The organism is Chitinophaga varians (assembly GCF_012641275.1).
Classification (GTDB): domain Bacteria; phylum Bacteroidota; class Bacteroidia; order Chitinophagales; family Chitinophagaceae; genus Chitinophaga; species Chitinophaga varians_A.
Genome location: NZ_JABAIA010000001.1, coordinates 634385 through 692055, shown reverse-complemented (window position 1 = coordinate 692055; position 57671 = coordinate 634385). Strand labels below are relative to the sequence as shown.

The following is a 57671-nucleotide window of genomic DNA, read 5'->3' as shown; positions in this document are numbered from 1 at the left end:
TTTTTCACTTCAAAGCCGGACCGTTCTTTGGTACTGAGAGTAAGATCGCCGATGATACTGTCTTTTACCAGGCTGGTGTTGGTGAGTGACAGGTTGATTTCCCCGAAGCGGATATGATTGGGGGCGAAGTAACCTGCTTCTATTTTAGTGGTGTCATCCGGCATATCCACGCCCAGCATGCCATTGCGGATATGTAGTTCTTTCAGCAACAGTTTCCAGTTGCCATAGTTCCAGCGAAGCTCGCCGGGCGCTGTGCTGTCGGGCACCGGGTTGCCGGTCAGGTGCGTACGTTTGTGCCGCAGCGGGGAAGCGGAATAGCTGCTGATAATAAAGTAGGGGTTATCGAGAAACAGTTCCTGTATATCGATATTGTGTTTTTGCAGGTCCAGGTTTTTGGCGTCGAGGAAAATGCGTTTGGCGTAGCCACGCATGTCTTCGCCCACCCAGGCGTCAATTTGATTGATGCGGATATTGCGGAGATCTATTTTTTTCAGGTCAAGGGAGATGCCTTTGGACGGTGTTTTGGATTTGGGGGAAGGAGGACCGGAGAAAGCGTCTTCCAGGAAACGGTAATTCCAGACAGAATCGTTGCGGGGCCGTAGCAGGTTGACCTGCGCATCTTCCAGTCCGACGAACTTAATAACGGGTTTGTCCTGAAAAAAGAACCAGTCAGTGATGCGCACCTGCAATTTGCCCGCGTACAGGAGGGTGTCTTTATGCTGATCTTCGATGAGTGCTCCTTCCAGCTGCATACTGTTGAACAGCCGTAACGTGACGCGGTTTATTTCAACGCGTGTGTGGAGCTGATCGGACAAACGCGATGTGACCTCCCTCACCAGCAGGTTCTGGACTGCGGGTATATTGATTAATACTCCCACCAGAATGATCAGGCCTAACAAACACAGTAAAATGATAGTTAATATTTTCCGAACTTTTTTCAGGCACCAAAGTTTATCCGGCAAAAATAGGGGTTATTGGCCATTTAGTTATTTTGTTATTTGATCATTTATCAATTTTAGGCCCGTACAGCCTGCGGGAATCAACAAATGTTCAAATAACAAAATAACTGAATGGCGAAATAATCAGTTGACGGCTTCCACTTTATATCCTTCTTTTCTTAAAAGAGCAATAAGCCCTTTGGCGCCCGCCAGGTGTGCGGCGCCTACGGCAACGAACACCGGCCCTTTGGACATCAGCTGTTCGAGCTGTGGTACCCATGCTGCATTACGGCGAAAGAGCATCAGGTCCTGATAATCTTTCAGATCAGGGGATTGTATAACTAATTTGTACAGTTTATCAAGGTCCTGTTGTTTCCAGGTGTCCAGCATCACGCGGGCTTCCTTGTCATTGTTCTTGATATCCTGTACCAGTCGCACGATCATTTCTGCTTCTGTTTTATCGGGGATACTGTCAAAGAGGGCCATCTGCGATTCCACTGTTTCGAGGGTGGCGATGGGTATGTTTTTGGTGGTGGCCAGGGTGGCCAGCTCCCTGTCGGGTGCAGCGATGTCCTGGTTCTGGCAGGGTACCTGTTTCATCATCAGCAGGGTGGTCAGCATAAAAGGTTTGGCTTTGTCGAGCGGAGCAAGGCTGAAGTGCAGGGAGTCCTGGAAGAACTGGTCTACCATGGCGTATTGTGAAGGCTCGAATAATTTCCGCAGGGAATAGTCATCGGCCTGGTTGAATATCAGCGACTGCAGTTTGTCCTTGTTGTTGGACATCAGGTCTATTTCCATACACATTGTCTGGGCGCCCTGCAAGGCGTTGGTGACGGCAGGGGCAAAAGACAAGTCATTTTTACAGACCAGGTGCATGGTGCCAAAGAGATAGGAGGGGGCGCTAAGGCCTTTACCGGTTACTTTCCATAACAGGGATTTACCCTGTGCATGGCCTGAGAGCTGTATCAGCAGCGCCAGGAGCAAGGGAGCGAGGGTTTTCAGAGGGCGTAACATTGACGAGATTTTTTATTGTTAATAACCATATTCTTTCAGGAACTGGTAAAGGGACAGGATATCCTGCTGGGTATGCAGTGCAGATATAATGGCCCTGTTTACCGGTTGGCTGTGGGGAAACGGGTAAGGGAAACTGGAAATGATAACATCCCGTTCAGCCAGATAGTTTAACAGCGGTGGTTTTTCTGCCGGTTGTGGCAGGATGAACACCGGTAGCCCATGCGGGTTGTGAATCGCCGAATTGGCCGCCAGGTGCAGGAAGTAGGCCACGTTCTGTTGCAGCTGCATCCGTTGTTGCCGGACGAGGTCGGCTGACTGCAGCCAGGCATGCGCGCCGGCCGGCATCATTGGAGTGCTGCCCGTGAAAAAGCCGTTCTTTTTCAGTGCGGCGATATCGGCGGCATGGCCCGCCACTACACCGCCTTCTACGCTGTAAGCCTTGGCCAGCGAAGCGGTAATAAGATAACGCACCTGTTCCGTGCCGGGCAGCAGGTGAATGCTTCCCTGGCCGCGGGGGCCAAGGATGCCGATGCCATGAGAATCGTCTATCAGTACCAGTACTTTGCGTTGCAACAGGCGGAGCCAGTCGAAAGCATATACCTCCCCGGTGATAGGGTTCAGCGCATCGGTGACGATCACGTAATGATGATCTGCGTCACCGTTCACACGCGCAATCGTCTCCTGCTCCCATTGTGCCCTGTCGACGGCCGGCAGCTGCGGTGTGCCAAGCCACAATGCCGGATGGGCGCCGGGCGCATAACAGAGCTGGCCACGGGTGGCGGCATAGTGGATGGCCGCCTGCGCAGCCATATAACCGGAAGAAAGCACTACTGCGGCCTGCTGCTCCAGGTGGGTGCAGAGCGCGTGTTCCATCTCTTCAAAAAGCGACAACCGCACATTGCCCGCCCTGGAAGAGGGATAAAGCGTTCCATAACGGTGGATGCCTTCCATGAAGGCGCTTTTAAAAGCGGGTTGCTGATGTAGACCGAGATAGGAGAAGCCCGAGAAAAAAAGGCAGCTGCGATTGTCAACTGTAGCGGTCCTTCCCGGGGTAATATCGGTGTGTAGAAGCATAGGTAGCTATTCTTTTCGGGTACGCAGAATAAAATGGTAATCGCCGGATTTCACTTTCATATCAAAGTGGGATTCATCCAGCTTTTCCACGGTGACCAGGTTTTCCGCCGTACGGGAGCCGTTGGAGGCGGTGACGGAGATCACCTTGCCGTTGCTGAGCAGAAAGTATTTGCCCGAATCCGGTTTGCCCGCGATGGTGGCCACAAATACATTGTTGTCCAGGAACTGGTAGTATACGTCGGTGTAATAACCGTCTTTCAGGTCTTTGGCCTGAATGAGCTGGGTGTTATTGTACGGGTCGCCCTGCGGCACTTTTACATCGTATACACGCCATTTCTTATGCTTCAGCAATTCGTCTGTCCTGCCGGTGTTACAGGCGAACAACGCCATTGCGGGCAGGATAACGGTGAAGATAGTACGTAGTTTCATCATTATTTGTTCCCGAATTTTTGCTGGTTGAAAGCTTCTGACTGGCCTTTGGGAATAGAAAGGCTTTGCCAGTTTTCGCCCAGAATCATTTTGCCGATATATACCATCTGTCCTACGTGATAGGGCACATGGGTCATTTGCCGGTTGATGGCGTCGAGTACGGAATGAGCTTCAGCACGGATGTACACGGTTTTTTCGAGATCGTCCGGCGTGAGGCTGCCGACAGCTTTCAGGAGGCATGCCCAGCCTTCGTGCCAGCGTTGCAGGACAGTTTCTTTGCTGGCCTGGTCTTCTTCAAATTCTTCGTCACGGTGACGGTCGCGTTTCTCACCATCGCTGGTGAGGAAGTCTGTCCAGCGGGACAACATATTGCCGCGCAGGTGTTTTACGATCATAGCGATGCTGTTGGGTTCACCCTGTGGCTGCCAGTGCAGCTGGGGCGTATCCAGCCGTTCAATGGTTTTGGTGCCCATATCGTAATAGGAGCGGAACCGTTGTAACGCGCTGTCGAGATAGAGTTGCATATAAATATTTTTTTTGATTTTCGAATATCTTAATAACCTGCTGCGCTGTCATCGCCCCGTTTGTCGCCTGCAGCGTCGAGCATGTGTGTGCCGGGTGTCCGTTTAATAATTTCGGAACGGCCGATGGGATTACGTTTCACGACTTTATAACCCATCTGTTGCAGCGCAGTGATCACTTCTTCCGGAAAATCTCTTTCCACAGCTATTTCATCGGGCAGCCACTGATGGTGGAACTTGGGTTTGTTGATGGCATCAGCCGGTGAAAGGCCGAACTCAAGTGTGTTCATCAATGTCTGGAAAACGGAGGTGATAATGGTGGAACCGCCTGGCGTACCGAGGGAATACAACGGTTGTTTTCCCTGTAACACGATTGTAGGCGTCATGGAGCTCAGCATGCGTTTGCCGGGGGCGATGGCATTGGCTTCTGTGCCTACAAGGCCGTACATATTAGGTACGCCGGGTTTTACGCTGAAATCGTCCATCTCGTTGTTGAGCAGGAAACCGGCTTTACCTGCCACGGTACGGCTGCCGTAGTGGCCATTGAGCGTGGTGGTAACGGCTACGGCGTTGCCTTTGTCATCGATAATGCTGAGATGGGTGGTTTCTTCACTTTCCGGGAAAGTGCCTGCCTTAGTGGTTTCGCTGCTGCCGGCTTTACCGGGTGCAAAGTCCGCCATGCGGGTGGCCAGGTATTTTTTACTGGTGAGCTGCGCCACCGGGACCTTTACAAAATCAGGATCGCCGAGGTACCGGGCGCGGTCGGCGTAGGCTCTCCTTTCCACTTCAATCATCAGCTGCACGGCTTGGGGAGAATGAAATCCCCATTGCGCCACCGGGTAATTTTCCATCATGCCCATCATTTGCTGCAGGCAGATACCGCCGCTGGAAGGGAGTGGCATGGTCACAATCGTATAGCCTTTATAGTTAAAAGACAGGGCTTTCCTTTCGCGCGCTTTATAGTTTTTCAGGTCGGCCAGGGTCATGATGCCATGGCCCCGCTGCATCTCAGCTACAATATTGGCGGCCGTTTCCCCTTCGTAGAAGCCTGCTGCGCCCTTGTTTCGTATAAGCGTCAGCGTATGGGCGAGGTCTTTCTGTATAAGTGTATCACCTTCTTTCCAGGGCTGTTCTTTTACGAAAGCGGTGGGTTGGGTATTGAGACGCTGGAAATCGGCTTTATAGGCATTGAGGTTGGAAGCTTCCGAGGCGGTGATGGCGAAACCTTTTTCTGCCAGCAGGATAGCAGGGGCTATCAGTTTGGCGAAAGGCAGCCTGGCATATTTCATGGACGCGAAGAGGCCGGCCACCGTGCCGGGGATGCCGGCGGCGAGATGGCCGTCGAGGCTCAGTGTAGTAATGGGATTGCCGGCGCTGTCGAGGTACATGTCCCTGCTGGCTTTGGCCGGCGCTGTTTCCCGGTAGTCCAGCGCTACCTGTGTGCCGTTGGCGAGACGGGCCACCATAAAACCACCGCCGCCGAGGTTACCGGCGCCGGGATATACTACGGCCAGCGCCAGCTGGGTAGCGATGGCCGCATCTACGGCATTGCCGCCCTGCTGCAAGATCATGGCGCCTACGCGGCTGGCCAGCGGATGTGCGGATACTACCGCCCCATGCGGTACGGTGATGTTTTTCTCAATCTGATAGTCATAAGGCCGGAGCTGTTGAATCGGGGACTGGGCACTGGCTGTATAGAAACAGCTTACCACCAGGCCCAACATGATCTGATAACGCATGATACTTCTGTTTGCGTGTAAATTAACAAAACAATCCCTATCTTACGGTATCAAACTATTTGTTGCTATGCGCCAACGTCTTCTTCTGGCACTGCTGTTGCTTGGCTTTACCTCCGCTATGGCCCAGATCCCTACGCCTGACCAGTTTTTGGGTTACCCATTGGGTAGCCAGTTCACCCCTCATTACCGTGTACTGGATTACTTCAGGCAGGTGGCGGCTACGGCCAAAAATGTGAAGGTGGAACAATACGGCACCACCTATGAAGGCCGTCCGCTCATTACCGCTACCATCGCTTCCCCGGCCAATTTCAGCCGGCTGGACGAGATCCGGCAAAGAAGCCTCGATATGTCTATGGCCAAAGGCGGCCAGTCAGCCGACCAGCCCGTGATCGTTTGGCTTAGCTACAACGTACATGGCAACGAGGCCGTTTCTACCGAAGCCGCCATGAAAACACTGTATGAACTGGTGAATAACGGCAACGCACAAACGCACCAGTGGCTGCAAAATACCGTGGTGGTGATAGACCCCTGCCTCAACCCTGACGGGCGTGAGCGCTATGTCAATTTCTATAATGCGGTACGCAGCCTGCAGCCGGACGTGAACCGTTATTCCCGTGAACATAATGAGCCCTGGCCCGGTGGAAGGCCCAACCACTATTACTTTGACCTGAACCGTGACTGGGCATGGCAAACGCAGCGTGAATCACAGCAACGGGTGGGCCGCTACAACCAATGGATGCCACAGCTGCATGTGGATTTCCATGAACAGGAAATCGAGGCGCCCTACTATTTTGCGCCGGCAGCAGAGCCTTTCCATGACGCTATCACACCCTGGCAGCGCGAAGTCCAGGTGATGATCGGCAAAAACAACGCAAAATATTTCGATCAGGAAGGATGGCTCTATTTTACCAAAGAACGTTTTGACCTTTTTTATCCCAGCTACGGTGATACCTATCCGATGTATAACGGCGCTATTGGCATGACCTACGAACAGGGCGGCAGTGGCCGCGCCGGCGTGGCGGTATTGAAACGGGACGGTGATACGCTTACCCTGACAGACCGTATCGCACATCACTTTACTACCGGCATGTCTACCGTCGAAGTGGCTTCCCAGCAGGCTGGCCGCATCCTCAAGGAATATGTGCAGTACTTTGAAACAGCTAAGAAAGACCCGCAGGGCGGTTATAAATCCTATGTGATCAAAGCCAATGGAAACCCCGAGAAACTGAACGGCCTGGCGGAACTACTGCGTAAAAACAATATCGCCTTCGGCTACGGCGCCAATATCGGCAGCGCCAGCGGGTTTAACTACTTCACTGGTAAAACGGAGGCCTTCTCCATCAGTAAGGAAGACCTGGTGATCAATGCTTATCAGCCCCGCTCCAATATGCTGCGCGTGCTGTTTGAGCCTACGTCCCACCTCACGGACTCTGTGACATATGACATTACCGCATGGGCCATGCCTTATGTGTACGGACTGACATCTTACGCGCTGAAACAACCGCTGACACCGGCTGCGGACGCACCGGCAGCACCGGCTAACACAGCACTGGCCGCGCAACATCCATACGCTTACCTGGCACAATGGAACAGTGTGCGAGACGTGAAATTCCTTTCCGCACTGCTCAAATACGGCATGAAAGTGCGTTTCACGGAAGCGCCTTTTACTTCAGGCGGTAAAACATTCCCTGCGGGCACGCTCGTGATCACCCGTACCGGCAACAGCAGCAACGGCGTACCGTTCGATAACTTCATCACTTCGCAGGCTGATAAGTTCAAAATCACGCTCGATGCCGTGGCAACGGGTTTTGTAGAGAAAGGGATGGACTTCGGCTCGGACAGAATTCGTTATATCAAAGCTCCCAAAGTAGTACTGGTCACCGGTGACAATGTATCTTCGCTGGGCGTGGGAGAGATATGGCATTTCTTTGAACAGCAACTGGGGTATCCTGTAACGGTCGTGAATGAACGAAATCTTAATGCGGTGAAGTGGGACCAGACAGATGTGCTGATACTGCCAGACGGCGACTATAAAACATTTACAGACAAGGCCGCCACCGAACGTTTGAAAGATTGGATCAGTAACGGCGGTAAACTGATTGCCATTGAAAGTGCCGTAGCACAGGTGGCTGCGGCCGAATGGGGCATCAGGGAGAAAAAAGAAAAAGAAGGGCCGGCGCCGGAAAAGAACAAACAACTGGATGAATCTTCCTATGATGCGCTGAAGCCTTACGGCAACCGTGAACGGGAAAGTGTACGCCAGTTTATTCCGGGCGCTATCTTTAAAGTGGAGATGGACACCACACATCCACTGGCCTTCGGTTATCCTGGGACTTATTACACCCTTAAACAGGATAGCCGGTTGTATGAATTCATTGATAACGGAGGCTGGAATGTAGGCGTTTTAAAGAAAGACAATTACCTCAGTGGTTTCGTGGGCGCAGACACCCGTAACCGGTTAAAAGACGGGCTGCTGTTCGGTGTAAAGGAAATGGGCAACGGCGCTGTGGTCATCCTGGCCGATAACCCGCTGTTCAGAAGTTTCTGGGAAAATGGTAAGCTGATGTTCAGTAACGCGGTATTCCTCGTTGGACAGTAATCAGCGGTTTCTTTTGATATTACAGCCCAGTGTGCTGGAAGTGTTGGTGGTAATGGATTTGCCGGCCAGCAACTCAGTGATGGCATTTTGCAGGTGACGGGTTTTTACCGCATCTGCATTGCCTGGGTTATCATCAATAGCACCTTTGTACACAAGGCGGTTGTTTTTGTCAAACAGGTAGCACTCCGGTGTATGGTTGGCATCGAAAGCATCTGCCAGTTCCGCATTCTTATCCAGGATATAGTAGCATTGAAACGCATGTTGCGAGGCATAGGCCTTCATGGCTGAAAACGAATCCCCATCGGTACGATTGGCTTCATTGGAATTTACCATTACCACCCCAATACCGCTCTTACGCGCCAACGCGCAGATATTGTGCAACCGTTCCTGGTTGCGTACCATATAGGGGCACTGGTTGCCCCCAAATACGATCAGCAGGCCATTCGTGCCTTTGGCACTGTTCAGGGAAATTTCTTTTCCCGAAACATCCATCCATTTTACATCAGGTTTGGGAAGGGCGGCACCAGGTTCAAGCGGATTTTCGACAGCCGGTACGGCTGCGGTAAAAACGAGGGCACAGGCAAGGTAGAGAGCGGACTTCATCATATCATGAGGATTTCATGTCCAGTATAAATATAATCAATGCGACAGTAATTTTCCTGACAGTTGACAGGATATCTTTAGAAAGATATAATAAAAAAAGTTAAAATAAAAATTTTCGGTAGATGAGAGATTAGCGCAGTAAAGGGCTGGCGGCCGGTTTTTCCTGTTCCTGCTCTTTTTCCTGCCGGGCATCGCTCAGGGCGCGGATACTGGCATTCAGCTCGAAGCCGACCAGGAGGATAAATGAATTGAAGAACACCCACAACATCAGGATCAGGATAGTACCGATAGAGCCATAGATCTTGTTATAGTTACCGAAGTGGTTCACAAAATAGGAAAAGCCGATGGTCACGACGATCATAAAAATGGTGCTCACGGTAGCACCGGCGGTAATGAACTTCCACCTTTTGGTAGTGGCGGCGCCAATGCGGTACAGCACTGAATTTACGGAGTAAAACAGGAATACGATGAACACCCAGCGGGCCACATCGATAAGACTGAGCAGCCGTGCGTTTTGTACGCCGGTGAGGTTAAACAGCCAGCGGAGGGTGGCGCCCTGGATGATGATCAGCGCCACGGTCACCAGTAGCAGGATGACCAGTATGAGCGTCAGTTCCAGGGCGATCAGGCGGTTCTGCCACCATTTACGCCTGCGGAAACCAGCGCCTTCTATTTTACTGAAGGAGCGCAGGATGCCCATTACGCCATTGGAAGAATAAAAAAAGCCCATCAGGAAAGCTACCGACAGCAGGCCGTTGCGGTGCGTGTACAGGAAATCATGGATCATTTCCCGCACGATCATATAGGTGTTGTAGTTGGGCGTGAGGTCCTGCGCCAGGTCATAAAGCGTAGGCTCTATGTTTTTTACCGGCACATAGGGAACGAGCGTAAACAGGAAAATGAAGAAAGGCGGAATGGCCAGCAGGAAGTTGAAAGAAATCGCCCTGGCCCTGTCACCCAGGCCCCTTGCTTTGGTTTCCTGCCCGAAATATTTCAGCACATCATACAGTGGCAGTCCTTCAAAGCCAGGCAGGATAAGGGTTTTACTCCTGTTAACCAACCAGCGGTAAGGACGTGAACGGAAGATGATGTTTTCGGGTTTAAAAACCAAAGCGATGTTATTATTTAGTTATTTGGGAATTAATATCCTCTTTTATTCAGTTCAGCCTGATATTTTCTGGCATTGATCAGATGTTCCGCGTAAGTGGCTGCAAAAGCATGGTAGCCTGAAAAATCAGACCTCGCGCAAAAGTACAAATAATCTGTTTCCGGTGTGTTCAGCACGGCGTTTATTGTTTTTTCGGACGGCGTGCAGATAGGGCCCGGCGGGAAACCCTCATAACGGTAAGTGTTATACGGAGAATCGAACTGGGTATGCACTTCGCGTATTCTCTTCAGGCCGAAGTCCTGGAGCGCAAATTTAACGGTAGGATCAGCCTGCAGGCGCATGCCTTTGCGGAAGCGGTTCAGGTATACGCTGGAAATGATCGGTTTTTCATCCAGCTTGTTACTTTCTTCTTCCACAATAGAGGCAAGAATGGTGACCTGGACTGGTGTAAGGTTCAATGCTTTGGCTTTCTCCCGGCGTTCGCTGGTCCAGAACTCCTCTCTTTCCTTTTCCAGTTTTTTGAAGACGGTTTCCGCGTTGGTATTCCAGTAGAACTCATACGTATTAGGCACCACGGCGCACATTACGGTATTGGTGTCGAGGCTGAACTGACGCAGATATACCTGATCGGTCAGCAGGGCGCGGAGCGCGTTGGAATCGGCTTCCAGGTTGTTGCTGATTTTGCGGACCAGGTCCTGTTTGGTACGCAGTTTATTGATCACCAGTACTACCGGGGATTGTTTACCGGAGCGGAGCAGTTTCGCGATGTCGAAGTTGCTCATGCCATGGGCTATTTTGTAGCGACCGGCTTTCACGCGGGAGGGGTATCCCAGTTCTTTGGCCACCCAGTTGAAGCTGTTGCGGTTGCGGATGATGCCCTGGTCTTCCAGCCCGTCGAGCACGTCATTATAGGTGCTGCCGGTGCGGACATAGAAGTATTTGGAATCGCCGAACGCTTTTGTATTGGGGCCAAACACCCGGTAGGAGAAATATACGAGGATACCTGCGGCCAGGCAGCCGGCGATGACGAGGCTGCGTTTAAGCCATACGTTGGTAGGTTTTCGTTTCTTAGCCATTCGTAGCGGGTAGTGATTAAAAAAACCTCGCTTTTCACGGCGAGGTTTTATAAAATATTATTCAGAAAGATATTATTTGCCCGGAGTGGATGGAGCCGGAGTGTTCGGCGCCGGTTGTTGTGGCTGGGTACCTGGCAGTTGCGCAGGTGCAGGAGCCGGAGCAGGTACGCCACCGCCAGCTCTTTCGATGGCAGTAGGTGCGGAATTGGATACCTTGCTGGATTTACCGATAAAGAAAGGAGCTGTCAGGCAGAGTACAGCAATGATAGTTGCCAGTATCCAGGTACCTTTTTCCAAAACGTCAGTTGTCTGACGCACCCCGATCACCTGATTGCCAATACCACCAAAAGAACCGGACAGGCCGCCTCCTTTAGGGTTCTGGATCAGCACGAAAAAGCCCAACAACACACAGGCTAATATGATCAGGATACCAAAAATGATTAACATAAATATTAATGTTTGCTTTTATCTATTAAAGATTTTAGTTCTTGTATCTTCTGCGCAAAATAAGCGTTTTTGTCGGGATTAAGCAAACTTAATTTTTGATATATCCTGATCGCTTGTTGGTACTGTCGTTGACGTACCCATATCTCTGCCAGTGTTTCAGATACGATATCGTTGTTGAAAGTAATGGAGTCCATCGCCATTTTTTCGACGGTTTCTGATACTTCCGGTTCTTCGTCTTCTTCGTAAATGCGGTGTAGCTGCTGGTGGTACCAGTCTTTGTTGGTCCTGCCGGAGAAGTTGTCCTTGATCTGCCGCAGCCAGGAAGTAAAGCTTTTCATCTCTGCCTCTCCCTGAACGCTGAGCTCGTCTGCATTTTCCGGGTCTTTCAGCCGTTTATAGGCGAAGTAGTCATCGGTATACAGCGGCTGGAATGTCAGCGTGGTTTCTTCTGTTGCTGACATCTCCAGCGGGAATATTTTAATTGGCAGCTCGTCTGTGTTGTCGGTATCCTCTGAGGCTGTTGATGCCGCCTGATGAGGGGTATGGTCTGTTTCCGGCGCTGCCACCATGTCAGCCTGTTGCGGCATTTCAGATAATATCGCGTCCGGGGTGGTTGCTTCGTAGTCTTCTGTGCCGTTAACAGCCATTGCCTGCGGCATTTCAACGGTAGCTTCCGCAGCAGCAGGGATGGGCGTTTCTTCTTCCATTACAGGTATGGCAGCGGATGCTGCGATCATATGCTCTTCTTCCACTTCTTCTTTTCCTTCTTTTTCTTCTTCGATTTTCGTGTCTGCGATGACCGGCGTTGTCGTCTCTGCTTCAGCTTCAGCGGTTGTCTGACCGTTTTCTGAAATGACGGCAGGCAGTTCATCGGGAAGGGCGTCTACCGGAATGGCCGGTAGTACGTGGTCTTCCACAGTTCCCAGTGCCGCAGGCAGTTCTTCCGGGAGAGCGTCTACCGGAATGGCCGGTGATACGTGGTCTTCGACAGTTCCCAGTGCCACAGGCAGTTCTTCCGGGAGGGCATCTACCGGGATAGCCGGTGATACACGGTCTTCCACGGTTTCCAGTACCGGTTCATGGGTCACGATGTGATAAAAATGGTGAGGCTGACCGCTATACAACATTGCCTTTTTGATGGCGGGATCATGAAGGTCGCCATGCTGGTGATATATCTTTCTGGCCAGCAGGAGCCGGGCAGCAGAAAAATAGGGATATTCCGCTACCAGCTTGTCCATGGCGGCCACATCTACCTGGTGCAGGCTGGCCTGCAAAAAGACGTGTGCGATGATTGTGTTTGCGATCATAGTCCTAATGTAGTAAAATTTTATTACCAGTTAGCGAAAGCCCTGTTGAAAATATCGTCCACGATGCCGGGGATGATATTATTCTCCAGCAGTCCGTTTTCCACGACGGAAGGAAGCTGGTTGGCAGAGAAGTCGGCAGAACGGGTAAATGACTGGGTAAAGCCTTTTTTATCGCCTACCCGTTTGATGAAGGTGATGTTGATGGTCACATTCAGACGGGAAGTGGCGGCCTGGTCTACGTTGGTGACAGCGGCATTGGAGAAGGAATAGCCAGTGATAGCGCCACGGAACTCGTAATCGGCCCGGGGCTCATTATCGCCTACCTGTGTCAGCCTGGTTTGGGAAGTGACTTTATCACGCAGTTTCTGGGTGATTTTCTGGCTGAGGGTAGGGTTGGTGATAGGCGCCCTGTTCTCAATAAAACGTACGTTCACCGTCTTGGCTTCATTGTCGATGCTGGCGCCAGTGGTGGAGTAGTGTACACTGCAACCGCCCAGTAGTGCTATCATGGCAAGGGCGATGAATGTTCGGATGGTAGTGGTCATGTTCCTGAAAAATTCGTTTATTCGGCGATGTTATATTCTTTGAGTTTACGGTAAAGCGTTCTTTCGGAAATGCCCAGATCGAGGGCGGCATCCTTGCGTTTGCCTTTGTGTTTCTTCAGCGCTTTCACGATCAGTTCTTTCTCTTTGTCGGCAATGGAAAGGGTTTCTTCCACTTCTTCATGGTGGTCGATTTTATTATCGGCCAGGATGATCGGCTGGGTATTGTTGATACCGGGAGAAGGGACGGCCATTTCAGTAGCGGCAGGGTAGCTGTGCAGCACATGGCTTTCCGGATGGTATTCCGCGGCGTGCGTCACATTAGGGTTCTGCAGGATGTCGAAGAACATTTTTTTGACCTCTGTCACATCTTTTTTCATATCGAAGAAAAGTTTGTAGAGGATGTCCCTTTCAGAGGCAAAATCGCCACCGCCTGGTTGTTGCTGCGGAGCGGCCAGCATCGGCAGCCTGTTGACTTCCGGTATTTCCGGAAGGAACCTTTTCAGGTCGTTGGCGGTGACCAGCTTGTCAGACGACAGTACGGATATTTGTTCTGCGATATTTTTCAATTCGCGCACATTGCCGCGCCAGGGGTAATTGACCAGCATCTGACGGGCTTCTTCATCCAGCTGGATGGAAGGTGTTTTATATTTCTCGGAGAAATCGACGGAGAATTTGCGGAACAGCAGGGGGATGTCCTCTTTGCGGTCGCGCAGTGCCGGTACGCGGATAGGCACGGTGTTGAGGCGGTAGTAGAGGTCCTCCCGGAATTTACCGTGTTGGGTGCGTTCCAGCAGATCACGATTGGTGGCGGCGATCACGCGGACATCTGTTTTCTGCACTTTGGAAGAGCCCACGCGGATATACTCGCCGGTTTCCAGTACACGGAGCAGGCGGGCTTGTGTGCCCAGCGGCATTTCTCCGATTTCATCAAGGAAGATGGTGCCACCATTGACGGTTTCAAAATAACCTTTACGGCTGTCTACTGCGCCGGTGAAGGAACCTTTTTCGTGGCCGAACAGTTCGGAATCGATGGTGCCTTCAGGGATGGCGCCGCAGTTCACGGCAATGAAAGGATTATGTTTTCGGGCGCTGAGCGCGTGGATGATCTGGGAAAATACTTCTTTACCTACGCCGCTCTCCCCGTTGATCAGTACGGTGAGGTCGGTATTGGCCACCTGTGCGGCCACCTGCAGGGCGTAGTTCAATGCGGGACTGTTTCCGATAATGCCAAACCTGTTTTTAATAGCCTGTATGTCCATAAGTGGTAACCCGATTGTTTAATGGTCCAAAAATGAGCAGGCAGCAGCGGGCAGGCTACTGTACTGCGTTTCCTATAAGTGTACCGGATGTACAGCTCTCCACCTTTACCATAACGTATTCGCCCTTTTTAAAGTTTTCGCGGGGGAAAACGATCACCTTGTTTTGGTCATTGCGACCGAACAGGTGTTCTTCGGAACGTTTGGAAGTGCCTTCTACCAGCACTTTGAAGGTTTTGCCGACATCGTTTTTCATGCTTTTTTCTGATTGTTGCCGGTGCAGTTCCACCACTTCGGCCAGCCTTCTTTTTTTAACGTCTTCCGGTATATCGTCCTGGTAACGGCGCTGTGCCAGTGTACCGGGGCGTTCGGAATAGAAGTACATATAGGCCAGATCGTAAGCGGCAAACCGCATGATGTCCATGGTTTCCTGATGCTCCTCTTCTGTTTCGCTGCAGAAACCGCAGATAATATCGGTTGACAATCCGCAGCCGGGAAGTATTTCGCGGATGCGCTCCACTTTCTTCATGTACCATTCACGGGTATACGTCCGGTTCATCAGCTGTAATATCCTGTTGCTGCCACTTTGTACCGGCAGGTGGATATAGTTGCAGATGTTTTCGTGTTTGGCCATGGTATAGAGCACCTCGTCGGTGATGTCTTTCGGATGGGAGGTGCTGAAACGTACGCGCAGCAAAGGATTGATGAGCGCTACTTTCTCCAGCAGTTGCGCGAAAGTCACGGTTTCGCTGCCATCGTCGCTGGTCCAGTAGTAGGAGTCTACGTTCTGGCCCAACAGTGTCACTTCGCGGTAGCCGTTTTCAAACAGCTCCGCCGCCTCTCTCACGATAGAAACCGCGTCACGGCTGCGTTCACGGCCACGGGTAAAAGGCACCACACAGAAGGTGCACATGTTGTTGCAACCCCGCATGATAGACACAAAGGAGGAAACCCCGTTGTTGTCCAGTCTCACCGGACTGATGTCTCCATAAGTTTCTTCGCGGCTGAGCAACACGTTCACTGACTTCTGGCCTGTTTCCGCTTCTGCGATGAGGGAAGGAAGGCTGCGGTAGGCATCCGGGCCTACGACCATGTCTACCAGCTTCTCTTCTTCCAGCAGCTTCGTTTTCAACCGTTCTGCCATACAACCCAGCACACCGATGAGCAGGCCGGGCGTCTCTTTTTTTATCCGCCGGAATTCTGTCAGCCGCTTACGCACTGTCTGTTCCGCTTTTTCGCGGATAGAACAGGTATTGAGCAGGATCAGATTAGCTTCCTCCACGTTACGGGTGGCGCCAAATCCTTCCTGGTTTAATATGGACGCAACGATTTCACTGTCGTTGAAATTCATCGCGCAGCCATAGCTTTCTATATAAAATTTTTTCCTATATGTTTGGTCGTCGGTCGCCACGGGAGCAAAAGCTTCTCCCTGACGGCTCTCATCATGCACTTTGGTAACCTGGTCCAGCATTCCTGACAAAAATTTTGGAGAGCAAAAATAAGGATTAAAACGGAAAAAATGACATTATGTCATCACGCAACAGGTGCATGCCGGTTTCTCAAAACGTCTGGTCAAAGATATCTCCCGCCAACTTATTGATACTCTCTTGTTTTGTTAAATTTATAATATGTAATAAGAGCGAAGACAATAGTTTATGCAAATCTATTGTCTTCGCTCTTATATGCAATGTTTTCGTTGTTTTCCGGGAAGTCCTACACCGCTTTGCGTGTAATCTTTGCGCTCAGCCAGCTGTCTTTCAGTGGTATCAGCCACTTCGTGTCCAGATCGGCTTTGGTCAGTACGGTATTATTGAGATAAAGGGTGTTCTCATCGATAAACCCTTGTTCCATGGCGTAACCCAGCTGGGCCATCGGCAGCAGCTGCACCTTGTCTTTCACAATAAAACCGAGCAGCAGGCGGTCGAACATATTTACATTGTACTGTTTTTCAATGCTTTTGATCACCCGCACCGAGCTATCTGTGCTGCAACCGCTTACGGTTGTTTCTGTTTCGTCTGCTATCAGTATCACCACCTGGCCCAGTACAACACGGCCCCAGCCTTTTACAGGCGCGCCGTGGGCGTTCCACTGTTCGGTGAATTGTAACAGCTGTTCGTCGATTTCTTTGATCTCCTGCTCATGGAATGGTCTGTTGCTCTGATATATCCAAACCCTTGAAGCCGGAGAAAACCCGGAAGGGAGATTGATGTCTTGTATATTCATGATGCAAATTTAAGTCAATTAGTCGTCGTATGAGTGCTTATTCCATATTCATCGCGATCAGCTCTGCAATATCCAGCACTTTTACTTCGTCTTCCTTGCCGGTCTCTTTCACTCCGTCTGTCAGCATGGTCATACAGAAAGGACAGTTGGCAGCAATAACAGAGGCGCCGGTATCTACGGCTTCATGGCCTCTTTCGAAGTTGATGCGGGTAGTGCCTTTTTCTTCCTCCTTGAACATCTGGGCGCCGCCGGCTCCGCAGCAAAGGCCTTTACTGCGGCAACGTTTCATCTCTACCAGCTCGGCATCCAGTGTTTCCAGCACTTTGCGGGGCGCTTCATAAATATTGTTGCCCCTGCCCAGGTAACAGGAATCATGATAAGTGATTTTTTTGCCTTTGAAAACACCGCCTTCTTTCATTTTGATCTTTCCTTCATCGATCAGTGACTGGAGGAAGGTGGTATGATGTATCACTTCATAATTACCGCCGAGGGCGGGATATTCATTTTTCAGGATATTAAAGCAGTGGGGGCAGGCGGTAACGATTTTTTTCACGCCATACATGTTGAGCAACTGTATGTTGTTTTGTGCCATCATCTGGAAGATAAACTCATTGCCCGCTCTTCTGGCCGGATCACCGGTACAGCTTTCTTCTTTACCCAGGATGGCAAACTGAACGCCTGTTTTATCGAGGATGGTGGCAAATGCTTTGGTGATCTTTTGTGCCCGCTGGTCGAAGCTGCCGGCGCAACCTACCCAAAACAGTATTTCCGGTGTTTCCCCGTTGGCGGCATATGTGGCCATTGTCTTTATCTGCATAGCTCTTCGCTTTTAGCTTTTCGTTATTGATTCATTTCTGTGGCCCATTTGTCGCGGTCGTCCATGCTGAACTTCCAGGGGGCCATGTTATTTTCGATATTGCTGAACATACCGGTCCATTCGGCGGGAGCGCTGGACTCTTCCATGACGAGGTGGCGGCGCAGTTGCAGGATGATATCGAGTGGACTGATGCTCACCGGACATTCCTGAACGCAGGCGTTGCAGGTGGTGCAGGCGCGCAGCTCTTCTTCTGAGATGTAGTCGCGCAGCAGTGTTTTGCCGTCATCGGTGAAAGCCCCGTTTTTATTGATGTTGCGGCCTATCTCTTCTGCGCGGTCGCGGGTATCCATCATGATTTTACGGGGAGAAAGGGCTTTGCCGGTGAGGTTGGCGGGGCAGGCGGCGCTACAGCGGCCGCATTCGGTGCAACTGTAGGCGTCCAGCAGGTTTTTCCAGGTAAGGTCAAACACGTCTTTGGCGCCAAATTTAGGCATTCCTTCAGGGGCCGGCTCGCTGGCGGCCAGTTCAGGCTGCAGCATCAGCTGTACTTCTTTTTGTACGGCAGGCATGTTTTCCATTTCGCCTGCCGGTTCCAGGCTGGCATAGTACGCATTGGGAAAAGCCAGTATAATATGAAGGTGTTTGGAATAAGGCAGATAGTTGAGGAACGCCAGGATACCCAGTATGTGCAGCCACCAGCAGGTGCGCTCTATCGCTATCAGGGTGCCGTCGGGCGTGTGGTTGAATATCGATGCCAGGCTGCCGGAAACCAGGAAGTTGCCGGTGGCGATATAGTGTTCACTGCCGCGCAGCTGCATCTGTTGATCGGCAGTGTTCATGGTCAGGAACAGCAGCATCAGCACAATCTCTGTGAGGAGGATGTAATTGGCGTCGGAACGCGGCCATCCGTTCAGGTCTTTGCTCACAAACCGCCGGAGCTTCAGGATGTTCCTGCGTACCAGGAAGATGGCGCAACCCAGCGTTACCAGTACGGCCAACACTTCAAAAGCACTGATCAGCACGGGATATAGTCCGCCTAATACGGGAACGAATAAACGATGTGTGCCCAGTATGCCGTCCAGGATAATCTCGAGGATCTCCAGATTAATAATGATAAAGCCTGCATACACGAAAAAGTGCAGCACGGCCACCAACGGGTTACGGAACATTTTTTTCTGGCCGAAAGCCAGCAACAGTACGTTCTTCCAGCGCAGGTCAGGGTGGTCATTGAGGTCTTTATCGCGCCCCAGCAGGATATTCCGCCTTATCTGGCGCACTTTCGTGGAAAATAGGTATACTGCCATCCCGAAGGCAATAATAAACAGTAACTCTTGTACAATTCGCATTATCTTAGATTTGACTCCCGAATTTATGTTTTTTTTGGTTCCCGGCTTTTCAAGGGGAAATTTTTATTAAAAGCATCTTCCTACAACTGAACTTCTTATTTTTGCGCCTATGGAAAGCAGGAACATTATTCTTACACAGGATATCATCCAGAAGAAAATTGAACGGATCGCTTATGAGATCTATGAACTGAACAGCGACGGCACTGAGATCATCCTTGCCGGCATCTGGGACAGAGGCATGGTGGTAGCCCGTAAGATAGCGGCTGTGCTGGAACAGATCTCTCCGTTGAAAACAAAAATCATCTCCCTGCACCTGGACAAACAACATCCGGGCGAAGTAAAAGTTTCTGAAGACATCGATTTTAATGATAAAGTGGTAGTAGTGGTAGACGATGTGGCCAACTCCGGCCGTACCATGCTATACGCTCTGAAGCCCCTGCTGGCTTATCTTCCAAAGAAAATACAAACTGCTGTGCTGGTAGACAGGCGGCATAAATCTTTCCCGCTGTCCGTGGACTTCGTGGGTTATTCTCTCGCTACTACCTTACAGGACATGGTATTGGTGGAAATGCAGGGAGAAGATATCATCGCTGCTTATTTTGAATAGGCATTTCCGTTAGAAATATACAGGATGCAGTTTCACGTTGCCCAGTGAATTGATTTCAAGGGCAGGGGCGGGGAATTTCATCATGTTCAGCACCTGAAGCAGTACCCGCACACCTTTTTTACGGCTGCGGATTTTGGTGAAATCAACATCGGGCGACAGGTAAAACTGCCGGACACGGCGAACGTGGGTGTAATCGTGGAACTGGCCATGTGCGTCCGTCCAGGTATTATCGTCTCCTCCATACATGCCTTCTGCCCCGTAGCCAACGGCAATGTTCAGCCAGCCGGGCAGCCAGGTGGAACTTTTGTTGAAGGAGTGAAGGTTGACCGACAACCAGTACGTTTGAGCATTATAATCTTTCAATGTTCTTTCCCAGAAAGAGTGGCCAAAGAGTTGGTCTGTTTTTTCGCGGACAGGACCTTCCGGATAACTTTTAGGGTGTGCTGAGAATTTAAGCTGTATCCGCTGCTCGTCCCATGCCAGCTCCTGGCTGATCAGCAGGGCAGAGCCGATAGCATTGGCGCCCATATCGCTCCAGGAGAACCCCCATTTTTCAGAGAACCCGTCCAGTACTTCTATGACTGACTGATAGGCAAATCCGCTGAGGCCACCGATCCAGATCTGTTGTTTACGCGGCAGGCCGGACCATCTCCACATTTCCCGGCTGTATTTACCTTCAAAGTAGGCGGCAAAAATATGTCCGGCCTTGTCCATCTGGTTCCATTCTCCTGCATCATTGAAGAAGTGAAAGGAGGAGCGGGGATAACCTTTGTACCAGGCGGAGCTGAGTACTGCCAGCCCGCTGCCATAAATGGCGGCAGTAGTGCCGGAGAGTATCCATACTCTTTCTTTGATAGTGGTGTCCGGTAAGGAGAAAAGAGGCACCTTTTGTTGGGCGGGCGCCGTCAGGGAAATCAGGAGGAGCAGGAATCCCGCCAGGGCACCTCCTCCGCGCGGGAGGAAGGTTAACCTGGCAGTATTCTCTTTGAATGTTGTGATGGGAATATGTTTTATTATTTCAGTTGCATATCGGTGATGATACCTTCGATCTTTTTATCGAGATCGGCGGTAACCGCATCGAAGTTGGCCGCACTGTTGAGTGGGGCGTTCACGCTGAAATAGAATTTGATTTTAGGTTCGGTGCCGGACGGGCGGGCGGATATTTTGCTGCCATCGGCCAGTACAAACTGCAGCACATTGGATTTAGGCAGGTCGAGCGGTTTGATTTCGCCTGTTTTGATATCTTTCACCTGCTGTAGCTGGTAGTCGTACAGTGTAACTACGGACGAACCATTGATGGTGGCAGGTGGGTTTTCACGGTAGCCGCGCATCATTTCAGCGATTTCGTCGGCACCTTTCATGCCTTTTTTGGTGATGGAGATCAGGTGCTCCTTGTAGTAGCCGTACTTCAGGTAGATATTAACCAGCAGCTCATACAGTGACTGGCCCAGGCTGCGGGCATAAGCTGCCATTTCGCAGATCATGGCCACGGAAGAAACGGCGTCCTTGTCCCGGATATTGTTACCGATCATATAACCATATGATTCTTCTCCGCCGCAGATGAACGTTTCCTGTGGCTCTTTCCGACGGATCAGGTCAGCGATCCATTTGAAACCGGTGAGGGTATTGTAGCAGTTGATATCATTTTTAGCGGCGAATACATCAATGAGGTCGGAGGTCACCACGGTTTTCGCGATAAAGTCGTTAGGCTGCTGCAATCCTTTTCTGCGGCGGCCTTCCACGATGTAGTTAAACAACAGTACGCCGGTCTGGTTGCCGTTGAGCAGTACCCATTCGCCTTTGAGGTCTTTCACGGCAATGCCTACACGGTCAGCGTCAGGGTCTGTGCCCAGCAGGATGTCCGCGTCCAGCTCTTTGGCCTTTTTGAGGCCAAGGGTCAGCGCTTCAGACTCTTCCGGGTTAGGATATACCACGGTAGGGAAATTGCCGTCAGGAGTGGACTGTTCCGCTACAATGTTCACGTTGGTGAAGCCGAAGCGTTGCAGTATTTCCGGCACCATGGTGATACCGGTGCCATGGATCGGCGTATAAACGATCTTCAGGTCGTGCTGTTGTTTGTTGATCTCCGGGTTGATGGACAGGCCCTGTAATTCTTTGAGGTAGGCTTCGTCCACTTCTTTGCCGATGAGGGTGATATTGGCTTCGCCACCGGTCCATTTTACATCATCAGGGGAGAGGATGCTTTCCACTTCACGGATGACGTTCTTATCGTGCGGGGGCACCAGCTGAGCGCCATCGTTCCAGTAAGCTTTATAGCCGTTGTATTCTTTCGGGTTGTGGGAGGCGGTGAGCACCACGCCGCCCTGGCATTGCAGGTGACGGATAGCGAAAGAGAGCTCCGGCGTGGGGCGGAGGCTTTCAAAGAGAAACACTTTAATGCCGTTGGCCGCAAATACGTTGGCAACAGTTTCGGCAAAAAAGCGGGAATTGTTGCGGCTGTCGTGCGCGATGGCCACTTTCACTTCGCCATCGAACGCCTTTTTCAGATAGTTGGCGAAGCCCTGCGTGGCCATGCCGACGGTATATTTATTCATGCGGTTGGTACCTACGCCCATAATTCCTCTTAATCCACCGGTACCAAACTCGAGATTACGATAAAAAGCATCATTGAGGTCATCGGGGTTGCCCTCCTGCATCTTTTTCAGTGTGGCAATGGTTTCGGCGTCATAGTTGCCATTGAGCCATTGCGATACTTTGTTTTGAATATTTATATCCATAATCGTATTGTTTTTCGGGGCCTTTATAGCCCGGCCAGGCTGTAAAGTAAAAATAAAAAAACGAATGTGGGAAATTCCGGCTGACCAAAATCATTGAAAATCGTTGGTGAATGGTTAATTTTGCGGCATGAGGCGGTATGAAGATACTTATAAACAAAAAGGATTACGCAAACAGCTGGTTGATAGTATCCGTCAGAAAGGTATTACTGACGAAAATGTATTGGCGGCTATCGGCAACATCCCCCGGCATTTTTTCCTTGATACGGCTTTCGAGAGCATAGCATATGATGACAGGGCCTTTCCTATCGGAGAGGGCCAAACGATTTCCCAGCCTTATACGGTAGCCTATCAGACGCAGCTACTGGAGCCCCGGCCATATGAGAAAATACTGGAGATCGGTACCGGCAGCTGCTACCAGGCATGCGTACTGGCGGAGTTGAAGATGAACGTTTTTACCATTGAACGCCAGAAACGCCTGTTCGACCAGGTAAAAGCCTTTCCTTTCAAAAGCAAATACCCTAACCTGCGCCTGTTTTATGGCGATGGCTACGAAGGGCTGCCTTCCTATGCGCCTTTTGACAAGGTACTGGTAACGGCGGCAGCGCCACATATTCCCGAGAAACTGGTGCAGCAATTAAAGATCGGCGGTAAAATGGTGATCCCGGTAGGCGGCCAGGAAGTGCAGCGGATGCTGCGTATCACCAAAATCAGTGATACGGAAACAGAACAGGAGCTGTTTGACAATTTCTCCTTTGTGCCTATGTTGGCAGGAAAAAAATAATTACGAATTACGAATTACGAATTACGAATTGAGGGCTCCCTTTTAGAAAGGTTACTAAATAACCGCTCTATAAAGAAGCCCTCAATTCGTAATTCGTAATTTGTAATTCGTAATTCTAAAGTCTTCCCCGTTCTTTGGGCTTCTCTTCCTCTTCCTGCGGTTTCTCTTCTTCTTCCTGTTGTTGTTTTTTCTTTTTAAAGAGATTAGGGTCCATTTTGCCAAAACGGTACCGTATGTTGATACGGATAAAGCGGGTGGCGCGTTTACGCTCGTAGTCCTGGATAAATACCGGTGTTTCGTAGTGAGAACTGAACTGCTGGGTGTTGAGCACATCTGAAATGTTCAGCGCTATCACCAGCGCCCTGTTTTTAAGGACTTCTTTCCGTACGCCAAGATCTATCCCGTTCATGGCGCGGAAAGTGCCCTGCGGCTGTATCCTGGGGGAGCGGTAATGGCCGCTCAGTTCTATGTTGATGCGGGAAGGCAGCCTGAACTGGGTATTGGCATTCAGTCCATAGCTGAAATTCTCATTATTGAGCGTGGTGCTGGTAAGCCGGTTATATTCCAGGTTCAGGTTGGCGTTCACTTTCCACCATTTGTAAATATTCAGGCTGTAAGACACGTTGCCGCCAATATTCTGCTGTGTGGCCAGGTTCATGGGTTTGGTGGTGGTAACGCCAGTTACGGTGTCCAGCGTACTGATACGGTCAATGTTGTCATTGGTTTGCGCATAGTAGGTACTGGTGCTGAAATAGTTATTGGACTTAGGGTAATAAACGGAATAACTGGTTTCGAACTTATGCGACAGCGCAGGCTTCAGTTCCGGATTGCCGATGCGGATATTCTGCGGGTCTGAGTTATTGATATACGGCAGCAACTGGTCGAAGTTGGGCCGGTCTATACGGGTGGAATAGTTGAATACCAGGCTCTGGTTCTGGTTTTTAGGCATGTTGTACTTCAGGAACACACTGGGGAACAGATTAAAAAACCTGTTGTCCACCGTGGTGTCACGGGTATAGGAGTAACCTTTCAGGAAAGACTGTTCGGCCCGTACCCCCACCTGATAGCCCAGGTTGCCGATGGCATTGGCGAAGTTAAGGTAACCGGCGTGAATGTCTTCTTCATAGTCGTACTGGTTGGACAGCTGGTTGCTTTTACGGAAGTCCTGTACGTCCCAGTTGTACAGCATGGCCGTATAGTCGTTGCTGATATACCGGAACGTGCTTTTCACGCCGGCTTCCAGCTTGCCTTTTTTGCCGAGGGGCATGGTATAGTCTGACTGGAGGTTCCAGAAGCGGTTGCCGTTTTTGCCGGTATTCTGTTGCCAGTTGGGATTGGGAAGTGTGTCCTGTCCTGGTTTCTGGTATTGTGTGCGGTAATCGCTGTTGCTGCTGCCACGGTTGCCGCTATAGCTCACATAGGCTGTCAGTTCCTGGTTCTGTTTTTTGAAGGTGTGTTTGTAATTCAGGCTGGTATTGTTGTTATAGCCGTCATTGCGACTGTTATTATGCCGTTCTCCGTTGCGTAGCGTTTGTTTCTGGTCATCGAGGTAATTCAGGAAGATGTCATCTTCGTTTTTACCGAAGTTATGGTTAAGGCCTTCCGCGATGGTGAAGGTGTTGTGGTCATCGAGGAAATAATCGAATCCGAAGCGGCCGCCGTTATTGCCATTGCGGTTGTTGTTGCGGCTGTCCTGGGAGAAGAAGGTGGTGCGGCTGCTGTCTGGCACCAGGTTTTGGCGGTAGCTGTAGCCGCTGCCGCCGATGGATTCGTAGCGGGCGTTATAGTTACCGAAGAAATTAAAGCGGCGCATACGCAGACTGGCATTGGCGCTGCCGTTGAGCTGCCCGCGGGTGGCCACGCCGGCATTGAACATCACGTTATATCCGATGGCTTTGTCTTTTTTCAGGACGATGTTGATGATACCGCCGCCGCCCTGTGCTTCAAATTTGGCAGAGGGGTTGTTGATGACTTCTACGCGGTCGATGCTTTCTGCGGGGATCATTTGCAGCGCTGTTTTAGCATCCCCGAAAGGCGATGGTTTGCCATCCACGTAGATGGTCACGCTTTTGCCGCGGAGGGTCACATTATCATCGATGTCTACGTCTACGCTGGGAATATTTTTCAGGATGTCTGTACCGGTGCCGCCTTCTGCATTGATCATGCTGCCGGCGTCGAACACCTGCCGGTCTATCTGCATGGAGAATGCGGGCTTCTCCGCTTTGATTTCCACGGCGTTCAGCACTTTGCCGGCTGTCTGCAGGCGCAGGGTGCCGGCAAAGGCGGGCTTTCCGGCTGCCACTTTCACCGCTTTTTCCAGCTTTTCGTAACCCATGAAGGTAACGCGCAGCACGTAAATACCGGGAACGACTGTATTAAAGGCGAAAGTGCCGGCGGGCGTGGTGTACATACCGGTGACCATAGAGGAATCCGCCTGGCGGAGCAATACCACTGAGGCATATTCCACCGGCTTGCCGGTCACGGCGTCTGCTACTTTGCCGGTCATTTTTACCGGTGCGCCTTCCGGCGTTTGTGCGTAGAGGTTAGGCACAATAGCAAACAACAGGGTCGCCCCTGCAATTAATCTTAGCATCCGTAATGTTAGCATCCTTTATTCTGGCTGATCTATGACTATAAAAATAATAGCGGGCCTTTAAAATGTTGACTAATTGGGATGAATGGTATATTCAAAAAGATAGCCGGCAGGAGCGCAAGACGCTGTCTGCCGGCCGTGGTTTTGCATTCACCCTCTTTATTAACTAAAAACTTTGCATGGGATCGCCCATCTGCATGTCGTTGTTGTTATTCTGTTTTTTCTTTTTGAACAGCGAAGTGTCAAACTTGCCGAAACGGTAGCTGAAGTTAAGTTTCAGGATGCGGGACTCACGCTTGCGGATATAGTCCTGCGCGAAAGCCGGCGTGGCCTGGTTCAGCTCATACTGACGGGTATTGAAAACATCTGAGAGGCTAAGGGTGAGCGAAGCCGCTTTGTTTTTAAGGAAGTCCTTACGAACGGCCACGTCCACGGTGCTGAAGCCTTTGATCGTGCCCTGTGAAGAAGTGGGGATCATCATGAAGCCGCCACCTCCGCCGCCGCGGCCGCCACCGCCACCACCGCCGCCGGAAGACGGCAAGGCAATGGTAGGCGCCTGATAGGAGCCGGTTACCTGTAATGTGAAATTGGCAGGCAGTTTGGTCTCTGAATTGATTTTCGCCAGCCAGCTGAAACCGCTGTTGTTAAAGTTCTGACCGTTGCTGTTCACCTTCATGTCTGTCTGATACAGGTTCAGGTTGGAGGTAAGGTCCCAGCCTTTGATGATCTGGTTTTTTACCGTGATCTCAGCACCGTAGGAATTGCTCCTGTTGGCGTTGATAAACTGCGTCAGCAGCGTGTCTGCGCCAATAGGCGTGCTGATGGTGGAGATCATATTGTTGACGTTCCGGAAGTAAATGCTTCCCAGCAGGTTGGCATTTTTCCAGTTTTTAGCGTAGGAAAACTCCAGGCTGTTGATGTATTCCGGTTTCAGGTTGGGATTGCCTTCCCGCTGGTTCTGCGGATCGCTGTAATCGCGGTAAGGTATCAGCTGGAAGAAGTTAGGCCGGTTAACGCGACGGGAATAATTGAGCTGTAGTTCCTGTTCATGTTTAAGTTTCTGCGAGAGATACACGCTCGGGAAGAAGCCCGGGACTGCTTTAGTGGGCTTGTATTCCACGCCTTTGTTTTCTCCGGCGTATACATATTGCTCTACCCGCAGACCGGCCTGGTACCCGAAGTTGCCCACGGTGTTGGAGAAGTTCGCGTAACCGGCATAAATCTCTTCGTTGTATTTGTAGGCGGTAGAGAGCATCGTGTTCGGTATGAAGTTATTGCTGAGGGTATCTTTGTCGAGCACCTGGTAATCGCTGGTATAGTCGCGCAGCGTGACTTTCGCGCCGGCTTCCAGTTTTCCGTTTTTGCCTACCGGGTTGGTATAATCTGTCTGAATGGTGATGAAAGTGGTTTTACCGGCGGTGGTATTGGTTTGTGTCAGTGCCTGTCCGAGGGGAACGCCCTGTGCGTTCATGGCCTGGGTGATGTAGTCACCATCGCGGTTATTGGAACTTCTGTTGTAGTTGAAGTCAGCTGTCCATTCCTTGTTGGGTTTAGCATAGGTATGCTTGAAACCCAGTGCTGTGGTGTAATTGCGGAAGTTGAACTGATTGTTGTTTTTTCGGTCGCTGAGGCCGGTGATGCTGTGATGGCCGTCGGAGAACGTGCTGAGGAGGTCTTCATTGTTTTTGAAGTTGCCCGCTACGATGTTCTGTGACAGCGAGATGGTGTTACGGTTATCGATCTGGTAATCGGCGCCGAAGCGGCCAAACTGGAACAGCGGTTTGCTGGTGCTGTTGCTGTTTTGCAGGAGATAGCTGGTATCTGCCACGCCGCCACTTCTGAAGTTGCTGCGGGAGGTGGTGCCATCGCCCCAGGTCCTGTTAGCGTTGATATTATAGTTGGCGAACACATTGAATTTACCCTGACGGATATTGATGTTGCCGCCACCGTTGTATTTGTTGCCGGTGCCGATACCTGCCTGTACCGAGCCATTGAAGCCGGCTTTGCGGTTTTTCTTCAGGATGATATTGAGGATGCCGGACATGCCTTCCGCATCATAACGTGCGGAGGGGTTGGTGATCAGTTCCACGCTTTCTATCGCGTCAGCGGGTATCTGATCGAGGGTAAGGGTAGAGGGTTTGCCGTCTACAAAAATATTGGGCGCCGCATTGCGTACGCTGACGTTGCCGTCCAGGTCCACATTTACGGAAGGGATGTTTTTCAAAACGTCTGTAGCGGTGCCGCCAACGCTGGTGAGGTTACGTTCCACGTTGAACACCTTTTTGTCGATGCCCATGGTGAAAGCGCTTTTCTGGCCGGTTACTTCTACGCCTTGCAGTGTTTTTACGTTGGGCTGCATTTTAATGTTGCCCAGGTCCTGTTCTGTAGTTTGCGAGGTGATGGCCACTTTTTTCTGAAGACTGGTATAGCCCATGAAGTTGATGCGTACAATAAAAGGGCCGAAGGGCAGGCTTTCCAGGTTAAATTCCCCGTTGGGTTTCGTCAGCATGCCGGTCACCACCGAGGAGTCGCGTTGCCGTAACAGGGCTACGGAAGCGTAGGGGATAGGTTTCCCGCTGGAAGCATCTATCAGTTTTCCGTAAAGCCTGCCTATCTGAGGCATGTCGGGCCTTGCTTTTGCGCCTTGTCCGTTTTGTGTTGCCGCTGGTCTTCCGTTTGCCGGTGCCTGGGCGAAGGACTGTACCTGCCACATTAAAATGCCGGCGAGTACGATGTACCGTTTTTTCATCCTGCTGTTTTTTACCTGCACGCTTGGTCAGATTTCAGCAAATGTATCGGTGGCCAGTGGTGAATGGTCGGATATTGTGATGAATGGAATTTTTTCCGCAGGAAATCAAAAAAAAGGCCCGTAGAAGGTCTTAACAGTAGTTAACAAAGCTTTCCGGTTAACAGTAGTTAACAGTACGCGGCGCCTCTTCCCGAAGCGCCGCTGACAGGACGATTAAAAAATGCAGAGGAGTATTACCGCCACAAGGCCGCAAATGAAGCCGGTGAGGGCGCCCAGCAATGTGAACTGCTGAATGCCATTACCTAACAGTTGCTTACTGATTTGTTGCAGTTGTTCCGCAGAAATGCCGGCTACTTTATCAGCTACCATCTTTTCGATATTCAGATCTTTCTCCACATTGTCAAGATACTGATTGATCATTATCGGAAACAGGGTGTCGAGTTCTGCTACGAGGTGTGATTTGATCTGGTTCACGATGCTGTCGCCGATGAACATGGAGAGTACCGGCATGGCTTTAGGTAGTTTCTCCCGAAGGAAGGTATCGAGATGTGCTTCCACCAGCGGGATGATATTTTTTATTTTTTCCGGATCTGTCAGTTTGGATTTGATAATGCCGAAGGAAAGCTGCTGTCCTGCGAAAGCGCCCAGTTGCTGTGCCAGGGCTTGCTGGCGTTTAGGAAGAATACTGGTAAAGAAGGTATGGACTGCGAGGCGGTGAATGAACCAGCCCAGCAGGGCAGTAACAACGGGTACCAGGCAGGAAATTATGATCAGATAATTCATTGAGTCGGAATGTTATTTACAATGTTGCGAAGATACTTTCCCCTGATTGAATTTCTCAATCAAAAATGAAACAGAGGTAAACGAAAAAAGGCTTCCATGTAGGAAGCCTTTTTCATTTTCGGGTGGATGAGGGGTCTCGAACCCCCGACCCTCAGAACCACAATCTGATGCTCTAACCAACTGAGCTACAACCACCGTTTTGTCCCGTCCAACGTGTGTTTCTTTCGTTGTTGGGAGTGCAAAGATAACACAAAGCTTTTTTAAATTCCAAATACTTTTCAAAAATTTTTTTCAGAAAGTTATATATCACGAAAAAAGAGGGAGTGATATGATAATCATTGCACTACATTTTATCCCTCCTATGCTTGTTATTATATACTAATGTAATCCGCGCCAGAAGGCGTTTTGAGGCTTTGCACACTACATCAAAAAACGTATCTTTGCGCACTTCCCATTATAATTCCCATTTTATTAATTTATTGAGAATCAGCAGTATGCCTGGTTGATGGCCTCACGGAATTCCCTGATTGCAGGTGATTTCCTGACCACAGGGGAAAGATATGTTAGCCCGGGTGATGAAACGATGAAAAAATGACAATTCCCCCTGAAAATGCGCTATCGAACGTGAACTAGTTTAATAATTAATAGTATATATATTATGGATCAGCTTAAATTGAAGTTACAGGAGTATTATCAGCGTTACCAGCAGATGGAGCAGAAGGTAAAACCTGGCAAAGAGGAGCCTGCGAAAGAGGAGGTGCTGGACCTGGAAAATGATATTCTCACACAGTTTGGATTACCTACCTCGCGCCGCTTTGTACAGATTCTGCATGACTTTGTACATCACAGCCAGGTGAGTGACCAGCTGTTGGATTATGTGAGCAAGAAACTGCGGTCGGCAGCCCGTAAGTACCTGCTGGCCCCGGTGATGTCAGACGTAGAGCTGCTGGAGCAGGCGCGTGACCAGAAGCGTAGCCCTTATGACGTATTGCCCGAACTGGGCTATCCGGCACAGGAATATGCCCTCTTTCTGATAGGGGAATTATATTACCGCCGCAACATGTCGGCATCAGACATCCTGGAAGAACTGAAGAAAATGCAGCACTTCCACAGCTGGAATGACCTTGCCTTGCTGAGCAAGATGAACAACTACTCTCATCATGAGTTGTATGCCAAGCTGAAAAAACATGAGCTGCGTTTCATCGATGATTATATCCAGCACAGCCGCCGCCAGGAAACAGCGCGATTGGTCAACAAACGCCCTACGCCGGCGGAAGAAGGCTACAAGCCGGATTATAAGACCATCACCAAGGTGCAGGTGGAAGACATCATCTTTGATGAACATACCACTCCCAGCCTCTTTGGCAAGATCAAAAGCGGCAGGGGATACACCCGTATTACCATCGGCCTGGAATTTTCCGAACTGAACCAGATCCTGATGAGCAGTGACGAGCTGGGCGTGGAAATCAGCAACCACATCAAAAAGAGGCTGGCCAACCCTTCAGCGGAAAAACCAACGGTTATCGATATACGCGCAGAATTTGGTGATGTTTTAAAGCTGGATAATTGTTATCTTGAAGTATATAAGCCACAACATCGCGAAGGTAATAAATGGGTGGAAGACAAAGACAACTTCTACTTTGTGGATAAAATACTGACTAAAAAAGAATATGAAAAACGCACCAAAGAGGCAGAGGTGCAACGTAAAATACAAGAATGCCTGGAGCTCATCGGCGGTTCTTACGTCTACTATCAGCGGCTGCGCCGCCTGGGTATCACTGACGATGAGGCTAAACTGAGAGCAGGCCTATCGGATGAACTATTGTTCAAGCTATCATTTTTCCTGAATAAGGTAAAGGAGTAGTTTTTTTGTTGTGATGTTTTTAAGCAGCGGAGACGATTGTCTTCGCTGCTTTTTTATTTGGCCATTGGGTTATTTTAATATTTTGATATTGAGCAGGCCCGCTACATGACTAAATAATCCAATAACCCGATAGCTAAATCATCTGGGTGAAATGATGGGCGGAGATATAAAAACCCTGTTGATGATACAGGCGGTGGGCCGGCCACAGGTTATGCCCCGAATCCAGTTGCACAACAGCAAGCCCTTCTTCCCGCGCAATTTCCCGGATATGGTACAACAGCAGGCTGGCATATCCCTGTGCACGCAACGACGGGTGGGTGGCCAGATCGTCGATATAGATAAAGCGGCCGGTATGGAGATTGTGTTTATGACGATAGCCGGCAATAGCGGCCACTTTGGAAAGATCATCATCTGCAGGCAGGTACAGCAGGTGATACCCTTCCTGCTGCATTTCCCGTATCTGCGGCAGCAGCCTTTCCGGTTTTACATGCGGGCGCAACGTCAGGATTACTTCGCTGCAGGCCTGTATCTCGGCATCGGTAGTGGCGGTTTTTACAATTCTCATTTTGCGGTAGTTGGATAATGTTGGCCCGGTACGCGGTGTGTGGCTATGCCAATACGGTTCCAGGCATTAATACAGATAATGTGCATCAGCAGCTGCGCTGTGGTTTCCAGCCCGAAGCAGGCCAGCGCCTTGTTGTAAGTCTCCGCTGTCAGGCCCTGCTGACTGATAAACGTCACTTCTTCCGTCATCGCCAGTATGGTCCTTTCTTCTTCGGTGAACTGTGGTGATTCACGCCATACGCTGAGCAGCAACAGGCGTTGTTCCGTTTCTCCCGACTTACGCGCATCGGCTGCGTGCTTGTCGAGGCAATAGGCACAGCCATTCAGCTGGGATGCCCTTACTTTGATCATTTCGCGGTGCAGCGGCGAAATATTGGTAGTGGTGGTATATTTTTCCATGGCCATCATGGCTTTGAACGCTTCCGGCTGCACCTCCTGCATGAAAAATCTTTCTTTCATCATGATTGTTTTTGCATAATTGATGCAGTAAAATTAGCTTTGCACTGGACTATTGAAGTAGTCCAGATTTAAATCGACAGATAGTCCAGGTGCTACCATATAAAACATTGATCAATATTGACCGGGAGGCGCGGCAGCCGGTCTATCAGCAGATAGCCAACCGCTTTGCCAGCCTGATACGGGAGGGCATATTGAAGCCGGGGTCGTTATTGCCTGGCAGCCGCGTACTGGCGTTACAGTTAGGGCTGCACCGGAAGACCGTTGTGGCGGCTTATGACGAGCTGGTGAGCCAGGACTGGGCCATTTCCATTCCCCGTAAAGGCATGATGGTGGCCACCAACCTGCCGGACATTAAACCCCGCTCTTTCCAGGCGCCGGTATCTCCCTACGGTTACGGGCCTACGTTTTCTTTCAATAGTATTCCTTTTGTGGTCACTGCACGCCATGACCTGGCGCCGGCGGGCCACCTGATCATCAACGATGGTTTTGCGGACATGCGGGAAGCTCCGCTGGAAGCGTGGATGAAAGAGAGCCGCGCCCTGATCCGCCGGCCCCGTTACCATCAACGGCTCACCTACGGCTCTGCGATGGGAAGCCAGCACCTGCGGCTGCAACTGGCCCGTTATCTGACCCATACCAGGGGGCTTACCTTGTCTACCAGCAACCTCATGACCACACGCGGTGCGCAGATGGCCATCTATCTGACAGCGGCCATGGTCCTGAAAAAAGGTGATTATGTGATCGTGGGAAGCCCCAATTATTTTTATGCAGACCTGTGTTTCGAACAGCTGGGCGCCCGCTTGTTGCGCGTGCCGGTAGATGCGGACGGCATTGATGTGGAAGCGGTAGGGCAACTGTGCCGCACCCACAAAGTAAAGATGCTGTATGTGATACCGCACCATCATCATCCTACCACCGTGACACTCAGTGCCGAACGCAGAATGAGACTGTTGGACATTATCCGTACCCATCGGCTGGCCGTCCTGGAAGATGATTACGATTACGACTACCACTACAGCTCTGCGCCCATACTGCCGCTGGCAGCCGGTGACCACGGCGGCAATGTGATCTATATCGGCTCTTTCACCAAGCTGCTGGGACTTTCCATCCGCAGCGGCTTCCTCGTGGCGCCGGCGCCGTTCCTCGATGAAATGGCACGGCTGCGCAAACTGATGGACCTCCAGGGGGATAACCTGGCGGAAGAAACACTCGCCGCCCTGTTGGGCGACGGTACTATCGACAGGCACCTGAAGAAGTCGAATAAGCTGTACCATGAGCGCCGTGACCATCTGTCGCAACTACTGCAAAGCCGCCTGGGCGACAAGGTACAGTTTACCGAACCTGCCGGCGGCATGGCCACCTGGCTTACTTTTCACAAAAGGTACCCGCTGGCACAGGTGGCCGCAAAGGCCGCTTCCATGGGGCTCAGCATGAGCAACGGAGAACAGTACGGTTACGGCACGAAACCAGTGAACGCTATCCGGTTTGGATTTGCTTCGCTGAACAACAGGGAGCTGACAAAGGCGGTGGGCATCCTTGAAAAGATCCTTAAAAGGGAATAATCTTTTGTCTGAAAACACTAAGTTTGGTACTAAAACTATCACACATGGAAGAACTGACACTGGGCGTGGGATCAAGGGTACAACACGCGCATTTTGGTCCGGGCGTTATTGTAGGCGTTAAATATGCACAGTACAAGGTCACTTTTATGGACCACGGCATCAAAATGATCGACAAAACAGATCCGCTGTTTGAGGTGCTGGTCGCTGAGAACCAGACCGCTGAAGTGGAAACGGCGTCCGACGTGGAAACTTCTTTACTGAAGATACTTCGTTTATGGGGCGGCGTTACGGAAGTGGTGCCATTGGGCGACCGCTGGAAGAACGGCACCATGGTGCTGCAGCCGGGCGATGCTTCCCTGAAAGCCAAGGAACTGCCGATCGAGACGTTTTTCCATAAGATCGTGATGTTACGCGACCGTTTACGTGTGCTTGAGCAGAACATCAACAGCCATAAAGTGTTGACCGACGAAGAGAAGATCAACCTGCAACAGTACATCACCCGTATTTATGGATCGCTCACAACTTTCAACGTGTTGTTTAAAGAAAAAGAACACTGGTTCACCGGCGACAAGGCCGGCAACGACTAGCGCTCACTGGTGGGGTAAACATGTTCGAGCAGCCAGCGGTAGGCATTGAGCGAGTGGTGCACGAAAATATTTTTACCATCAAATGGAAATTTTTCATCGTATCCTTTCACCGGATATAAGATGACAGGCGTACCTGCCGGGGTATAATTGTGGCTGTTGACGAAGACAGGGCGGTTATATTCCGGCACTGCTTTTTTCACGCGGCCGTACGCCATTTTGCCCAGTACCCGCTGAAAGCGCCGGCTGGCTCGTCTGGCAGGCCGGTTGAGGCGCCCGTATATATAGGACAGGGCCACGCGCACCGGAAATTTTTGTTGCCGGAAAGCTTTTTTGATATTGGCAAAAGGGTTGATGGTATTAAAATCTGTCGGTGTCTGGATGGAGAACGGCACCTCCGGGACCCAGTCACGCCCGTTCACGATCCGTATTCCCCAGCCGTCGCGGGTGATATAGTCATAATCATACGCATAGAACAGGTTGCCCGGCTTAGGCGCCGCGCTGCAATAGGTTTTAAAGACGATGTCTTTCGGCAGGCCGTCGAGGTATTGAAAGTAAGAGCGTGCCAGAAAGGCGATAGCGCCGCCCTGGCTATGTCCGAAGATGATAAATTCGTGTATGCCTTCCTGATAGTACCGGTTGATTTGTTGTACCATGCCGGGTGCCATAGCGGCGAGGCCCAGCAGCCAGCCGGCATGAACAAACGCTTTGTCGTCATCGGCCAGTTTATAGTTGAACGTGGTACTGTCATTAAGCTGCAGGGTGCCTTTGGCGCTGATCATGCCTGCGTAGAAATTTTCCAGCCAGGAGGTGGAGGTGCCGTTGGTGCCTCTGATGGAGATCACGCCGAGGCTGCGGCTGCGGTTGATCCAAAGGTCCCATCGGTTTTTAAGGCCTACTTCCGGTGAGCGGTATACGATGCGGAAATTTCCGGGCGCTTTGGCATTGCTTTGCTCCAGGGAAGTATCGCGTTGCAGGGAAGTGAGGTCCAGCAGTTCATGGTATTCCCGGGGATCAAAATGTGGCGCCAGGTGTTGGGCACAGAGGACATTTCCCGTAAAAAATAAAAATAGAAAAGAAACCAGTGAAATGCGAAACATCATGAGAATTTACGAATTGGCAATTATGATTTACGAATAGAACAACAGTGTAATGAAAATTCTTTAGATGAAACTACAACAATTATGAGTATTATGTTGTTCTAAAAGCGTTTAACTTCCGGCCCTAAAATAAATTTTATGTCCAAGAGAATAGAACACGATTTCCTGGGAGAGAAAGAAATACCCCAGGATGTGTATTATGGGATTCAGACCCTTCGTGCGCTGGAGAATTTTCATATCACCGGTATTCCGCTGAAGGTGGAGCCCATCTTCGTAAAGAGCCTGGGTTATGTGAAAAAGGCGGCTGCTATGGCCAATCGGGACCTGGGAGTACTGGACAAAAATATCGCAGAATATATTATTAAGGCCAGTGACCGTGTGATCAGCGGGGAGTTTGACAACCAGTTTCTGAGTGACCTGATACAGGGCGGGGCGGGTACTTCCGTGAATATGAACGCCAATGAGGTAATTGCCAATGTGGCCCTGGAGATGATGGGCAAACAGAAAGGGGAGTACGAATTTTGTCACCCCAACAACCATGTGAACTGCTCACAGTCCACCAACGACGCTTATCCCACTGCTTTTCGTATAGCCCTTATTCTGAAGCTGACCGCTTATAAAGAAGAGCTGGGCAAGCTGGCCGATGCTTTTGATACCAAGGGTAAGGAGTTCCAGAATGTATTGAAAATGGGCCGCACCCAGTTGCAGGATGCCGTGCCGATGAGCCTTGGTGATGAGTTTCATGCCTTTGCCATCAATCTGAAGGAAGAGCTTTCCCGGGTAGACAGCAGCAAGCGGCTGATTGCGGAAATTAATATGGGTGCTACCGCTATTGGTACGCGGGTGAATGCGCCGGAAGGGTATGCAGAGCTGGTGACCCAGTACCTGTGTGAAGTAACCGGGCTGGACCTGAAGCTGGCAGAGAACCTGATTGAAGCCACCAATGATACGGGTGCTTATGTACAGCTTTCCGGTGTGCTGAAACGTACAGCCGTGAAGGTGTCGAAGATCTGTAATGACCTGCGTTTGTTATCGTCCGGACCACGGGCAGGCCTCAACGAAATCAACCTGCCGCCGATGCAGCCGGGATCTTCCATTATGCCTGGCAAGGTGAACCCGGTGATCCCTGAGGTGGTGAACCAGACAGCCTATTATGTTATCGGCGCCGATCTGACCGTGACAATGGCCGCGGAAGCCGGTCAGCTGCAGCTGAACGTGATGGAGCCGGTGATATCTTTCTCATTGTTTACCGCGATCACCTATATGGGCAATGCGTGCCGTACCCTGCGGGAGAAATGTATCCTGGGCATTACCGCCAATGCAGAACATACCAAACAGATGGTGATGAACAGCATCGGTATCGTGACGCAGCTAAATCCTATACTGGGGTATGAAAAATCCGCCAGTATAGCCCGTGAGGCGCTGGAAACCGGAAAGTCGGTGCATGATATCGCCGTGAAGGAAAAGAAGCTCATTACCCAGGAGAAATGGGACGAGATTTTTACGTTCGACAATATGATCAGGCCACAGTTCATCAACCGTTAATGACGCCTGATTTTTTTGTGAATAAAATGCGTTCGACTGTGATATTTTGAAGATTTGTGCGAATAATATAGAACAGCCGGATCAATTGGAAGAAGTGCCCTCCATCAGGGCTTACAATAAAGGCTGGTGCTGCGCCTTGGTGTGGCACCGGCTATGTAACCACAATAGTCAGTAGGCACAATAGCCGTAGTAGTCGTAGTAACTATAGTATTCGTTGTATTCGTCGTAGTATTTGTAGTAGCCGTGGTAACCATAATAACCATTGTAAGGAATAGCGATAAGCATAACCATAATCATTCATAATTATTCATTGTCATTCATTGTCATTCATTATATCGCCGGACATAACAGGTGTTGCAGGTTTATGCCGCAGGAAGGCGATGAAATAGTGTACAGTCATATGCTATAATTTTCTATTGATATTGATTATCTTCAGCAGTACATATTATTTTGTATGATCTGGTTAGAGTTCGCAATATTACTCGCCGCTATCCTGGTGGGAGCCCGTATGAAAGGCATTGGTCTTGGGGTGATGGGCATGGTGGCGTTAGCGGTGTATATCTTTATTTTCCGCATGCGGCCGGCCGATCCGCCGATAGATGTAATGCTGATCATTCTGGCGGTGGTAACCACCGCCGCCACCCTGCAGGCGGCCGGGGGGATGGATTATCTGGTGCGGCTGGCAGAGAAAATATTGCGGAGCAAACCTTCCCTGATCGTTTTGCTGGGGCCGCTGGTGACGTATTTTTTCACTCTTTTTGCCGGCACGGCCCATATCACTTATTCTCTGTTGCCGATTATTGCGGAAGTATCCACCAAGAAAAAAATAAGGCCGGAGCGTGCGTTGAGTATTTCGGTGATCTCTTCGCATCTGGCGATTACGGCCAGTCCTATTTCGGCTGCCACCGCAGCATTGCTGACTATCCTCAGCGGAAAAATAGCGCTGCTCGACATACTGCGGGTATGTATCCCGGCCACTATCCTGGGAACGCTGGCCGGCGTGGTGGTATGCTGGAAGAAAGGCAAGGAGCTGGAGAAAGATCCGGTATTTCTGGAGAAAATGAAAGATCCGGAGTTTGCGGCCAGTATAGCGACAGATGTCCAGGAGAGCAAAACGCCCCTGTTGCCGGGCGCCAGACTATCGGTGCTGATATTCGGGCTGGCGGTACTGCTGATTGTGCTGGTAGGGGCTTTCCCCAATATGCTGCCTTCCTTTGGAGAAGGGAAAAGTAATATGGCGGTAGACGCCACCGGACATATAAAAATGGCTGCGGTCATAGAGCTGGTGATGCTGGCCGCCGCTGCTGCCATTATGCTGCTTTGCCGTACCACTGCTGCTGCGGTGGCCAAAGCCAGCCTGTTTAACTCCGGCGCCCAGGCGGTAGTGTCTATCTTCGGCGTGGTATGGATGAGCGCCACCTTCATGCAAACCAATACCGGCATTATTGAAAGCACATTGGGCAATATGGTCAGGGCGGCCCCCTGGACGTTCGCCATCGCCCTGTTTATACTGAGCATTTTACTTTTCAGCCAGGCTGCCACCACCAAAGCGCTGATGCCGCTGGGATTGTCCCTCGGTATTCTGCCGGCGCACATGGTGGCCATGTTCCCTGCTGTTAACGGGGATTTTGTGCTGCCAGGTTATCCGACCCTGCTGGCTGCCATTAACTTTGACCGCACCGGTAGTACCCATATCGGGAAATACCTGGTCAACCATAGCTTTATGATCCCGGGGATTGTCAGTGTAGCCGTATCCGTTGCCGCCGGGTTCTTTCTGGCCGGCATCCTGTTATAGACGACCATATTTTTTCTTTAACTCCCAAACTTAACCTTTATGCATATCCGCAATTGGCTGGTAGCCTGCATGATGTTGTTTCCGCTTGCTGCAACGGCACAGCACCAGGAATCAAAGAAAGATACGCTCTATAAGCCTCTCATCCCCATCAGCAAAGCGCCCCTGTTAAACAATGTAGACATCATCGCCAATATGCGCTACGCTTTCCGCAATGAATTCGATAAAGGCACCTATACAGGCTCCCGCTTTGTCAATGAACAGTTCCGGCTGGAAATAAAAGGCAAAGTGCTCGACAAACTCTACTTCCGCTTCCGTGACCGCTACACCCGTAATCCGGAAACCCAGTCGGTAGATAACCTCAGCCGCTCCACAGACCTGGCCTACCTGCGGTTCGATCCCAACGAACACTGGAAAATATATGCCGGTAAACTCTGCGCCGACTGGGGCGGGGTGGAATTTGACGATAACCCCATCCAGATCTACGAATACTCAGATATCATCGAGAACTCGGACAACTTCCTGTCCGGCGCCGGCGTGGGATACCTCCCGAATAACAACCATGAATTTACCTTTCAGCTGCTCAACAGCCGCACCAAAACTTTTAAAGAACTATACGATTCTGTTCCGGGCATCTATGAAAGCAAATTTCCTTTTGCTGCCGTGATCAACTGGCGCGGACACCTGTTCGACGGGAAAGTGACCACCATCTGGTCTTACAGCATCTTTAAAGAAGCCACCCACCAGTACATGAATTATATCGCTCTCGGTAACTCGCTGATACTACCCAACTTCAAACTGGACTATGATTTTAAGCTCAGCCTGGAAAACCTGGACCGCAAGTTTCTCGTTTCCAACTGGATACCCAATATGAAAGCGGCACAAGGCGTCACCTACATGAGCCACTGGCTGAGAGCAGATTTCCGCCTCAGCAGAATAGTGCACCTGACGGCCACCGGATTCGTGGATTTTGCCTACTGGAACGGCAACCCCGACCCCAATAAAGATAAAAAACTACGCACCGCCTGGGGATACGTGCCCGCTATCGAGGTATATCCCTTTGATAAATATGACCTGAAAATTTTTCTGAACATGGTCGGCAGAATATATCGCTATACCAGCTACGCACAAACGAAATTCGGACTGGCCAATGATGATACCTACCGGTTCTCGATAGGTTTCATTACACCGTTGTTGGTTTTGTGATCACGCAATGGCATTAGCAACAAAGCGCGGTGATGATACAAACGAGCCAGATACAAATGAGCCAGGACAACAAAAGGAGCGGGGATCAAATTTGATCCCCGCTCCTTTTGTCTTATTTATTTTCTTTGCGTCTTCGCTGCTTAGCGCCCTGGCGTGCTAGAATTCCTGTTCCAGCTTGCCTACAGTCCCTTCGTCTGTAATACCCTGTACTACTACGCGGAAACGTTTGGAGAAGTCATTGTTATAGAATTCCACTTTGGCGGTATGGGTGAGGGTGTCTACTGCCACATTGGGGTTCCAGTAGAGTGTCAGGCGTTTGTCGGGCAGGGCATGCACTTCTTTTTTCACGGAGTAATCCGGAGAATAGAAGGTTTTCACGATGGCATAACCCGCTTTTTTATACAGTTGGAAGCCTTTGATAGACGGATCATTGGCAGGTGGATTGTCGCCACCTTTTTTAGTGTATACGGCGATGGCACCGTTAGCGCCACCGAAGCCGCCCATGAAAGGAGGGCGGAAAACCTTGATCAACGCCACATCGTTGATAGACAGGGTGCTCAACATGCTGATGTCAGTCTGCATTTCGTTGAGATACAGGCCTGGTTTACCACCGCGCCAGGAGAGGCTTGGGTTGCTGAGGTCTCCGGTGATCTGTAAGCCGGCCACTTTGGACTGGAGATACTGGAAGATGTTATATGCGGTAGGGTTCTCTTTGGTGAGGTCAAAACTGTAACCATCGCCACCGGAGAACATCCCGGAGGTATACCGTTTTTCAGTTGTTTCTTCCGGTTTGATTTTTTTCGCGTTGACATTTACTTCCTGCAGGTATACCGTTTTATTATTGATGGCGCGGTTTACCTTATTGCTTTCGGCAGCTGTGGCGAGGAACAGTTTCAGGGAACTGTTGTCGACCGCAGGTGGCACCCTCAGCGGATAAGGGATTTTTACCTGAGTGGCGCGGTCAAAGAAGTGGATGTCAAATTTTACGTTCACGTCTTTGCCTTTCTTGGCGTCGCTGCCCTGGTAATAGATGTAGGCTGTGTCCGGGAACACCATGTTGGCGATGTTGAACTGGCCTTTTTCATCGATCGGTGCGGAGGCGAACATAGAGGAACTGTCCACCGGCAGTTTGATGATCATGTCCAGTTTACCGCCCACGATAGGTCTGCCATTGACACCGGTAGTGATACCTTTTACCGTAACGCCCTGTTCATAAGGGTAGCGGACTTCCGGGAATTCATTTTTGGCGATCTTCTCCCAGCTGAACCTGCGCCATCCGTTGGTCAGCATCACGAGATCGAGTGCTTGCAGGGTGGCCGGGTTGGTATCTTTAAAATACCAGTTGGGATTGTATACGTATCCTTTGATATCGGAAGTAAGGAGCAGGGTAGACACGATATCGGCGGCGTTTTTATCAACAGGCACGGCATCGGCGTCGGTAACGGCCACGGATATATTGGACTGCAGCGTGTCGGGGAGGCGCAGCACAAAAGTGCTTTTCTTGCGAGGCTCGCGGGCAACGTCAGATTCCAGTACGTCCATTTCCATGCGGTCATTGTTGCGCACAAAGGCCAGTCGCTCTGCGAGCGGGGCGCCGTTATTACCGAACAGCGTTATCTGAAGGATGCCGCTGGGCAGTTTGTCGGCCGGGATGAAGCCACTGATACGGCCTTCCGATACGTCGAGGAGGGCTTTGTACACCAGTTGCTGGCCCATCTGTGCGATGACTACCAGTTTATTCAGTGCGGTATCGCCCATATTAGCGGGAACGGCCTGGTAGAAAATACGGGCGCCTTTGTTGAATACTTTCAGGGATGCGCCGGTTGTCTGAACAGCCGGGAGGGTAAAGGTCTTGCTTTGGCCTTTGGCACTTTTCACTACTGCCTGGTAACTGTCGGAGCCGCCGGCAGGCGTGATTTCGAAGGTGCCCATCCCGTCGTGTACGGATTTGATGGCGGTATTTTTCGGATCTTTTAAGGTACCGGTCACTTCAATCGGGTAACCGTTGTTATCGATAGCCTTGAAAGCCACTGTGTTAGCCTGCCCGGCAATGAGGTTGCCGCCTTCGGGGAAGAACTGCACCGAGAAATCGGCCGCGGTGCTGTCGGCAGCCGGACCGCCTTTTTTAGCCGGATCAAATATCTCGATGGTACGGGTGTAAGTGAAGGCCGGGTCAAAGTTGAGCATCCAGGCGGTATAAGCTCTCAGCTGGTAGGTGCCTGGCTTCTGTGCTTCGGGCAGTTCAAAATTACCTGGTGCGCCGGCATTAAAAACGGCGAACAGTTTCTTCTGAACGATGTTGTTATTCTTGTCGAGCAGCTCTACATACAGGTTGGTGGCCTGTGTGGAGGGAAGTCCCTGGAGGGTGACATATCCTTTGAACCAGATGGTTTCACCGGCGGCATAGTAGTCTTTGTCCAGATGCAGGAATACTTTTTCCTGGGGGTAGCGGTTGTTGTATTGTTGTAAAGCCTGAACCAGATGATCTGACCAGTCGGCAGGTGGCGGCATCACCGCCACGGCGCCCATCACTCCGGCCAGCAGGGTAACGGGGACCATCCACTTCAGGTGACGTCTCTTTTTGGTATTGTGCACTTGCATGAACTGTATTTTGAGCCGAAATAATGGATATCAATAATAGGACAAATATAAACTTACGAAAGAATAAACGGTAAGATTACGGCAGGTTTGTTATTATTGCGTCTTCAAGCTTTGGGTTTAACAAGATTTTAATGAGTGTAATCCGGAAAAGATTAGTGGTGGCCGGCGGCGGTGCGGCCGGTTTTTTTTGTGCGGTCAATGCGGCACGTTTATGCCCTTCCCTGGAGGTGGTGTTGCTGGAAAAAACCGGTAAACTGTTATCCAAGGTGAAAGTCAGCGGCGGCGGCAGGTGTAATGTGACCCACAATGCGCCTGATATTACGTATATGACTAAACGTTATCCCCGCGGGCAGCATTTTGTAAAGAAGGCTTTCTCCCGCTTTTTTGTGACGGATACCATTGAATGGTACGGTGAACGGGGAGTGAAGTTGAAAGCGGAGGCCGACGGGCGGATGTTTCCGGTCACGGACAATTCGCAGACGATCATTGACTGTTTGCTGCGGGAGGCAGACAAATACCAGGTGAGGGTGGAAACCAATAAGGAAGTCACCGCCCTGGAAAAGAGCGCCGACGGGCGTTGGCAGCTGCAGTTGCAGGATGGCCGGTCGCTGGCGGCGGACTATGTCTGCGTGGCTGCCGGAGGTTATGCACAGAGCGGCAAATTCGGCTGGCTGGAAAAAACAGGCCATTCCATTATACCCCCTGCACCCTCTCTGTTTACTTTCAACATGCCGGGAAATCCCATTACGGCCCTGATGGGCGTGGCGGCTACGGCACATGTGAAAATTGCCGGCACCAAACTACAGGAGACCGGCCCGTTACTGATCACTCACTGGGGCATGAGCGGCCCGGCAATACTGCGCTTGTCTGCCTGGGGCGCCAGAGAGCTGCAGGCGCTGCAATATACTTTCACGGCGATCGTGAACTGGCTGCCCGACCACCATGAAAATTCATTGCGGGAAGAATGGCCGTCACTGCGCCAGGAACTCGGCAAACAGAAAATACATCATAAAAACCCCTTCGGCCTTCCACAAAGGCTGTGGCAATTTCTCCTGTTGCAGGCGGGTATCTCTGAAGAGATGCGCTGGGCAGACGTGCCGGCGAAAGACCAGAACCGGTTTATGAAGATGCTGGTCAGCATGGAGTTTCCGGTAAAAGGAAAAACCACTTTCAAAGAGGAATTTGTTACCTGCGGCGGTATCACGCTGAGTGAGATAGACCCTGCCACCATGGAAAGCCGGCTGGCCCCCAACCTGTTTTTTGCCGGCGAAGTAATGGACGTAGACGGTATCACCGGCGGGTTTAACTTCCAGCATGCCTGGACCAGCGGATTTATCGCTGCTACTGCCATTGCCATGAGGGCCACTGAACAATAACTGTTGATAGTCATAATTATGACCATCACCGTTACAGTTTCAGGTAGTGCATGCCTGGCTCATATTCTTTGTCCAGCGCTGTCAGCAGACTTTTGAAGTCCTCCGGGTTCCGGAGGAAATCCACTTTTGTCGTATCGATAACGAGGGTACGGACAGGATGTTGTTTGATATACTGCATGTACATGTCGTGTACATTGAGCAGGTATTCGTCTGGTATCTGCTGTTCGTAGGAACGGTTCCGGTGTTTGATGTTTTCCTGCAGCCTGGTAACGGGCGCATTCAGGAATATGAGCAGCTCGGGCTGTACCAGTTGTGGATTGATGATATCAAAGAGTTTCTGGTAGAGGGAATATTCTTCTTCCGGCAGGTTGATTTTGGCAAACAGCAGGCTTTTGATAAACAGGTAGTCGGAGATCACCACTTCGGAGAAGAGGTCTTTTGTTTGCAGCATGTCTTTCAGCTGTTTATATCTTTCCGCCATGAAAAACAGTTCCAGCGGAAAGGCGTATTGCTGCGGGCGTTCGTAGAAGAGGGGAAGGAAGGGATTGTCGGCAAACTCTTCGAGTATCAGTTTGGCTGAAAAGTGTTTGGCCAGCATATTGGCCAGTGTGGTTTTGCCGGCGCCGATGTTTCCTTCTATGGTAATGAATTTATAGTGCATGGATTAGTTTTTTTGCACGCAAAGCTGCCAGGCAGCCAGGCAGCAAAGATAAAGATTAGTTTAGCTCACCTGTCAGGCGGCCGGGTGGAAGTTGTTTTCCTTCGCCTCTGTTGCTTAGTGGCTTTGTGTGCTAAGTTTAACGGCGCTCAGGTCATCCGGGCATTCCTGTTGCAGCTGCCTGACGGTCTTATGCAGCAGGGGGTGCATGTACTCGGGGACTATTTCTGTCAGTGGTACGAGCACAAACTGGCGCAGGTGCATCCGGGGATGCGGCAGTTTCAGTTCCGGGAGGGAGATGACCTCATCGTTGAAGAAGATCAGGTCGATGTCGATGACCCTGGCGCCCCATTTTTCCTGCCGGATACGGCCGATCTGACGTTCGATGTCCAGCAGTGTATGCAGCAACGTTAGTGCGTCCATACTGGTCTGTATTTCAACGCCCTGGTTGAGATAATTGGGCTGGTCTACGGAGCCCCACGGGGCTGTCTGGTATAAGGCGGAGGTTTTTATCACCGCTCCGGCTGTTGCGGCGATGTGCCCGATTGCTTTTTGCAGGTTGGCTACACGGTCGCCCAGGTTGCCACCTATAAGTAATATTGCTGTATTCATGTATATTCTGAGGCCCAAAAGTAGCCATATTCCGTATTTTTGAAAAAATGTATCTTTCCATTTCCCTTTCATTTAACTAAAACGTATGCGTTTCTTTAAAACTTTCCTTGCAGCCCTTCTGGCATTCATTGTCTTTACAGGCCTGTGTTTTATTGTGCTGCTGGCAATTATCGGGAAAGCCATTTCCCGCGAGCCGGTGACGGTTTCCCCCAATGGCGTGCTCACTATTCAGACCAGCCAGGCATTCCAGGAACAGAAAATTGTGAACCCCGTGGCCGCTTTTATGGGAGACGAGTCTTCCGAAATTCCCGGCCTGTTCCAGGCGGTAAGGCTGATCCAGCATGCTGCTACAGATGATAACATTAAAGGTATTTACCTGAAAGTGGACGGTAACGGCAACGGCTTTGCCGGTACCGAAGAGCTGCGCAACGCTATCCTGCGTTTCCGCAAATCCGGCAAGTTTGTATATGCCTATGGTGAAGTGATGACGCAACAAGGTTATTACCTGGCCAGTGCGGCTGACAAGGTGTACCTTAACCCTAAAGGCGGTATTGACTTCGCTGGTTTTTCCACCCAGCTGACGTTTTTAAAAGGGACCCTGGAGAAACTGGAGATACAACCTGAAATTTTTTACTGTGGTAAATTCAAAAGCGCGACCGAGCCCCTCCGCGAATCACAGATGACAGATGCCAACCGTATACAAACCAATCAGTTCCTGAGTGTCCTGTATGGCAATTACCTCAATGGCATTGCTACGGCCCGCCAGCTGGACACGGCCTCCCTGCATGGTTATGCCAATGAAAACCTGATCCGCGAAGCGCCGGACGCGTTGAAATATAAATTGGTGGACGGTCTTAAATATGACGACGAGGTGGTGAGTGAACTGAAAAACAAAACCGGTATCAAATCTGATGAAGACCTTAACCTGGTGCCTTTCCTGAAATACAACAGCGCTGTGACACTGAGCAATGGCGGCGGAGAACATAAAATCGCCGTGATCTATGCCCAGGGTGATATTATCAGCGGAGAATCCGATAAACAGAACGTTATTGCCAGCGAGAGTTATATCCATGATATCCGTAAGGCAAGGGAAGATAAAAAAGTAAAGGCGATCGTTTTCCGGGTTAACTCCGGCGGCGGCAGCGCCCTGGCTTCAGAGGTGATCTGGCGTGAACTGTCACTGGCTAAAAAAGTAAAGCCGGTGGTGGTGTCTATGGGCGACTATGCGGCTTCCGGCGGATATTATATTTCCTGTATGGCCGACAGCATCTTTGCACAGCCTAACACACTGACCGGGTCCATCGGTGTTTTTGGTATCATGTTTAACATGGAAAATTTCTTTAAAAACAAGCTGGGTGTAACATTTGACGGTGTGAAAACAGCGCCGTATGCAGATCTGGGCACCATGTCCCGTCCGCTGAACGAAGTGGAAAAACGTTTTATCCAGGATGGTGTGGACAGCATTTATGCTTCGTTCAAATCCCGGGTGGTGGCCGGCCGTAAGCTGAACGCCGCTGTGGTGGACAGCATCGCGCAGGGCCGCGTATGGAGCGGTACAGATGCGCTGCGCCTTGGACTGGTGGACCGTATCGGTGGCCTGAATGAAGCCCTGAACTGCGCCGCCCGCCTGGCAAAGGTGTCAGAATACAGAATGGTGGAATACCCGGAAATCAAGGATAAGCTGTCCCGGTTACTGAAAAACGTAGGCGGGGAAGTACAGGCCACTATGGTGAAAAGAGAAATGGGCGTGAACTACGATCTGTACCAGCAACTGAAGGCTATCCAGCACATACCTGGCGATGTACAGGCTAAACTGCCTTTCGTGTACAGGTTTTAAGACGATCAGATTTTAATATACCGGGGGATGAACAACTGTTGTTCATCCCCCTTTTTTATGGCGTTAACTGATATTAAAATCCACTTAAAAATTGCTGGGGCATCTCCCGGAAAATCATTAAAAGAGATTAAAAGCAGCAAAAAATCATCAAAAAATGATGAAAAATGAACGAAAAGGGGAGAAAAACACCTAAAAGGAACATTTTTCCGGCCAGACTGCGGGTATGAAGCATGAAAAATCGGAAAGGACGTTAATTTTTTGAGTAGTTTTACGGGATTTTTTAACAAACGAGACTCAGATGAATGGAGTGAAGTACAGCCAATGGAGGGCCATGCTGGCTATAACAAAAGGAAGTTTAAGAGGTATTTTCAGAAGCCCTTCCGCGGTGGTTTTTAGCCTGGGATTCCCGCTTGTGTTCATTCTGGTATTCGGATTTATTGGTGGCGGCAGTGTATCCGTGAAAGTGGGCGTGGACAGGCATACTGATATCAACAGCCGGTTTTATGAAGGGCTGTCAAAGGTGAAAACGCTGAAACTGGTCAGTGACCAGCCTGCAGCAGAGATGGAAGATGATCTGAAGAAGGGCCGTATTACTGCCATCCTGAATATTGTGCCTCAGCAGGGGGCTGACAGCCTGCCTCATTTCCTGGTGAATGTCAGGACCTCCACGGCCTCTGATGCCAACAAAAAAGCCATTTTGATGTCTGTGCTGAAGGAAGTGGCGGCGCGTATCGATGATCATGTTTATCCACGCGCTTCCGTGGCGACTTTCACCACCGAAGAGATACCCGGCCGTGTTTTCAAGACCATTGATTTTATTTTGCCCGGCCAGCTTGGTTTTGCGTTGATGAGCGCCGCTGTGTTCGGCACCGCCTTTCTCTTTTACAGTTTAAGACAAACACTGGTATTAAAACGTTTTTTCGCCACTCCGATCAAACGTACCTATATAGTGCTGGCAGAGGCTTTCAGCCGTATGATCTTCCAGCTGATCAGCTCTGTGGTAATCATCGGGCTGGGCCATTTTGCTTTCGGTTTTACGCTGGTACACGGCTGGGCCACCTTTATGGAGATGCTGGTGCTGTCTGTTTTCGGGCTGCTGGTATTCATGGGCTTCGGATTTGTGGTAAGCAGCATTGCTAAAAACGAAAGCACTATTCCGCCACTGGCCAATATTGTGACATTGCCGCAGTTCCTGCTGGCAGGCACTTTTTTCCCGATAGATTCTTTCCCTGCCTGGCTGCAGCCTGTCTGCAAGGTAATGCCGCTGACCTATCTCATTGACGCACTGCGCAAAGTGGCCTTTGAAGGGCAACATCTGTGGCATGTGGGCTGGGACATCGCTATATTGACCCTTTGGGGCGTAGTAGTGTATGCGGTAGCCGTTAAAGTATTCCGTTGGGAGTAGCTGGGTTTTTTCGTTAGCTTTGGCTTACCTAAAATCAGCTACATGCAGGCCTTTTTTATTCTTCTGGGGGCGTTGATCGTCCTGGTATTGGGGCTTTTCATATTCAGCTTGTTTCTTCCCCCTGTGGTCAAAGTGGAGCGTTCCCTCATAATTGCTGCACCGGCAGACAGGATTTTCCCGTTAATCAACGTTGTACGCAACTGGGAGCTGTGGTCGCCCTGGAAAGAGCAGGACCCTGACATCTCTATTACCTATGGGGAAAAAGACAGCGGCGCCGGCGCCAGTTACAGCTGGAAGAGCCATAACCGCAACATTGGGACGGGGCATATGACCATTACGGAATCCAGGCCGGAGCAGTACATCGCCACAGACACCGATTTTATGCGGGTAGGTATTGCCAAAGGCACATTCCGGCTGGACCCTGTAGGGGAAGGTACGCTGGTGAGCTGGAGCATGACCTGTAACATGGGCCAGCATCCGTTGCGCAAAGTAATGGGACTGATGATGGATAAATGGGTGGGCCAGGACTTCGAAAAGGGACTGGAAGGAATAAAACGATTAGTAGTTCGTAATTAATCAGCATTATGCGTCTTTTTAAATTGTTAGGCATCAGCATCGTTGTACTGGGCATGTTTGTGTTTCTGTTATCGCTGATGTTCCCCTCTACCGCGGTGGTAGAGCGTACCGGGGTGATCCAGGCGCCCATCGATTCGGTATATGCACAGGTCAATAACCTCAGGGCCTGGGAAAACTGGAACCCGTGGAGCCGTCCTGATACCACCGCTCAACTGGTATTTTCTGCACAGACCGCCGGTACCGGCGCCAGCTATTCCTGGGATGGGAAATTCAACAGCGGCAAAGTCACTATTACCGGCAGTGAGCCTGACAAAGGCGTACATTATACCCTGGACATCAAAAATATGCGTCCGGTGAAAGGGGGCATTGAACTGAAAACCACCGCCGATGGTAAAGCCACCGCGATCTTCTGGCACATGGAAATAAAACTGGGCCTGGCGCCCTGGTGGAAACTCCGGGGATTTCTGGCAGACCGCATCTACGGCCCGGCCATGGCCGATGGCCTTACCCGTCTGAGCCACCTCTGCGAGCACCCGTGATCAAAGGAGGAATTTTTAAATTTATTTATTTTACCATTTATCCAATAAATAAAGGTGGAGCAGTGTAATAGTTCTAAATTGTTGTTATTACCTTATTCCACAACACAAAAAACTACATCTGCAATGAAACACCTTTTATTGGCTGCTTTTTTCTGTATGGCCACCACACTCGGTTTTGCTCAGGAGAAAGCCAGAAAAAGCCCACATGTAAACGTAGAAAATAAAGACATTAAAGTGGTCTATGGCCAGCCGTCCAAAAAAGGAAGGGTGATATTCGGTACCCTGGAACCTTTTGGAAAAGTATGGCGTACCGGCGCTGATGAAGCTACTGAAATCACTTTCAAGAAAGATGTGGTATTTGGTGGTAAACCAGTGAAAGCAGGCACGTACACTTTCTTCAGCATCCCGGACGCCAAAACATGGACCGTGATCCTGAACGGTAAACTGGGCCAGTGGGGCGCCTATGACTACGAGAAAAACAAAGGCGAAGACGTGGTATCTGTAAAAGTACCCCGCGAAACGCTGAAAACACCAGTGGAAAAACTGACTTTCACCCTGCCTGGCAATGCGGTGGTATTTGAATGGGACGATACCAAAGTATCTGTACCAGTGAAGTGATTTTTTTGAAGGATAAAAAACAAGCGGCGAAGATAACCTCTTCGCCGCTTGTTTTTTTATGCCGGTTGAAGGGACGCTACAAGTTCGCGGATACTGCCGTATACAACTGTCAGCTGTTCATCTGTAATACAGTAAGGCGGCAGGATGTACAATGTATTGCCCAATGGCCGCAGCATAATGCGTTTGGCCCGGAAAAAGCGGTGAAGATGGTCCGCCAGCTGGTTCGTATAACCGTCCGCGTTGTCTGTGACCAGTTCAAATGCCAGGATGGTCCCTAAAAGCCGGGGATTTTTAACCATGGGCAGCTGTTTCAGTTCTTTGAGGAACTGGCTGTGATTTTCGTGTATCCGTTGGCGGTTGAGCGCACAGGCCGGGTCCACGAAGAGGTCGAGGCTGGCGAGCGCCACGGTGCATGCCAGCGGATTGGCGGTAAAGGAGTGCCCGTGGAACAGTGTTTTCAGCTTGTCATCGGAGAGAAACGCTTCATAGATATCGCTGGTGCAGGTGGTGATGCCCAGTGCCATACTGCCGCCGGTGAGCCCTTTGGAGAGGCATATCATGTCCGGAGCGGTCTGCATGTATTCCATGGCGAAATTTTTCCCTGTCCTGCCGAAGCCGGTCATTACTTCATCGGCGATGAGCAGGACATTTTGTTGCCGGCAATATTGCAGGAGCTGTTCAAATCCGGCGATATCGTACATGACCATGCCGCCGGAGCCTTGCAGCAGCGGCTCAAAGATAAAGGCCGCCACCTCGTCCGGCTGTTGCGCAGCAATGGAGGCAATGAGGTCCTGTGCATTATCTGCCGTGGGCACGTCCAGGAAATGGACTTCAAAAAGAAAATCATCGAACACGCGGGTGAACACGCTGCGGCCGCTGACGCTCATGGCGCCGAAGGTATCGCCGTGATAGGCGTTTTTAAAAGCGATGATTTTATGTCTGCGTTGTCCTTTGTTATGCCAGTACTGCAACGCCATTTTAATGGCCACTTCCACGGCGGTGGAACCGTTGTCAGAGTAGAATACGCGACGCTGGTTGGAAGGTAACAGCTGCAGCAGCCTTTCCGCCAGGTTGACGGCCGGCGGATGGGTATAGCCGGCGAAGATGCAATGCTGTAACTGCAACGCCTGCGCTGCCAGCTGCTGCGCGATATGCGGATGTGCATGTCCGTGAATATTGACCCACCAGCTGGAGGTGGCATCTATATAAGCATTGTTGTCTTCATCATACAAACAGGCGCCTTCGCCACGAACAATACCGATAGGAGCAGGAGCGGTCTGCATCTGGGTATATGGGTGCCAGATCACTTCGAGGTCTCTGGCAGACAGGTTTCCTTTAGCTGTTGACATGCCGCAAATGTAGGTAATTCATTTTTTATACCTGTGGAGTATCCGGTAGAGGTCTTCCGCTTTATAGGGTTTGGGAAGCATGTCTTTCACTTCCAGTTGCCGCAGCTGTTCTGAGGCGTCAGGCATGATATCGGCGGTCAGCACAATGATGAAGGCATTGGGCTGCAGGCGGCGTATCCACGGAATGGTTTCATAACCGTTCATTTCAGGCATGTGGAGGTCAAGCATGACGCCGTCGAAAGATTGTTCCTGCATTTTGGCGACGGCTTCTTTTCCGTTGACCGCCAGTGTTACGTCGGCCCCGGTTTTATTGAGCTGCAGCTGCATCACCTGGCGGTTGATCTTATTGTCTTCCACGATGAGCACCCGTCTGCCGGTGAGCATATTGGCCGGGTCGATAGTGGCGGCCGGCGCAGGTTCGGTATTGGCGTCGGGAAGGGCGAACGTAATGGAGAAGCGGAAGGTGGTGCCCTGCTGGGGTTGACTTTCCACCGAGATGTGGCTGTTCATCAGTTCCACCAGTTTGCGGGTGATGGACAAACCGAGGCCGGTGCCGCCATATTCCCGGGTAGTGGCGGAATCTCCCTGTACAAAGGTGTCAAAAATACGGCCTTGTAATTCGGGCTGTATGCCGATACCGGTATCTGTTATTTTAAAGCAGATGTTCACATAATGATGGTCGGACTTCTCCGGTAACAGCTCCAGGCTGATATATCCGTCATTGGTGAATTTTACCGCGTTGTTAACGAGGTTATTGAGGATTTGTCCGAGGCGTACCGGGTCACCCAGCACCTGTTGCGGGATACCGGCATCGATGCGGGTATACAGTTGCAGCCCTTTGGCTGCCGCGAGTGGCTGATAGTTGCCGGTGATGCCCTGTATCAGGTCGTGCAGATCGAAAGGGATATATTCCAGGATAACTTTCCCTGCTTCAATTTTACTGAGGTCGAGGATATCGTTGACGAGGCCCAGGAGGTGGTTGGCGGAGAAATGCAGGTTCTGCAACAGCTCCGGGTGCAATGCGCCGGGCTGCTCACGGAGGATACCGGCGATGCCGATGATAGCGTTGAGCGGCGTCCTTATTTCATGGCTCATCACTGACAGGAATTCGCTTCTGCTTTTGGCGGCGTTTTCCAGTTCTATCTCTGACTTTTTCTGTTTGTCGATATCCATGATGATGCCGCGGAAAGCGTTCACCTTTTCATGATGGAATACGGGTATCCCGGTGGTGCGTACCCATTTGACAGTGCCTTTGGCGGAAATATGCCGCAGATCGATGCAATAAGGCTGATGGTGACGGAGCAGCTGTATCTGCGCTTCTTCCAGCAGGTGCCTGTCTTCCGGATGATAGAAGACCAGGTCATTGTAGATAGCGGTAAAGTTCTCCGGCAGCTCACGCAGCGTGTATACCTGTTTGGTCCAGAACACCTGTCCGGTCACGAGGCTGAATTCCCAGCCACCGATCAGTGCCATCTGCTGGGTGATATCGAGTATCTCTATGTTCCGGGCGTAGTCTGCATTGACTTGCCGCAGCTCCAGTTCACTTCTTTTACGCTGGGTGATGTTTTGTATGAACAGCAGGACACGGCGCGGAGAGCTGTCGCTGGCGGGCATCAGGCGCATTTTCACAGCGTACCAGTAAGGCATGTCCTGCCGGATGTCGGCATATTCATAATATTGCGGATCGCCGGTGCGGAGCAGTGTGTCCGTCAGTTGGAGGAAAGCATTGGCATGTTCTCCCACGAAATCCATCATGCATTTGCCCAGTATTTCATCTTCCGGGAAAAACAACAGGTGCTGCTGGTTGCACCAGACACGGGTAAACACCAGGTTTTCATCGAGCTCAAATACAATATCATCGAGAGAGGAGGTAAAGGCATGCAGTTCGGTGACCAGCTGCTGATTGGTCATTTCCAGGCTTTCCCGGCTGCAATGGGTACGATAGGTATGCAACAGCGCACCGTATGTCAGCGCGACAGGTTGCAGCAAGGATATGAGTGACGGATGGTATCCACCGGGTTTGTTGACCAGTCCTATCATACCGATGGTGTCACCATGATGGCAGATCGGGATGCCCAGAAAGGCCCGGAATACGGCAGGATGGTGTGGTTCATCTTTTTCCGGATGGTTGCTGAGCACGGGCTCTCCTTCGTTTAACACTCTACCAAAGAGGGTGTCCATATTGGTGAAATGTTGTCCGCGTTCGAGGCGGGCACCGAAGTATTGCTGTACGTTGGCGTGCCATTGGATATTGATGATGGCCTGTACTTCCAGGTATGGTTCATGAAAATAGTCTTTTTCCATAGCGCCCATAAAACCGCCTTCGCTGCCGGTGAGGGTGATCAGTTCGAGCAGCAGTGCCTGGCACACCTGTGCGGGCTTGTTGTCTGCAAAGCTGGTATGCAGGGCCGTAATGATGTCGAGTGCTTTCTGTTGGGGAAAACCGGTATGGTCATCCATTCCATCTTCTAGTGGCAGGCTCCTGGAACTATTGCCAGAAAAGGGATTCACCAGCATGCGTGATCAGGTTTAGAAGGTTTGGGCACATTCACTGCATGCGCCTGGCAAAGGCTGCATGCTATCGATGATCGAAAAAGGTTTCTCAGGCTGGCGAACGGTTATGGAACAGGAGAGGGGATTGCCTTAGGCAATCCCCTCAATAAATATACAAAAAAACATCAGATAAGTATCTTATTATTTCCGCATGCCGTTGTTTTTAAACAGGGAGTAAGCGGTTTGATAATGGGCGACGCTGTGGGACAGCAGTGATTTGTCCATGGGTATCGGCTGTTCGTCATTTTTGGCGGGATTCCAGGAGAAACACTGGGCTTTCTGCTGGGGACTGAGAATCACCATTTTACCTGTTTCCAGGTAAGCCAGTTTCTGGTAGGTGCTCACCATGGCGCGCGGCTGATAGCTGCTGTCGAGCACATTTTTACCATAGAAATTGGTATTGTAGGACCAGTGCAACATTTTCAGCAGGGTGGGGTAGATATCGATCTGGGAGCACATGACCGGTATTTCCTGTGGAGTGGCGTCAGGCACGTTGAAGAAAATACAGGGGATGTGGTATTTGCTGATCTCTATTTCGTTTTTACCGGCGCTGCTGGCGCAATGGTCGGCCACCAGGATAATGACGGTGTTTTTATACCAGGGTTTGTCCCGGATAGCTTTCAGGAACTGGCCGATGGCATAGTCGGTGTACTTTACAGCGCCTTCGCGGCTGGTGCCGGAAGGGATATCAATTTTACCACCGGGATAGGTAAAGGGGCGGTGGTTGGAGGTGGTCATGATAAAATCATAGAAAGGTTTGCCGGCGGCATACTTTTCATCTGCGCTTTTGATAGCTGCCTTGTAAATGTCTTCATCACAAACGCCCCAGGCGTTTTCAAACTGCACGGCGCTGTCGGGGATGTTGGTCCGTTTGGAGGCCAGCTTGTCATCCACGAGGCGGTGGCGAAGGCGGTCGGTGATATCGTAGCCGTTATTGCCGAAAAATTTGTTCATGTTATCGAAGTATCCATCGCCGCCGTAAAAGAACGTGGCGTCATAGCCGCTTTTACGGAAGATGGAAGCGGCAGAAAAGAGATTTTCGTTGTTGCGGCGGCGTACGATGCTCTGGCCGGGCGTAGGCGGCACTGCGAGCGTGAGGGCTTCCATGCCTCTTACGGTACGGGTACCGGTGGCGTACATATTGGTAAACAGTATTCCGTGTTTTGCGATGCTGTCCAGTACCGGTGTGATATGTTGCTGGTTACCGAAGCGGGTCATGAAATCGGCGCTGAAGCTTTCGATGGTGATCATGATGATGTTCGGTTTTACCGCGGCAACAGTATCGGTAATGCTGCGATAGATACTGTGGCCGTTTTCCAGGTACTGTGCATCGGGCGATTGCAGCTGCTGGCGGATGGTGGCGAAGGCTTTGTCATCATCTTCCAGCAGGTAATATTTATCGTAGGCCAATTCATTGTTGAGATAGGCGGATATGAATGAATAGATGCCTGCTTTGGACAGCTCCTGCTGATAACGGTTTTTGCTCTTTTCCGCCCAGCCGTTGCTGATAAGAAAAGCGTGTGCCAGCACGCCTCCCAGCAGGAGGGCAAAGATGCCTGCCCGCTTCGCGAATGGCGTACGTGACTGGAAACTGTTGCGGAACATGCCGCGGCGGTTGCACCACCAGGTGAGCAGCGCGGTGGCCAGCAATACGCCGCCTATAAGCAATGGCAGCGGATAAGACTGGTTGATGTTGCTGATCACTTCATACGTGTAGATGAGATAATCTACCGCGATAAAATCGAACCGGCCGGCATATTCTCCCCAGAAAGTGAACTCGGCGAAGAACGAGAAGATCACGATCATAAGCGCCAGGAAAAAACCGGTATAGGTGAAAACGCGGTTAAAGACGGTGTTGTTGAGCCGTTGTGGCAACAGCAACAGGTACAGGGCATAAGCGATGGTGAAGAAGAGGGCTACGCCTGCATCGTACACGAAGCCTTTTGCATAGACAGAGAGGATGCCGCTAAAGGAAAGGCCGGCTTGCGGGAAGGCCCAGATTAACAACGCGGTGCGTACTAAGAACGACAGGACCAGGAATAGGCCGGCAAAGCCGAAAAGAACGGCGTACCGATTTTTTGCAGATTTCATTGCTGTATAAAATGTGGCCGCAAAGGTACGCCGTTCCCTGAAAGAAAAAGCAGAAATTGTTACAGGTCGAATTTAACCGACAGGTTGATGGTACGGCCGTCTATAGGGCCCCACAGCTGTGCGAACTGAGGATTGCTGACCGGCCCGGTGAACAGCGGCATGTGTTTTCCCTGACGGGCGTCGAACACGTTTTCGCAGTTCAGCACCAGCGTTACGTGCTCGCCCAGTTTACGGGACACCATGGCTGCCCAGAACCAGTAGTTGGGCGCTTTCTCGTTGTTCTCCAGGTATTGGTTGCCTATCCAGCTGTTTTCGATGCCGAAGCGCCATTTCTCTTCTATCTCGTAGGCGAGCGTGGCGGCGAACTTGTCCTGTGGAGCGAAAGCCACCCGGGTGGAGGCGGCGTCGGTATATTTGGAAACAGTGTGGTTATAACCCAGGTACAGTTCCAGGTGGTCAAGCGCCAGCCGAACGTACGTATCGGTACCGAGGCTGTTCACGGCATACGGCTGATTGGCCAGCAGCACTTTTCCGGGATCGGTGGCGCTGCTTACCGGCAGAATCGGGTCTTTGATATGGGTGTAGTAGAGCGCCTGGTTAAGGGTGACGTCTACATCGCCGAGCATGGTGTGGTAGTTGCCGTCGAAGTTAATGCCTCCGCTTTTTTCTGATTTGAGCCCGGCAGCCAGTGGCAGCAGGTTGCGGTAGCCGATGGTCTGTGTCTGTGCGGAGAAAATGGCGGGTGATTTATAGCCGGTGCCACCACTGAGGCGAAGGCTGAGGCCTTCCAGCGGTTTGTACACGAAAGCGAGGCGGGGCAGCACATACCAGCCAAATACGTTGTGATAGTCGGCACGGACGCCTGCTTCTGCCATTACTTTATCAGAGAAATGGTAACCATCCTGAGCGAAGGCGCCCATGGTGTTGTAGGTATAGTTGCCCAGCAGGGTGCTGTCACCGTTGGCACGGCGGTATATTTCGCCGGTATTGTTGAGGCCAACGACCCAGTCATGCCGGCCGCTTTTTTTATTGTAGGCGGCTTCCAGGTAGGTATTGGTTTGCCGGCCGTTCAACGGGAAGTTGCCTGCGATGTTTTCGAGATGGAAGAAACTGCCGACGCCCTTGATGGTGAGGGTACCGCCGCCCAGGTTTTTGCGGGTATACTGCACGTCGGCGCTATGGCGTTCGCTGTTGTTGCTTTCCGTATAGGTGTGCAGGTTATCGGCATGATGATCGAGCACCTGCATATCGCCGCCTTCCCTTTTTTCGATGGTGCCGGTATAACCTGCTATGAGCGTGGTGTTGGCGTTTGGATACCAGAAAAAGCGGGGATGAATAAGGTATTGCCGTACGCGGGGCACGTCACTGAATCCGTCGTCGTTGACGTCCACCGGGTTTTGGGTGGTAACGCCGGCAAAGAGGGTGAGGCCTGTTTTACCGTAACGTTGCGAATACCATACGTTGCCATTGGTTTCTTTCAGCGTGCT

General features: G+C 50.8%; 48 protein-coding genes and 1 tRNA gene (2 of these 49 running past the window's edge). 15 read left to right on the top strand and 34 right to left on the bottom strand.

What is annotated here, in order from left to right; translation table 11 throughout:
- From HGH92_RS02835 to ggt, 6 genes are all read right to left on the bottom strand, one after another.
- Nucleotides 1-899, bottom strand: the 5' portion of a protein-coding gene (locus tag HGH92_RS02835; protein WP_168869243.1) for a translocation/assembly module TamB domain-containing protein. The gene continues 3862 nt to the left of window position 1, outside the view; only the first 899 of its 4761 coding nucleotides appear in the window; it begins with the start codon at nt 897-899; its stop codon lies beyond the left edge, outside the window.
- Between the two features lie 183 nt (nt 900-1082).
- A complete protein-coding gene (locus HGH92_RS02830; RefSeq protein WP_168869242.1) occupies nt 1083-1952 on the bottom strand; it encodes a TraB/GumN family protein in 870 nt (289 codons plus the stop codon).
- Between the two features lie 18 nt (nt 1953-1970).
- Nucleotides 1971-3026: an aminotransferase class I/II-fold pyridoxal phosphate-dependent enzyme gene (locus HGH92_RS02825; protein ID WP_168869241.1), complete on the bottom strand. Its 1056-nt coding sequence runs from the start codon at nt 3024-3026 to the stop codon at nt 1971-1973.
- Nucleotides 3027-3032: 6 nt separating this feature from the next.
- Nucleotides 3033-3458 (bottom strand): hypothetical protein, encoded by a 426-nt coding sequence (locus HGH92_RS02820; protein ID WP_168869240.1) that lies wholly within the window; start codon nt 3456-3458, stop codon nt 3033-3035.
- A complete protein-coding gene (locus tag HGH92_RS02815; protein ID WP_168869239.1) occupies nt 3458-3979 on the bottom strand; it encodes a DUF1572 family protein in 522 nt (173 codons plus the stop codon). The genes HGH92_RS02820 and HGH92_RS02815 overlap by 1 nt, the downstream gene beginning before the upstream one ends.
- A 29-nt stretch (nt 3980-4008) precedes the next feature.
- The gene (ggt, locus tag HGH92_RS02810; RefSeq protein ID WP_168869238.1) at nt 4009-5715 is read right to left on the bottom strand and encodes a gamma-glutamyltransferase; all 1707 of its coding nucleotides are present in this window, start codon (nt 5713-5715) and stop codon (nt 4009-4011) included.
- 67 nt (nt 5716-5782) lie between these two features.
- Here ggt and HGH92_RS02805 point away from each other — a divergent pair, with 67 nt between their 5' ends.
- The gene (locus HGH92_RS02805) at nt 5783-8314 is read left to right on the top strand and encodes a M14 family metallopeptidase (protein ID WP_168869237.1); all 2532 of its coding nucleotides are present in this window, start codon (nt 5783-5785) and stop codon (nt 8312-8314) included.
- On the opposite strand, the gene HGH92_RS02800 is transcribed toward HGH92_RS02805, so the two are convergent.
- The 11 genes from HGH92_RS02800 to HGH92_RS02750 form a co-directional block, all read right to left on the bottom strand.
- Entirely contained in the window at nt 8315-8920 is a 606-nt protein-coding gene (locus HGH92_RS02800) for a redoxin family protein (RefSeq protein ID WP_247654816.1), read from the bottom strand.
- A 127-nt stretch (nt 8921-9047) separates the two neighbouring features.
- Nucleotides 9048-10028, bottom strand: coding sequence for a YihY/virulence factor BrkB family protein (locus HGH92_RS02795; RefSeq protein ID WP_168869236.1), 981 nt, complete (start codon nt 10026-10028; stop codon nt 9048-9050).
- 29 nt (nt 10029-10057) lie between these two features.
- A complete protein-coding gene (gene mltG / locus HGH92_RS02790) occupies nt 10058-11101 on the bottom strand; it encodes an endolytic transglycosylase MltG (protein WP_168869235.1) in 1044 nt (347 codons plus the stop codon).
- 72 nt (nt 11102-11173) lie between these two features.
- Nucleotides 11174-11548: a preprotein translocase subunit SecG gene (secG, locus tag HGH92_RS02785; RefSeq protein WP_168869234.1), complete on the bottom strand. Its 375-nt coding sequence runs from the start codon at nt 11546-11548 to the stop codon at nt 11174-11176.
- A gap of 5 nt (nt 11549-11553) precedes the next feature.
- Nucleotides 11554-12855 carry a hypothetical protein gene (locus tag HGH92_RS02780; RefSeq protein ID WP_168869233.1) on the bottom strand — a complete coding sequence of 434 codons (1302 nt, stop codon included), beginning with the start codon at nt 12853-12855 and terminating at the stop codon, nt 11554-11556.
- Nucleotides 12856-12878: 23 nt separating this feature from the next.
- Nucleotides 12879-13400 (bottom strand): LPS assembly lipoprotein LptE, encoded by a 522-nt coding sequence (gene lptE / locus HGH92_RS02775; protein WP_168869232.1) that lies wholly within the window; start codon nt 13398-13400, stop codon nt 12879-12881.
- Between the two features lie 17 nt (nt 13401-13417).
- The gene (locus HGH92_RS02770; protein WP_168869231.1) at nt 13418-14659 is read right to left on the bottom strand and encodes a sigma-54 interaction domain-containing protein; all 1242 of its coding nucleotides are present in this window, start codon (nt 14657-14659) and stop codon (nt 13418-13420) included.
- A gap of 55 nt (nt 14660-14714) precedes the next feature.
- A complete protein-coding gene (miaB, locus tag HGH92_RS02765; RefSeq protein ID WP_168869230.1) occupies nt 14715-16127 on the bottom strand; it encodes a tRNA (N6-isopentenyl adenosine(37)-C2)-methylthiotransferase MiaB in 1413 nt (470 codons plus the stop codon).
- Between the two features lie 242 nt (nt 16128-16369).
- Nucleotides 16370-16879, bottom strand: a complete 510-nt coding sequence (locus tag HGH92_RS02760; RefSeq protein ID WP_168869229.1) for a hypothetical protein — start codon at nt 16877-16879, stop codon at nt 16370-16372.
- 37 nt (nt 16880-16916) lie between these two features.
- A complete protein-coding gene (locus HGH92_RS02755) occupies nt 16917-17696 on the bottom strand; it encodes a (Fe-S)-binding protein (protein WP_168869228.1) in 780 nt (259 codons plus the stop codon).
- Nucleotides 17697-17719: 23 nt separating this feature from the next.
- A complete protein-coding gene (locus HGH92_RS02750) occupies nt 17720-19042 on the bottom strand; it encodes a (Fe-S)-binding protein (protein ID WP_168869227.1) in 1323 nt (440 codons plus the stop codon).
- A 109-nt stretch (nt 19043-19151) separates the two neighbouring features.
- On the opposite strand from HGH92_RS02750, the gene HGH92_RS02745 reads away from it, so the two are divergent.
- Nucleotides 19152-19649 (top strand): phosphoribosyltransferase family protein, encoded by a 498-nt coding sequence (locus tag HGH92_RS02745; RefSeq protein WP_168869226.1) that lies wholly within the window; start codon nt 19152-19154, stop codon nt 19647-19649.
- 9 nt (nt 19650-19658) lie between these two features.
- Here the strand turns inward: HGH92_RS02745 and HGH92_RS02740 are convergent, their stop codons facing one another.
- Together HGH92_RS02740 and HGH92_RS02735 are read right to left on the bottom strand one after the other, a co-directional pair.
- Nucleotides 19659-20534 (bottom strand): DUF2279 domain-containing protein, encoded by an 876-nt coding sequence (locus tag HGH92_RS02740; RefSeq protein WP_168869225.1) that lies wholly within the window; start codon nt 20532-20534, stop codon nt 19659-19661.
- Nucleotides 20535-20662: 128 nt separating this feature from the next.
- Nucleotides 20663-22387 carry a phospho-sugar mutase gene (locus HGH92_RS02735; RefSeq protein ID WP_168869224.1) on the bottom strand — a complete coding sequence of 575 codons (1725 nt, stop codon included), beginning with the start codon at nt 22385-22387 and terminating at the stop codon, nt 20663-20665.
- A 127-nt stretch (nt 22388-22514) separates the two neighbouring features.
- Between HGH92_RS02735 and HGH92_RS02730 the strand changes: the two genes are divergently transcribed.
- On the top strand, nt 22515-23168 hold the full coding sequence (locus tag HGH92_RS02730) for a protein-L-isoaspartate(D-aspartate) O-methyltransferase (RefSeq protein WP_168869223.1): 654 nt from the start codon (nt 22515-22517) through the stop codon (nt 23166-23168).
- A 115-nt stretch (nt 23169-23283) separates the two neighbouring features.
- Here the strand turns inward: HGH92_RS02730 and HGH92_RS02725 are convergent, their stop codons facing one another.
- From HGH92_RS02725 to HGH92_RS02710, 4 genes are all read right to left on the bottom strand, one after another.
- Complete coding sequence (locus HGH92_RS02725) at nt 23284-25761, bottom strand: TonB-dependent receptor (RefSeq protein WP_168869222.1); 2478 nt, start codon at nt 25759-25761, stop codon at nt 23284-23286.
- 166 nt (nt 25762-25927) lie between these two features.
- The gene (locus HGH92_RS02720; protein ID WP_168869221.1) at nt 25928-28510 is read right to left on the bottom strand and encodes an outer membrane beta-barrel family protein; all 2583 of its coding nucleotides are present in this window, start codon (nt 28508-28510) and stop codon (nt 25928-25930) included.
- A gap of 213 nt (nt 28511-28723) precedes the next feature.
- On the bottom strand, nt 28724-29293 hold the full coding sequence (locus HGH92_RS02715; protein WP_168869220.1) for a DUF445 domain-containing protein: 570 nt from the start codon (nt 29291-29293) through the stop codon (nt 28724-28726).
- A 121-nt stretch (nt 29294-29414) separates the two neighbouring features.
- Nucleotides 29415-29488, bottom strand: a tRNA-His gene (locus HGH92_RS02710).
- 463 nt (nt 29489-29951) lie between these two features.
- Between HGH92_RS02710 and HGH92_RS02705 the strand changes: the two genes are divergently transcribed.
- Entirely contained in the window at nt 29952-31157 is a 1206-nt protein-coding gene (locus HGH92_RS02705) for a hypothetical protein (RefSeq protein ID WP_168869219.1), read from the top strand.
- 133 nt (nt 31158-31290) lie between these two features.
- Here the strand turns inward: HGH92_RS02705 and HGH92_RS02700 are convergent, their stop codons facing one another.
- Nucleotides 31291-31722, bottom strand: coding sequence for a GNAT family N-acetyltransferase (locus tag HGH92_RS02700; protein WP_168869218.1), 432 nt, complete (start codon nt 31720-31722; stop codon nt 31291-31293).
- A complete protein-coding gene (locus HGH92_RS02695) occupies nt 31719-32183 on the bottom strand; it encodes a carboxymuconolactone decarboxylase family protein (RefSeq protein ID WP_247654815.1) in 465 nt (154 codons plus the stop codon). Before HGH92_RS02695 ends, HGH92_RS02700 begins: the two co-directional genes overlap by 4 nt.
- 86 nt (nt 32184-32269) lie before the next feature.
- Here HGH92_RS02695 and HGH92_RS02690 point away from each other — a divergent pair, with 86 nt between their 5' ends.
- Both HGH92_RS02690 and HGH92_RS02685 read left to right on the top strand, forming a co-directional pair.
- Nucleotides 32270-33742 carry a PLP-dependent aminotransferase family protein gene (locus HGH92_RS02690; protein WP_168869217.1) on the top strand — a complete coding sequence of 491 codons (1473 nt, stop codon included), beginning with the start codon at nt 32270-32272 and terminating at the stop codon, nt 33740-33742.
- Nucleotides 33743-33786: 44 nt separating this feature from the next.
- The gene (locus HGH92_RS02685) at nt 33787-34329 is read left to right on the top strand and encodes a hypothetical protein (RefSeq protein WP_168869216.1); all 543 of its coding nucleotides are present in this window, start codon (nt 33787-33789) and stop codon (nt 34327-34329) included.
- Here HGH92_RS02685 and HGH92_RS02680 read toward each other — a convergent pair.
- Complete coding sequence (locus HGH92_RS02680; protein WP_168869215.1) at nt 34326-35429, bottom strand: lipase family protein; 1104 nt, start codon at nt 35427-35429, stop codon at nt 34326-34328. The genes HGH92_RS02685 and HGH92_RS02680 overlap by 4 nt on opposite strands.
- A gap of 135 nt (nt 35430-35564) precedes the next feature.
- On the opposite strand from HGH92_RS02680, the gene aspA reads away from it, so the two are divergent.
- Entirely contained in the window at nt 35565-36971 is a 1407-nt protein-coding gene (aspA, locus tag HGH92_RS02675; protein WP_168869214.1) for an aspartate ammonia-lyase, read from the top strand.
- A 168-nt stretch (nt 36972-37139) separates the two neighbouring features.
- Here aspA and HGH92_RS33995 read toward each other — a convergent pair whose 3' ends face one another.
- Nucleotides 37140-37262, bottom strand: a complete 123-nt coding sequence (locus tag HGH92_RS33995; protein WP_262888717.1) for a hypothetical protein — start codon at nt 37260-37262, stop codon at nt 37140-37142.
- A 163-nt stretch (nt 37263-37425) separates the two neighbouring features.
- Here HGH92_RS33995 and HGH92_RS02670 point away from each other — a divergent pair, with 163 nt between their 5' ends.
- Nucleotides 37426-38766, top strand: coding sequence for an anaerobic C4-dicarboxylate transporter family protein (locus HGH92_RS02670; RefSeq protein ID WP_168869213.1), 1341 nt, complete (start codon nt 37426-37428; stop codon nt 38764-38766).
- 39 nt (nt 38767-38805) lie between these two features.
- Nucleotides 38806-39969 carry a porin gene (locus HGH92_RS02665; RefSeq protein ID WP_168869212.1) on the top strand — a complete coding sequence of 388 codons (1164 nt, stop codon included), beginning with the start codon at nt 38806-38808 and terminating at the stop codon, nt 39967-39969.
- Between the two features lie 156 nt (nt 39970-40125).
- On the opposite strand, the gene HGH92_RS02660 is transcribed toward HGH92_RS02665, so the two are convergent.
- The gene (locus HGH92_RS02660) at nt 40126-42570 is read right to left on the bottom strand and encodes an MG2 domain-containing protein (protein WP_168869211.1); all 2445 of its coding nucleotides are present in this window, start codon (nt 42568-42570) and stop codon (nt 40126-40128) included.
- A 131-nt stretch (nt 42571-42701) separates the two neighbouring features.
- Between HGH92_RS02660 and HGH92_RS02655 the strand changes: the two genes are divergently transcribed.
- Nucleotides 42702-43946 (top strand): NAD(P)/FAD-dependent oxidoreductase, encoded by a 1245-nt coding sequence (locus HGH92_RS02655; protein ID WP_168869210.1) that lies wholly within the window; start codon nt 42702-42704, stop codon nt 43944-43946.
- A gap of 31 nt (nt 43947-43977) precedes the next feature.
- Here the strand turns inward: HGH92_RS02655 and HGH92_RS02650 are convergent, their stop codons facing one another.
- A complete protein-coding gene (locus tag HGH92_RS02650) occupies nt 43978-44607 on the bottom strand; it encodes a deoxynucleoside kinase (RefSeq protein ID WP_168869209.1) in 630 nt (209 codons plus the stop codon).
- A 114-nt stretch (nt 44608-44721) separates the two neighbouring features.
- Nucleotides 44722-45216 (bottom strand): 2-amino-4-hydroxy-6-hydroxymethyldihydropteridine diphosphokinase, encoded by a 495-nt coding sequence (gene folK, locus HGH92_RS02645; RefSeq protein ID WP_168869208.1) that lies wholly within the window; start codon nt 45214-45216, stop codon nt 44722-44724.
- An 85-nt stretch (nt 45217-45301) separates the two neighbouring features.
- Between folK and sppA the strand changes: the two genes are divergently transcribed.
- From sppA to HGH92_RS02620, 5 genes are all read left to right on the top strand, one after another.
- Nucleotides 45302-47053 carry a signal peptide peptidase SppA gene (sppA, locus tag HGH92_RS02640; protein ID WP_168869207.1) on the top strand — a complete coding sequence of 584 codons (1752 nt, stop codon included), beginning with the start codon at nt 45302-45304 and terminating at the stop codon, nt 47051-47053.
- 298 nt (nt 47054-47351) lie between these two features.
- Nucleotides 47352-48458: an ABC transporter permease gene (locus HGH92_RS02635; RefSeq protein ID WP_168869206.1), complete on the top strand. Its 1107-nt coding sequence runs from the start codon at nt 47352-47354 to the stop codon at nt 48456-48458.
- 42 nt (nt 48459-48500) lie between these two features.
- Nucleotides 48501-49034, top strand: coding sequence for an SRPBCC family protein (locus HGH92_RS02630; protein ID WP_168869205.1), 534 nt, complete (start codon nt 48501-48503; stop codon nt 49032-49034).
- Between the two features lie 8 nt (nt 49035-49042).
- Nucleotides 49043-49573, top strand: coding sequence for an SRPBCC family protein (locus tag HGH92_RS02625; protein WP_168869204.1), 531 nt, complete (start codon nt 49043-49045; stop codon nt 49571-49573).
- Nucleotides 49574-49696: 123 nt separating this feature from the next.
- Nucleotides 49697-50191, top strand: a complete 495-nt coding sequence (locus HGH92_RS02620) for a DUF2911 domain-containing protein (protein ID WP_168869203.1) — start codon at nt 49697-49699, stop codon at nt 50189-50191.
- A gap of 56 nt (nt 50192-50247) precedes the next feature.
- On the opposite strand, the gene bioA is transcribed toward HGH92_RS02620, so the two are convergent.
- The 4 genes from bioA to HGH92_RS02600 form a co-directional block, all read right to left on the bottom strand.
- On the bottom strand, nt 50248-51540 hold the full coding sequence (gene bioA, locus HGH92_RS02615; protein WP_168869202.1) for an adenosylmethionine--8-amino-7-oxononanoate transaminase: 1293 nt from the start codon (nt 51538-51540) through the stop codon (nt 50248-50250).
- A gap of 18 nt (nt 51541-51558) precedes the next feature.
- The gene (locus HGH92_RS02610) at nt 51559-54057 is read right to left on the bottom strand and encodes an ATP-binding protein (protein WP_168869201.1); all 2499 of its coding nucleotides are present in this window, start codon (nt 54055-54057) and stop codon (nt 51559-51561) included.
- A 177-nt stretch (nt 54058-54234) separates the two neighbouring features.
- Complete coding sequence (locus HGH92_RS02605) at nt 54235-56184, bottom strand: LTA synthase family protein (RefSeq protein WP_168869200.1); 1950 nt, start codon at nt 56182-56184, stop codon at nt 54235-54237.
- A 59-nt stretch (nt 56185-56243) separates the two neighbouring features.
- Nucleotides 56244-57671, bottom strand: partial view of a TonB-dependent receptor plug domain-containing protein gene (locus HGH92_RS02600; RefSeq protein ID WP_168869199.1) — the 3' portion only. 570 nt of this gene lie beyond the right edge of the window; only the last 1428 of its 1998 coding nucleotides appear in the window; its start codon lies beyond the right edge, outside the window — the gene reads right to left on this strand; it ends in the stop codon at nt 56244-56246.

Bases quoted from the DNA above. Each gene is read 5' to 3' on its own strand.
- HGH92_RS02830 (WP_168869242.1), bottom strand. From the start codon at position 1,952: ATGTTACGCCCTCTGAAAACCCTCGCTCCCTTGCTCCTGGCGCTGCTG.
- HGH92_RS02825 (WP_168869241.1), bottom strand. From the start codon at position 3,026: ATGCTTCTACACACCGATATTACCCCGGGAAGGACCGCTACAGTTGAC.
- HGH92_RS02820 (WP_168869240.1), bottom strand. From the start codon at position 3,458: ATGATGAAACTACGTACTATCTTCACCGTTATCCTGCCCGCAATGGCG.
- HGH92_RS02815 (WP_168869239.1), bottom strand. From the start codon at position 3,979: ATGCAACTCTATCTCGACAGCGCGTTACAACGGTTCCGCTCCTATTAC.
- ggt (WP_168869238.1), bottom strand. From the start codon at position 5,715: ATGCGTTATCAGATCATGTTGGGCCTGGTGGTAAGCTGTTTCTATACA.
- HGH92_RS02805 (WP_168869237.1), top strand. From the start codon at position 5,783: ATGCGCCAACGTCTTCTTCTGGCACTGCTGTTGCTTGGCTTTACCTCC.
- HGH92_RS02800 (WP_247654816.1), bottom strand. From the start codon at position 8,920: ATGATGAAGTCCGCTCTCTACCTTGCCTGTGCCCTCGTTTTTACCGCA.
- mltG (WP_168869235.1), bottom strand. From the start codon at position 11,101: ATGGCTAAGAAACGAAAACCTACCAACGTATGGCTTAAACGCAGCCTC.
- secG (WP_168869234.1), bottom strand. From the start codon at position 11,548: ATGTTAATCATTTTTGGTATCCTGATCATATTAGCCTGTGTGTTGTTG.
- HGH92_RS02780 (WP_168869233.1), bottom strand. From the start codon at position 12,855: ATGATCGCAAACACAATCATCGCACACGTCTTTTTGCAGGCCAGCCTG.
- lptE (WP_168869232.1), bottom strand. From the start codon at position 13,400: ATGACCACTACCATCCGAACATTCATCGCCCTTGCCATGATAGCACTA.
- HGH92_RS02770 (WP_168869231.1), bottom strand. From the start codon at position 14,659: ATGGACATACAGGCTATTAAAAACAGGTTTGGCATTATCGGAAACAGT.
- miaB (WP_168869230.1), bottom strand. From the start codon at position 16,127: ATGCTGGACCAGGTTACCAAAGTGCATGATGAGAGCCGTCAGGGAGAA.
- HGH92_RS02760 (WP_168869229.1), bottom strand. From the start codon at position 16,879: ATGAATATACAAGACATCAATCTCCCTTCCGGGTTTTCTCCGGCTTCA.
- HGH92_RS02755 (WP_168869228.1), bottom strand. From the start codon at position 17,696: ATGCAGATAAAGACAATGGCCACATATGCCGCCAACGGGGAAACACCG.
- HGH92_RS02750 (WP_168869227.1), bottom strand. From the start codon at position 19,042: ATGCGAATTGTACAAGAGTTACTGTTTATTATTGCCTTCGGGATGGCA.
- HGH92_RS02745 (WP_168869226.1), top strand. From the start codon at position 19,152: ATGGAAAGCAGGAACATTATTCTTACACAGGATATCATCCAGAAGAAA.
- HGH92_RS02735 (WP_168869224.1), bottom strand. From the start codon at position 22,387: ATGGATATAAATATTCAAAACAAAGTATCGCAATGGCTCAATGGCAAC.
- HGH92_RS02730 (WP_168869223.1), top strand. From the start codon at position 22,515: ATGAGGCGGTATGAAGATACTTATAAACAAAAAGGATTACGCAAACAG.
- HGH92_RS02725 (WP_168869222.1), bottom strand. From the start codon at position 25,761: ATGCTAAGATTAATTGCAGGGGCGACCCTGTTGTTTGCTATTGTGCCT.
- HGH92_RS02720 (WP_168869221.1), bottom strand. From the start codon at position 28,510: ATGAAAAAACGGTACATCGTACTCGCCGGCATTTTAATGTGGCAGGTA.
- HGH92_RS02715 (WP_168869220.1), bottom strand. From the start codon at position 29,293: ATGAATTATCTGATCATAATTTCCTGCCTGGTACCCGTTGTTACTGCC.
- HGH92_RS02705 (WP_168869219.1), top strand. From the start codon at position 29,952: ATGGATCAGCTTAAATTGAAGTTACAGGAGTATTATCAGCGTTACCAG.
- HGH92_RS02700 (WP_168869218.1), bottom strand. From the start codon at position 31,722: ATGAGAATTGTAAAAACCGCCACTACCGATGCCGAGATACAGGCCTGC.
- HGH92_RS02695 (WP_247654815.1), bottom strand. From the start codon at position 32,183: ATGATGAAAGAAAGATTTTTCATGCAGGAGGTGCAGCCGGAAGCGTTC.
- HGH92_RS02685 (WP_168869216.1), top strand. From the start codon at position 33,787: ATGGAAGAACTGACACTGGGCGTGGGATCAAGGGTACAACACGCGCAT.
- HGH92_RS02680 (WP_168869215.1), bottom strand. From the start codon at position 35,429: ATGATGTTTCGCATTTCACTGGTTTCTTTTCTATTTTTATTTTTTACG.
- aspA (WP_168869214.1), top strand. From the start codon at position 35,565: ATGTCCAAGAGAATAGAACACGATTTCCTGGGAGAGAAAGAAATACCC.
- HGH92_RS33995 (WP_262888717.1), bottom strand. From the start codon at position 37,262: ATGGTTATGCTTATCGCTATTCCTTACAATGGTTATTATGGTTACCAC.
- HGH92_RS02670 (WP_168869213.1), top strand. From the start codon at position 37,426: ATGATCTGGTTAGAGTTCGCAATATTACTCGCCGCTATCCTGGTGGGA.
- HGH92_RS02665 (WP_168869212.1), top strand. From the start codon at position 38,806: ATGCATATCCGCAATTGGCTGGTAGCCTGCATGATGTTGTTTCCGCTT.
- HGH92_RS02660 (WP_168869211.1), bottom strand. From the start codon at position 42,570: ATGCAAGTGCACAATACCAAAAAGAGACGTCACCTGAAGTGGATGGTC.
- HGH92_RS02655 (WP_168869210.1), top strand. From the start codon at position 42,702: ATGAGTGTAATCCGGAAAAGATTAGTGGTGGCCGGCGGCGGTGCGGCC.
- HGH92_RS02650 (WP_168869209.1), bottom strand. From the start codon at position 44,607: ATGCACTATAAATTCATTACCATAGAAGGAAACATCGGCGCCGGCAAA.
- folK (WP_168869208.1), bottom strand. From the start codon at position 45,216: ATGAATACAGCAATATTACTTATAGGTGGCAACCTGGGCGACCGTGTA.
- sppA (WP_168869207.1), top strand. From the start codon at position 45,302: ATGCGTTTCTTTAAAACTTTCCTTGCAGCCCTTCTGGCATTCATTGTC.
- HGH92_RS02635 (WP_168869206.1), top strand. From the start codon at position 47,352: ATGAATGGAGTGAAGTACAGCCAATGGAGGGCCATGCTGGCTATAACA.
- HGH92_RS02630 (WP_168869205.1), top strand. From the start codon at position 48,501: ATGCAGGCCTTTTTTATTCTTCTGGGGGCGTTGATCGTCCTGGTATTG.
- HGH92_RS02625 (WP_168869204.1), top strand. From the start codon at position 49,043: ATGCGTCTTTTTAAATTGTTAGGCATCAGCATCGTTGTACTGGGCATG.
- HGH92_RS02620 (WP_168869203.1), top strand. From the start codon at position 49,697: ATGAAACACCTTTTATTGGCTGCTTTTTTCTGTATGGCCACCACACTC.
- bioA (WP_168869202.1), bottom strand. From the start codon at position 51,540: ATGTCAACAGCTAAAGGAAACCTGTCTGCCAGAGACCTCGAAGTGATC.
- HGH92_RS02610 (WP_168869201.1), bottom strand. From the start codon at position 54,057: ATGCTGGTGAATCCCTTTTCTGGCAATAGTTCCAGGAGCCTGCCACTA.
- HGH92_RS02605 (WP_168869200.1), bottom strand. From the start codon at position 56,184: ATGAAATCTGCAAAAAATCGGTACGCCGTTCTTTTCGGCTTTGCCGGC.